General features: G+C 65.2%; 60 protein-coding genes (2 of these 60 cut by a window edge). 27 read left to right on the plus strand and 33 right to left on the minus strand.

Annotated features, from left to right (window positions below):
- Window positions 1-702, plus strand: partial view of an SDR family oxidoreductase gene (locus tag SKP52_RS17080; RefSeq protein ID WP_039576722.1) — the 3' portion only. The gene continues 60 nt to the left of window position 1, outside the view; only the last 702 of its 762 coding nucleotides appear in the window; its start codon lies off the left edge, out of view; the stop codon is at window positions 700-702.
- Between the two features lie 147 nt (window positions 703-849).
- On the opposite strand, the gene SKP52_RS17085 is transcribed toward SKP52_RS17080, so the two are convergent.
- Together SKP52_RS17085 and SKP52_RS17090 are read right to left on the minus strand one after the other, a co-directional pair.
- Window positions 850-2,283: an NAD-dependent succinate-semialdehyde dehydrogenase gene (locus SKP52_RS17085; RefSeq protein WP_039576723.1), complete on the minus strand. Its 1,434-nt coding sequence runs from the start codon at window positions 2,281-2,283 to the stop codon at window positions 850-852.
- A gap of 49 nt (window positions 2,284-2,332) precedes the next feature.
- Window positions 2,333-2,932 (minus strand): TIGR02466 family protein, encoded by a 600-nt coding sequence (locus tag SKP52_RS17090; protein WP_039576726.1) that lies wholly within the window; start codon window positions 2,930-2,932, stop codon window positions 2,333-2,335.
- Window positions 2,933-2,978: 46 nt separating this feature from the next.
- On the opposite strand from SKP52_RS17090, the gene SKP52_RS17095 reads away from it, so the two are divergent.
- The 5 genes from SKP52_RS17095 (at window position 2,979) to SKP52_RS17115 (ending at window position 6,952) form a co-directional block, all read left to right on the plus strand.
- The gene (locus SKP52_RS17095) at window positions 2,979-3,899 is read left to right on the plus strand and encodes an SMP-30/gluconolactonase/LRE family protein (RefSeq protein WP_039576729.1); all 921 of its coding nucleotides are present in this window, start codon (window positions 2,979-2,981) and stop codon (window positions 3,897-3,899) included.
- 9 nt (window positions 3,900-3,908) lie between these two features.
- Window positions 3,909-4,598 carry a VIT1/CCC1 transporter family protein gene (locus SKP52_RS17100; RefSeq protein ID WP_039576732.1) on the plus strand — a complete coding sequence of 230 codons (690 nt, stop codon included), beginning with the start codon at window positions 3,909-3,911 and terminating at the stop codon, window positions 4,596-4,598.
- A 119-nt stretch (window positions 4,599-4,717) separates the two neighbouring features.
- Window positions 4,718-5,821: a DUF2855 family protein gene (locus SKP52_RS17105; RefSeq protein ID WP_039576735.1), complete on the plus strand. Its 1,104-nt coding sequence runs from the start codon at window positions 4,718-4,720 to the stop codon at window positions 5,819-5,821.
- 50 nt (window positions 5,822-5,871) lie between these two features.
- The gene (locus SKP52_RS17110) at window positions 5,872-6,276 is read left to right on the plus strand and encodes a hypothetical protein (protein ID WP_039576738.1); all 405 of its coding nucleotides are present in this window, start codon (window positions 5,872-5,874) and stop codon (window positions 6,274-6,276) included.
- 16 nt (window positions 6,277-6,292) lie between these two features.
- Window positions 6,293-6,952, plus strand: a complete 660-nt coding sequence (locus SKP52_RS17115; RefSeq protein WP_039576741.1) for an HAD-IA family hydrolase — start codon at window positions 6,293-6,295, stop codon at window positions 6,950-6,952.
- A gap of 104 nt (window positions 6,953-7,056) precedes the next feature.
- Here SKP52_RS17115 and SKP52_RS17120 read toward each other — a convergent pair whose 3' ends face one another.
- Window positions 7,057-7,950 (minus strand): LysR family transcriptional regulator, encoded by an 894-nt coding sequence (locus tag SKP52_RS17120; protein WP_039576742.1) that lies wholly within the window; start codon window positions 7,948-7,950, stop codon window positions 7,057-7,059.
- An 88-nt stretch (window positions 7,951-8,038) separates the two neighbouring features.
- Here SKP52_RS17120 and SKP52_RS17125 point away from each other — a divergent pair, with 88 nt between their 5' ends.
- From SKP52_RS17125 to SKP52_RS17150, 6 genes are all read left to right on the plus strand, one after another.
- Complete coding sequence (locus SKP52_RS17125) at window positions 8,039-8,761, plus strand: CoA transferase subunit A (protein WP_039576744.1); 723 nt, start codon at window positions 8,039-8,041, stop codon at window positions 8,759-8,761.
- Window positions 8,761-9,636 carry an HAD family acid phosphatase gene (locus SKP52_RS17130; protein ID WP_039576747.1) on the plus strand — a complete coding sequence of 292 codons (876 nt, stop codon included), beginning with the start codon at window positions 8,761-8,763 and terminating at the stop codon, window positions 9,634-9,636. Before SKP52_RS17125 ends, SKP52_RS17130 begins: the two co-directional genes overlap by 1 nt.
- Complete coding sequence (locus SKP52_RS17135; protein ID WP_039576748.1) at window positions 9,633-10,274, plus strand: CoA transferase subunit B; 642 nt, start codon at window positions 9,633-9,635, stop codon at window positions 10,272-10,274. The genes SKP52_RS17130 and SKP52_RS17135 overlap by 4 nt, the downstream gene beginning before the upstream one ends.
- Window positions 10,258-11,565: a serine hydrolase domain-containing protein gene (locus tag SKP52_RS17140; RefSeq protein WP_052208475.1), complete on the plus strand. Its 1,308-nt coding sequence runs from the start codon at window positions 10,258-10,260 to the stop codon at window positions 11,563-11,565. The genes SKP52_RS17135 and SKP52_RS17140 overlap by 17 nt, the downstream gene beginning before the upstream one ends.
- Window positions 11,566-11,630: 65 nt before the next feature.
- Window positions 11,631-12,608 carry an NAD-dependent epimerase/dehydratase family protein gene (locus SKP52_RS17145; RefSeq protein ID WP_039576751.1) on the plus strand — a complete coding sequence of 326 codons (978 nt, stop codon included), beginning with the start codon at window positions 11,631-11,633 and terminating at the stop codon, window positions 12,606-12,608.
- Complete coding sequence (locus tag SKP52_RS17150; RefSeq protein WP_039576755.1) at window positions 12,596-13,276, plus strand: glutathione S-transferase family protein; 681 nt, start codon at window positions 12,596-12,598, stop codon at window positions 13,274-13,276. The genes SKP52_RS17145 and SKP52_RS17150 overlap by 13 nt, the downstream gene beginning before the upstream one ends.
- Before the next feature lie 101 nt (window positions 13,277-13,377).
- Here the strand turns inward: SKP52_RS17150 and SKP52_RS17155 are convergent, their stop codons facing one another.
- Window positions 13,378-13,896: a sterol desaturase family protein gene (locus SKP52_RS17155; protein WP_039576758.1), complete on the minus strand. Its 519-nt coding sequence runs from the start codon at window positions 13,894-13,896 to the stop codon at window positions 13,378-13,380.
- Between the two features lie 211 nt (window positions 13,897-14,107).
- Here SKP52_RS17155 and leuC point away from each other — a divergent pair, with 211 nt between their 5' ends.
- From leuC to SKP52_RS17180, 5 genes are all read left to right on the plus strand, one after another.
- Window positions 14,108-15,538: a 3-isopropylmalate dehydratase large subunit gene (gene leuC / locus SKP52_RS17160; protein ID WP_039576762.1), complete on the plus strand. Its 1,431-nt coding sequence runs from the start codon at window positions 14,108-14,110 to the stop codon at window positions 15,536-15,538.
- On the plus strand, window positions 15,535-16,125 hold the full coding sequence (gene leuD / locus SKP52_RS17165) for a 3-isopropylmalate dehydratase small subunit (RefSeq protein WP_039576765.1): 591 nt from the start codon (window positions 15,535-15,537) through the stop codon (window positions 16,123-16,125). The genes leuC and leuD overlap by 4 nt, the downstream gene beginning before the upstream one ends.
- A gap of 31 nt (window positions 16,126-16,156) precedes the next feature.
- Window positions 16,157-17,152, plus strand: coding sequence for an NADPH:quinone oxidoreductase family protein (locus tag SKP52_RS17170; RefSeq protein WP_039581471.1), 996 nt, complete (start codon window positions 16,157-16,159; stop codon window positions 17,150-17,152).
- A 32-nt stretch (window positions 17,153-17,184) separates the two neighbouring features.
- The gene (locus SKP52_RS17175; protein ID WP_167702719.1) at window positions 17,185-17,430 is read left to right on the plus strand and encodes a DUF167 domain-containing protein; all 246 of its coding nucleotides are present in this window, start codon (window positions 17,185-17,187) and stop codon (window positions 17,428-17,430) included.
- 72 nt (window positions 17,431-17,502) lie between these two features.
- Window positions 17,503-17,796, plus strand: a complete 294-nt coding sequence (locus SKP52_RS17180; protein ID WP_039576766.1) for a hypothetical protein — start codon at window positions 17,503-17,505, stop codon at window positions 17,794-17,796.
- A gap of 65 nt (window positions 17,797-17,861) precedes the next feature.
- On the opposite strand, the gene sdhA is transcribed toward SKP52_RS17180, so the two are convergent.
- The 5 genes from sdhA to ald all read right to left on the minus strand — a co-directional run bounded on the left by sdhA (window position 17,862) and on the right by ald (window position 22,255).
- Window positions 17,862-19,664: a succinate dehydrogenase flavoprotein subunit gene (sdhA, locus tag SKP52_RS17185; RefSeq protein ID WP_039576769.1), complete on the minus strand. Its 1,803-nt coding sequence runs from the start codon at window positions 19,662-19,664 to the stop codon at window positions 17,862-17,864.
- A gap of 1 nt (window position 19,665) precedes the next feature.
- Complete coding sequence (sdhD, locus tag SKP52_RS17190; protein WP_039576770.1) at window positions 19,666-20,073, minus strand: succinate dehydrogenase, hydrophobic membrane anchor protein; 408 nt, start codon at window positions 20,071-20,073, stop codon at window positions 19,666-19,668.
- Window positions 20,066-20,446 (minus strand): succinate dehydrogenase, cytochrome b556 subunit, encoded by a 381-nt coding sequence (gene sdhC, locus SKP52_RS17195; protein WP_407695034.1) that lies wholly within the window; start codon window positions 20,444-20,446, stop codon window positions 20,066-20,068. The genes sdhD and sdhC overlap by 8 nt, the downstream gene beginning before the upstream one ends.
- A gap of 411 nt (window positions 20,447-20,857) precedes the next feature.
- On the minus strand, window positions 20,858-21,118 hold the full coding sequence (locus tag SKP52_RS17200; RefSeq protein ID WP_039576776.1) for a hypothetical protein: 261 nt from the start codon (window positions 21,116-21,118) through the stop codon (window positions 20,858-20,860).
- Window positions 21,119-21,139: 21 nt separating this feature from the next.
- On the minus strand, window positions 21,140-22,255 hold the full coding sequence (gene ald, locus SKP52_RS17205) for an alanine dehydrogenase (protein WP_039576779.1): 1,116 nt from the start codon (window positions 22,253-22,255) through the stop codon (window positions 21,140-21,142).
- 156 nt (window positions 22,256-22,411) lie between these two features.
- On the opposite strand from ald, the gene SKP52_RS17210 reads away from it, so the two are divergent.
- The 5 genes from SKP52_RS17210 to SKP52_RS17230 all read left to right on the plus strand — a co-directional run bounded on the left by SKP52_RS17210 (window position 22,412) and on the right by SKP52_RS17230 (window position 27,025).
- The gene (locus tag SKP52_RS17210; protein ID WP_187337261.1) at window positions 22,412-22,879 is read left to right on the plus strand and encodes an Lrp/AsnC family transcriptional regulator; all 468 of its coding nucleotides are present in this window, start codon (window positions 22,412-22,414) and stop codon (window positions 22,877-22,879) included.
- Between the two features lie 103 nt (window positions 22,880-22,982).
- Window positions 22,983-24,335 (plus strand): methyl-accepting chemotaxis protein, encoded by a 1,353-nt coding sequence (locus SKP52_RS17215; protein WP_039581481.1) that lies wholly within the window; start codon window positions 22,983-22,985, stop codon window positions 24,333-24,335.
- Window positions 24,336-24,387: 52 nt separating this feature from the next.
- Window positions 24,388-25,080, plus strand: coding sequence for an SDR family NAD(P)-dependent oxidoreductase (locus tag SKP52_RS17220; RefSeq protein WP_039576781.1), 693 nt, complete (start codon window positions 24,388-24,390; stop codon window positions 25,078-25,080).
- A gap of 96 nt (window positions 25,081-25,176) precedes the next feature.
- Window positions 25,177-26,148, plus strand: coding sequence for a 50S ribosomal protein L11 methyltransferase (locus SKP52_RS17225; protein WP_039576784.1), 972 nt, complete (start codon window positions 25,177-25,179; stop codon window positions 26,146-26,148).
- Between the two features lie 64 nt (window positions 26,149-26,212).
- Window positions 26,213-27,025, plus strand: a complete 813-nt coding sequence (locus SKP52_RS17230) for a hypothetical protein (protein WP_039576788.1) — start codon at window positions 26,213-26,215, stop codon at window positions 27,023-27,025.
- 3 nt (window positions 27,026-27,028) lie between these two features.
- Here the strand turns inward: SKP52_RS17230 and phhA are convergent, their stop codons facing one another.
- The 15 genes from phhA to SKP52_RS17305 form a co-directional block, all read right to left on the minus strand.
- Window positions 27,029-27,901, minus strand: coding sequence for a phenylalanine 4-monooxygenase (phhA, locus tag SKP52_RS17235; protein WP_039576792.1), 873 nt, complete (start codon window positions 27,899-27,901; stop codon window positions 27,029-27,031).
- Window positions 27,902-27,940: 39 nt separating this feature from the next.
- Complete coding sequence (locus SKP52_RS17240; protein ID WP_039581485.1) at window positions 27,941-28,561, minus strand: molybdenum ABC transporter ATP-binding protein; 621 nt, start codon at window positions 28,559-28,561, stop codon at window positions 27,941-27,943.
- Window positions 28,551-29,246 carry a molybdate ABC transporter permease subunit gene (gene modB / locus SKP52_RS17245; protein WP_039576795.1) on the minus strand — a complete coding sequence of 232 codons (696 nt, stop codon included), beginning with the start codon at window positions 29,244-29,246 and terminating at the stop codon, window positions 28,551-28,553. Before modB ends, SKP52_RS17240 begins: the two co-directional genes overlap by 11 nt.
- Window positions 29,246-30,010 (minus strand): molybdate ABC transporter substrate-binding protein, encoded by a 765-nt coding sequence (gene modA / locus SKP52_RS17250; protein ID WP_039576797.1) that lies wholly within the window; start codon window positions 30,008-30,010, stop codon window positions 29,246-29,248. Before modA ends, modB begins: the two co-directional genes overlap by 1 nt.
- Window positions 30,011-30,017: 7 nt before the next feature.
- Entirely contained in the window at window positions 30,018-31,370 is a 1,353-nt protein-coding gene (locus SKP52_RS17255; RefSeq protein WP_039576799.1) for a PepSY-associated TM helix domain-containing protein, read from the minus strand.
- An 11-nt stretch (window positions 31,371-31,381) separates the two neighbouring features.
- Window positions 31,382-33,391 (minus strand): TonB-dependent receptor family protein, encoded by a 2,010-nt coding sequence (locus SKP52_RS17260; protein WP_039576802.1) that lies wholly within the window; start codon window positions 33,389-33,391, stop codon window positions 31,382-31,384.
- A gap of 69 nt (window positions 33,392-33,460) precedes the next feature.
- On the minus strand, window positions 33,461-33,853 hold the full coding sequence (locus SKP52_RS17265) for a hypothetical protein (RefSeq protein ID WP_039581489.1): 393 nt from the start codon (window positions 33,851-33,853) through the stop codon (window positions 33,461-33,463).
- A 149-nt stretch (window positions 33,854-34,002) separates the two neighbouring features.
- Entirely contained in the window at window positions 34,003-35,172 is a 1,170-nt protein-coding gene (locus tag SKP52_RS17270; protein WP_039576805.1) for a sterol desaturase family protein, read from the minus strand.
- 164 nt (window positions 35,173-35,336) lie between these two features.
- Complete coding sequence (gene ligA, locus SKP52_RS17275; RefSeq protein ID WP_039576807.1) at window positions 35,337-37,511, minus strand: NAD-dependent DNA ligase LigA; 2,175 nt, start codon at window positions 37,509-37,511, stop codon at window positions 35,337-35,339.
- Complete coding sequence (locus SKP52_RS17280; protein WP_321164057.1) at window positions 37,508-37,816, minus strand: putative quinol monooxygenase; 309 nt, start codon at window positions 37,814-37,816, stop codon at window positions 37,508-37,510. Before SKP52_RS17280 ends, ligA begins: the two co-directional genes overlap by 4 nt.
- Before the next feature lie 83 nt (window positions 37,817-37,899).
- On the minus strand, window positions 37,900-38,583 hold the full coding sequence (locus SKP52_RS17285) for a GNAT family N-acetyltransferase (RefSeq protein ID WP_039576812.1): 684 nt from the start codon (window positions 38,581-38,583) through the stop codon (window positions 37,900-37,902).
- 3 nt (window positions 38,584-38,586) lie between these two features.
- Window positions 38,587-39,246 carry a hypothetical protein gene (locus SKP52_RS17290; protein WP_039576816.1) on the minus strand — a complete coding sequence of 220 codons (660 nt, stop codon included), beginning with the start codon at window positions 39,244-39,246 and terminating at the stop codon, window positions 38,587-38,589.
- Window positions 39,243-40,910 carry a DNA repair protein RecN gene (recN, locus tag SKP52_RS17295; RefSeq protein WP_039576819.1) on the minus strand — a complete coding sequence of 556 codons (1,668 nt, stop codon included), beginning with the start codon at window positions 40,908-40,910 and terminating at the stop codon, window positions 39,243-39,245. The genes SKP52_RS17290 and recN overlap by 4 nt, the downstream gene beginning before the upstream one ends.
- 297 nt (window positions 40,911-41,207) lie before the next feature.
- Window positions 41,208-42,002: an outer membrane protein assembly factor BamD gene (locus SKP52_RS17300; protein ID WP_039576822.1), complete on the minus strand. Its 795-nt coding sequence runs from the start codon at window positions 42,000-42,002 to the stop codon at window positions 41,208-41,210.
- A 61-nt stretch (window positions 42,003-42,063) separates the two neighbouring features.
- Window positions 42,064-42,756 (minus strand): peptidylprolyl isomerase, encoded by a 693-nt coding sequence (locus SKP52_RS17305; RefSeq protein ID WP_148309177.1) that lies wholly within the window; start codon window positions 42,754-42,756, stop codon window positions 42,064-42,066.
- 132 nt (window positions 42,757-42,888) lie between these two features.
- Between SKP52_RS17305 and SKP52_RS17310 the strand changes: the two genes are divergently transcribed.
- The 4 genes from SKP52_RS17310 (at window position 42,889) to SKP52_RS17325 (ending at window position 45,191) form a co-directional block, all read left to right on the plus strand.
- On the plus strand, window positions 42,889-43,569 hold the full coding sequence (locus SKP52_RS17310; protein WP_039576827.1) for a hypothetical protein: 681 nt from the start codon (window positions 42,889-42,891) through the stop codon (window positions 43,567-43,569).
- Between the two features lie 67 nt (window positions 43,570-43,636).
- A complete protein-coding gene (locus SKP52_RS17315; RefSeq protein ID WP_039576830.1) occupies window positions 43,637-44,020 on the plus strand; it encodes an ArsR/SmtB family transcription factor in 384 nt (127 codons plus the stop codon).
- Window positions 44,017-44,550: an SRPBCC family protein gene (locus tag SKP52_RS17320; protein ID WP_039576833.1), complete on the plus strand. Its 534-nt coding sequence runs from the start codon at window positions 44,017-44,019 to the stop codon at window positions 44,548-44,550. Before SKP52_RS17315 ends, SKP52_RS17320 begins: the two co-directional genes overlap by 4 nt.
- A 332-nt stretch (window positions 44,551-44,882) precedes the next feature.
- Window positions 44,883-45,191, plus strand: coding sequence for a TFIIB-type zinc ribbon-containing protein (locus SKP52_RS17325; protein ID WP_039576835.1), 309 nt, complete (start codon window positions 44,883-44,885; stop codon window positions 45,189-45,191).
- A gap of 99 nt (window positions 45,192-45,290) precedes the next feature.
- On the opposite strand, the gene pnp is transcribed toward SKP52_RS17325, so the two are convergent.
- The 6 genes from pnp to SKP52_RS17355 form a co-directional block, all read right to left on the minus strand.
- The gene (gene pnp / locus SKP52_RS17330) at window positions 45,291-47,609 is read right to left on the minus strand and encodes a polyribonucleotide nucleotidyltransferase (protein WP_039576837.1); all 2,319 of its coding nucleotides are present in this window, start codon (window positions 47,607-47,609) and stop codon (window positions 45,291-45,293) included.
- A gap of 192 nt (window positions 47,610-47,801) precedes the next feature.
- Window positions 47,802-48,071 (minus strand): 30S ribosomal protein S15, encoded by a 270-nt coding sequence (rpsO, locus tag SKP52_RS17335; protein WP_039576838.1) that lies wholly within the window; start codon window positions 48,069-48,071, stop codon window positions 47,802-47,804.
- Window positions 48,072-48,096: 25 nt separating this feature from the next.
- Window positions 48,097-49,050 carry a tRNA pseudouridine(55) synthase TruB gene (truB, locus tag SKP52_RS17340; RefSeq protein WP_039576842.1) on the minus strand — a complete coding sequence of 318 codons (954 nt, stop codon included), beginning with the start codon at window positions 49,048-49,050 and terminating at the stop codon, window positions 48,097-48,099.
- A 31-nt stretch (window positions 49,051-49,081) separates the two neighbouring features.
- Window positions 49,082-49,489, minus strand: coding sequence for a DUF6491 family protein (locus SKP52_RS17345; RefSeq protein ID WP_228383687.1), 408 nt, complete (start codon window positions 49,487-49,489; stop codon window positions 49,082-49,084).
- Between the two features lie 166 nt (window positions 49,490-49,655).
- Window positions 49,656-50,192 (minus strand): GNAT family N-acetyltransferase, encoded by a 537-nt coding sequence (locus tag SKP52_RS17350; RefSeq protein ID WP_039576846.1) that lies wholly within the window; start codon window positions 50,190-50,192, stop codon window positions 49,656-49,658.
- Window positions 50,185-50,799 (minus strand): thymidine kinase, encoded by a 615-nt coding sequence (locus SKP52_RS17355; RefSeq protein ID WP_039576848.1) that lies wholly within the window; start codon window positions 50,797-50,799, stop codon window positions 50,185-50,187. The genes SKP52_RS17350 and SKP52_RS17355 overlap by 8 nt, the downstream gene beginning before the upstream one ends.
- A 237-nt stretch (window positions 50,800-51,036) precedes the next feature.
- On the opposite strand from SKP52_RS17355, the gene SKP52_RS17360 reads away from it, so the two are divergent.
- Window positions 51,037-52,455: a WS/DGAT/MGAT family O-acyltransferase gene (locus tag SKP52_RS17360; protein WP_039576851.1), complete on the plus strand. Its 1,419-nt coding sequence runs from the start codon at window positions 51,037-51,039 to the stop codon at window positions 52,453-52,455.
- Between the two features lie 110 nt (window positions 52,456-52,565).
- Here the strand turns inward: SKP52_RS17360 and rbfA are convergent, their stop codons facing one another.
- The 3 genes in view from rbfA to infB are tightly spaced (at most 36 nt apart) and all read right to left on the minus strand, a layout consistent with a single transcriptional unit that may run on beyond the window.
- Window positions 52,566-52,970 carry a 30S ribosome-binding factor RbfA gene (gene rbfA, locus SKP52_RS17365; protein ID WP_039576852.1) on the minus strand — a complete coding sequence of 135 codons (405 nt, stop codon included), beginning with the start codon at window positions 52,968-52,970 and terminating at the stop codon, window positions 52,566-52,568.
- 3 nt (window positions 52,971-52,973) lie between these two features.
- Complete coding sequence (locus SKP52_RS17370; protein ID WP_039576854.1) at window positions 52,974-53,525, minus strand: DUF1697 domain-containing protein; 552 nt, start codon at window positions 53,523-53,525, stop codon at window positions 52,974-52,976.
- Between the two features lie 36 nt (window positions 53,526-53,561).
- Window positions 53,562-54,677 carry the final stretch of a translation initiation factor IF-2 gene (gene infB / locus SKP52_RS17375; RefSeq protein WP_039576856.1) on the minus strand. The gene runs 1,446 nt beyond the window's last position, so only the last 1,116 of its 2,562 coding nucleotides appear in the window; its start codon lies beyond the right edge, outside the window; its stop codon occupies window positions 53,562-53,564.

Here is a 54,677-nt window from a genome sequence, read left to right on the forward strand (position 1 = left end):
GCGCGGCTGGCACGCGAAGGTTATGCGCTGGCAATCCACAAGCGCAGTCCGGGCGAGGCGGATCCGGTACTTGCCGAGGCGCTGGCCGAAACCGGCGCCGAGAGCCGCCGCTTCGCCGCCGACCTGTCGAACCCGGCCGAGGTCGATGCGCTGATCCCCAAAGTCGTCGAGAGTTTCGGCCGCGCGCCCGACTTGCTCGTCAACAACGCCGCGCTGTTCGCCGAGGGCGAATGGACCGATCTGTCCGCCGCCGCGCTCGCCGAAATGATGCAGGTCAATTTGTCTGCGCCGGTGATGCTGGCCAAGGCGCTGGTCGCGCATAGCGAAGGCGCGCGACCCGCCATCGTCAATATTGTCGACCAGCGCGTGGTGCATCCGGTGCCCGACCAGATCGCCTACAGCCTCTCGAAATCGGCGCTGTGGCAGGCGACGGCAACGTTGGCAGTCGCATTCGGGAACCGCGCGCGCGTCAATGCCGTCGCGCCGGGGCTGACGATGGCGACCGACGATTATTCGGCGGCGCAGGTCGATCGGCTGGCGAAGCGCATGCCGCTCGGTGCACTTCCGACGCCGGCGCAGATTGCCGACGCGGTCGTCTATCTCGCGCGCGCCGAGGCGGTGACGGGGCAGACGATCTTCGTCGACGGCGGCGCGCATCTGGCGCCGATGGCGCGCGATTTCGTGGCGCTGGAGCGGGATTGATCAAGATCCTCCCTGTCGCGCAGCGATGGGGAGGTGGCAGCGCGAAGCGCTGACGGAGGGGCTTTGGCGCGACCGTTTCCGCCCCTCCACCACTCGCTTCGCGAGCGGTCCCCCTCCCCATGGTTTCGCCACAGGGAGGATTTCGCATCAATAAATATGCACCGCCTTGGTCACCAGATACCCATCCAGCCCTTCCGGCCCACTCTCGCTGCCAAAACCCGATTCCTTGATCCCCCCGAACGGCATGTCGAGCGTCGAGATGACGAAGCTGTTCACCCCGACCATCCCGCTTTCAATGCTATCGACGATGCGATTGACGCGGCGGCCATTCTCGGTGAACGCAAACGCGGCGAGACCATAAGGCAGCCGGTTTGCCTGCTCCAATGCCTCGTCCTCGGTCCCGAACGGACGGATCAGTGCCATCGGGCCGAAGGGCTCGTTGTTCATTGCATCGGCCTCGATCGGCACATCGGCGATCGCGGTCGGCTGGAAGAAATAGCCGTTGCCGGTCGCCTCGCCGCCCGCGATCACGCGTGCGCCCTTCGCCTTGGCATCGGCGACCAAGGCTTCAAGCGCGGGAATGCGGCGGGCATTGGCCAGAGGGCCCATCTGCGTGTCTGCATCGAGGCCGCTGCCGATCTTCACTTTCGCCGTCCGTTCGGCAAAGCCCTTTACGAAGGCGTCGTAGATGCCCTGCTGGACATAGAAGCGCGTCGGCGAGATGCACACCTGTCCGGCGTTGCGGAACTTCTGCCACACGACCTTGTCGAGCGTCGCCTCTAGGTCGCAATCGTCGAAGATCAGCACCGGGGCGTGACCGCCCAGTTCCATCGTGATGCGCTTCACCCCGTCGGCGGCGAGCCGCATCAGATGCTTGCCCACCGTAGTCGAGCCGGTGAAGCTGACCTTGCGGATTACCGGGCTCGCCAGCAGATGGCGGCTGATCTGGTCGGGGTCGCCATAGACGAGCTGGACGACCTCGCCGGGGATCCCCGCATCGGCGATGCAGCGCATGATCGCGCTGGTGCAGCCGGGGGTTTCCTCGGGCGCTTTCGCGATCACGACGCAGCCCGCGGCGAGCGCGGGGGCGATCTTTTTGACCATCAGATTGACCGGGAAGTTCCACGGGCTGAAGCCCGCGACGGGGCCGACCGGATGTTTCGTGACCATCGCACGCTGGCCGAGTGGGCGCTGAAGAACGCGGCCTTCGATGCGTTTGCCCTGCTCGGCGAAATAGTCGAACAGCCCGGCGGCCGACAGTACCTCGCCGCGCGCCTCGGCGATGGGCTTGCCCTGTTCGAGCGTCAGCAGGGTCGCGATATGCTCGACGCGCTCGCGAATGATGCCCGCGGCCTTGTGCATCAGCGCGGCGCGCTCGTCGGGGGTCTTCGCGCGCCACACCGGCCAGCCGCGCTCCGCCGCCGCCAGCGCCTCGTCGAGATCGGCGATGGTAGCCACCGGCAGTCCGGCGATCGTGCCTGCCGTCGCGGGGTTAAACACCGGCCGCTCGTCGCGCCCCTCACCGCTCCGCCAGGCACCGTTGATGAAAAGCTGGAGGTCGGCGTCGTAGGTCGCGGTCATGGATGGTCCTTTGCCAAGGAAATGGGGGATGACGGCGATATAGGAAGCGTCAGCGATAGTTAAAGCTGATGCTGATCCGTTCGCCCTTGCCCGAATGCGGCATCACTTCGTGCCGCAGCCAGCTTTCCCACAGGAAGACGCGGCCTGCGGCGGGTTCGGCATAAATGAAGGGCAAGAAATGTTCGGGCGCGTCGTCGGTGCGGCCCGGCGCGGCCATCAACATTGCGAGCCGCGGATCTTCGAGCTTGAGCGCGCCCGATCCCGGCGGGACGGCGACGTAAAAGGTTCCCGACACGATGCTGTGGGGGTGGATATGGCCACTGTGCGTGCCACCGGGTTTCAGGACATTGACCCACATAGAGTCGAGCTTCAGCGGTTTCGCGAGGTCGAAATGGCATGCCTTGACGAAAGCCTTGACCTCCTTGTCGAGCAGGCGCTTCAAATCATGGAACGCCGGGTCGCGTTCGGGCAGGTCGCCGAGGCTGGCGTAGCTGGTATAGCCCTTATAGCCATGCTCGCGGCTCCAGCGCCGGCCCGCGCCATCCTCTTCGGCGAACAGGCGGCTGCTTTCCTCCAGCTCTTCGAGCAGGTCGGGCGTGCCGATATCGGCTTCATAGAAAGTGCTGGCGAAGAGCGTACGAACGGGCATGATGCGCGCAAAGCACAGCCAATGTGCAAGAGCAAGGGAGATGGGGATGGCCGAGTTTGAACTGATCGCCGACGGATTGCGCTTTCCAGAGGCGCCGGTCGTGATGGACGACGGCAGCGTCATCGTCGTCGAGATCGAGGCGAAGCGCATCACGCGCTGCTGGCCCGGCGGGAAAAAGGAGGTCATCGCAACCCCGGGTGGCGGGCCCAACGGCCTCGCGATCGGGCCCGATGGCAAGCTGTATTGCTGCAACAATGGCGGGTTCAACTATGTCGAATCGAACGGCTATCTGGCCCCGCACGGCATCGCCGACGATTATTCGGGCGGGCGGATCGAGCGGATCGACATCGAAACGGGCGCGGTCGAGGTCTTGTACAAAAGCGGCGATCATGGCGTCACCCTGCGCGGCCCGAACGACATCATGTTCGACGCGCACGGCGGCTTCTGGTTCACCGACCATGGCAAGGTCGATTATGCCGCGCGCTGCCACGACATCGTCGGCATTTTCTACGCCAAGGCCGACGGCAGCTTTATCGAGGAAGTGATCTTCCCGAGCTATAATCCCAACGGTGTCGGCCTCTCGCCCGACGGCAGCAAGCTTTACGTCGCCGAAACCTACACCTGCCGCCTGACGCAGTTCAACATCGTCGCGCCGGGCAAGGTCGACGACGCCGCAGGCCCCGGCGGGCCCGGCATCCCCCTCTATCGCCCCGCAGGCTATAAATTCTTCGACAGCCTGGCGATGGAGGCGAACGGCAATATCTGCGTCGCGACGATCGGCGAGTGCGGGATCAGCGTCGTCTCGCCAGCGGGCGAGCTGGTCGAATTCGTCGCGACCGACGATATCTTCACCACGAACATCGCTTTTGGTGGCCCCGACCGGCAGGATGCCTATCTGACCCTGTCGGGCACCGGCCGGCTCGTGAAGACACGCTGGGCGCGTCCGGGGCTGCAACTCCAATATTGAAAGGGCGCAATGCACGAGGAAACCCACGCCGTCACGCGGATCAGCTGGCTGCGCGCCGCGATTCTCGGCGCCAACGACGGGATCGTTTCAACTGCGAGCCTGATCGCGGGCGTCGCCGCGGCGGGCGCGTCGCAATCGTCGATCCTTGTCACCGGCACCGCAGGCCTGGTCGCGGGCGCGATGTCGATGGCGGCGGGCGAATATGTGTCGGTGAGTTCGCAGGGCGACGCGGAGAAGGCCGATGTCGAGCTGGAAAAGCGCCACCTCGCCGCCGATCCCGAGTTCGAACTCGAGGAGCTGACGCAGATCTATCAGGAGCGCGGGCTCGACCGCACGCTCGCCGAGCAGGTCGCGGTGCAGCTTACCGAGCATGACGCGCTCGACACGCATCTGCGCGACGAGCTGGGGATGACCGACGCGATGGCGGCGCGGCCGATTCAAGCGGCGGCGGCTTCGGCGGCGAGCTTTACCGCAGGCGCGGCGCTACCGCTTGCAACGGTGCTGGTCGATCGGGGCACGTCGCTGCCGTGGACGGTATCGGCGGCGTCGTTGGTCTTTCTCGCGATCCTCGGCGCGCTGGGAGCGCGGGCGGGCAATGCGCCGATGCTGCGTCCGGTCGTTCGGGTGACTTTCTGGGGCGCTATGGCAATGGCGGTGACGATGGCGATCGGGTCGCTGCTCGGCACGACGGTGGGTTGATCCGCGTCGCCACCGGGGCCGGATGCCTTGCCGCCCGACCGCGATTGTCAGGGGCGTTCCCATCTGTATGACTGTCGGCCATCTCGCGGCAGCGGGCAAATCAATCGGAGGGGTCCGGAATGAGTTCAACGAGCTGGGCGATCGACATCGATCGCGACGATATTACGCAGGTCAAATTGGTCGAAGATAGCAATGCGCCACTCACAACCGGGCAAGTGCGCGTGCATATCGACAGCTATGCGATGACCGCGAACAACATCACTTACGCAGTGTTCGGGAAGCCCGCCGGGCTGTTCGGCAACGATCAGGGCTATTGGGATTTCTTCGCCGAGCTGGATACGCCCGGCCGTCTGCCCGTCTGGGGTTTTGCGACGGTGACCGAAAGCGCGGCCGAGGGTGTTGCGGTCGGCGACCGTTTCTATGGCTATTATCCGATGGCGGAGAGTGCGGTGCTGACCGTCGGCAAGGCGGGTCCGGGCGGCTTTACGGATGTGACGCCGCGTCGCACCACCCTGCCCCCCATCTACAACAATTATCAGCGGATCGAGGCGCTGCCCGACTATCGCGCCGCGGATCATGATTATTGGCCGGTGTTCCGCCCGCTGTTCCTCACCGGCTGGCTGATCGCCGACCAGTTCGAGGATGAGGGCGATTATGGCGTCCAACAGATTTTGATCGCCAGCGCGTCGAGCAAGACCGCGATCGGCCTCGGCTTCGCGCTCAAACTGCGTACCGACCGGCCTGAAACGATCGGGCTGACCAGCGCCGCCAATGTCGAAGCAATCGCGGCGCAGGGCATTTACGACCGCGTGATCAGCTATGACCAGATCATGACGCTGAACGCGACCACCCCCGCCGCATTGGTCGATATGGCGGGCAATGGCGCGGTGACCCGCGTGGTGCACAGCCATTTCGGCAACCAGCTTCAGGCCTCGATCATCGTCGGCAAGTCGCACTGGGATGCACAGGCCGATGTCGAAGGGCTGCCAGGCCCCGAACGCCAGGGCTTTTTCGCACCCGGCCGCAGCCAGAAACGGATCGCCGACTGGGGCGGCGCGGCGTTCGGGCAGAAGATTGCCAAGGCGTGGCTGGCGTTCATGGACGTTGCGCCGCGGCTGGCATCGGTCGATAAACGCAGCGGCGGCGATGCGGCGCTCGCTGCCTATCGGGAGATGCTCTCGGGACAGACAGACCCCAAAATAGGGATCGTCGTCGTTCCATGAGGGTCGCACGGAGCAATCCCTTTCACCGCCGCAGGACGAAAGGACCAGCTATGCTTCGTACCGTTGTTGTCGCTACTTTGCTTGCTTTCTCGCTGCCGGCCGGAGCGATGCTTGCCGAAACGCCGAAGGCAGCACCGGCGCACAAGGCCGATCTCGCCGACCGCGTCGCGGGCACCTACAAGGGCGATGTGATCTCCGACGCGCGCGGATCGTCGCGGAACAATGTGACGATCACCGTGACGCGCACGGGCCCGAACAAGGTCGAGGTCAAATCGGACTATCCGCGTATCCCTGCCGTCACCATCCCGCTCGAAAAAGCGATGGACGCGATCCTCGCGGCGAGCGGGCCGTCGGTTTTCCTGCTCGACACGGTGCGCTCGCCCGACCGGCTTGACCTCACCATCGACGATGCCAGCTGGTCGGGCACGCGCGTCGCCGCTCCTGCCAAGAAATAAGGTTGCTCCCTCCCGCATGACTTACACGACCGTTATTTTCGACTTCGGCGGCGTCATCACGGCGTCTCCGTTCGAAGCCTTCAATCGCCTTGAGGAAGAACGGGGGCTGCCGCGCGATTTCGTGCGCCGCGTCAACAGCGCCGATCCCGACGGCAATGCCTGGGCGAAGTTCGAGCGCGCCGAAATCGATGCCGCGGCGTTCGATACATTGTTCGCCGAAGAGGCGCGCGCGCTGGGGCATGAGCTGGAAGGCGAAGCCGTGCTCGCGGTGATCGCGGGCGCGGTGCGTCCGGCGATGGTTGCGGCGCTCGACACGTTGAAGGCCAAGGGGCTGCGCATCGGCTGCATCACGAACAATGTTCCCGGCGGCAAGATGGGGATCAAAGGCGCGGGCATGACGCGCAGCGAGGAAGCCGCGAACGAGGTCGCAAAGATCATGTCGCGGTTCGAGCATGTCATCGAGTCGAGCAAGGCGGGGGTGCGCAAGCCCGATCCGCGGATTTACGAAATGATGTGCGAGGCGCTTGGCGTCGAGCCTGGGGAGTGCATCTATCTCGATGACCTTGGCATCAACTGCAAACCCGCGGCGGCGCTAGGTATGCACGCGATCAAGGTGACGAGCGGCGAACAGGCGATTGCCGACCTGTCGGCGGTGCTGGGGCTCGAGCTGCCCTGACGATCGGTTTTTCGAGTGCGCGGTGAATGTCTGTTTTGGGGTGGTAAGCGGACGTAGCCCTCTCCCCTTCAGGGGAGAGGGTTGGGAGAGGGGGCGGAAGCAGTTCAAGCCGCCGCTTCCGCGAGGTTCAGCTTCGCCGCACGTTCGAAGATTTGCGTCAGCACGGGTTCGGTGTCCGCAACGCGCATCGCGACCTGAAACTCGACCGGGGCCAGCGCGGGCATGCCGTCGATCCGGGCCAGCGCGCCGCTCGCCACCTCGCTGCGCACCATCGGCTGCGGGAAGATGCCGATCCCCCCGCCGGCCTTGGCAATGTCGATCATCGTGCGCGCATTGTTGCAGAGGTTGAGCGATTTTTGCGCGATGCGCGACGCCGCGATCGCCTCGCGCATCCGGCCGTGGATCGGCGAATGGCTGGCGAGCGACCAGACGGGAAGCGCCGCCTCGCCGCCGGCAAAGGCCGATGCGACGATGGGACTCGCGAGCCACACCAGCTCAACCGCGCCGATCGGGCTCGTTTTCAGCGCCGGGTGCGCGATCGGTCCCGCGGCAAAGGCGATGTCGGTGCGTCCGGTCAGAAGCTGTTGGATCAAATTCGCGGTGAGGTCGATTTCGATTTCGAGCCCGACATTGGGCATATCGGCCTTCAATCCGGCAACGAAAGCGGGAAGGCAGCTCGCCGCCGCGATCTCGCCCGCGCCGATGCGCACCACGCCGCTCGCCTCGCCATATCCGCCGCTGCCGAGCAGCGCGACCTGCATGTCGCGGAGCAGCGGGTCGCAGTCGCGCACCAGCTTGCGCCCCGCCGCGGTGAGCGACATAGCGCGGCCTTCGCGGCGGAACAGCGCGGTGCCGAGGCGCTGTTCGAGCTCGCGCATCCGCGCCGACACCGTCGGCTGGGTCGTGTTGAGCCGCTCGGCCGCAGCCGAGAATGTCCCGAGCCGGTCGATCCAGAGCAGGGTTTCGAGATGATAGAGCGAGACGCGATTGATAGACATCGTCTATGTATAATCCAAAAATCGAACAATTAGAATTGATGGATCAAATGCGCCAAGGTCGCGCGACATCATTCAGGAGAGCCGTCCCATGGGGAAGAAGCAATATCCCGACGCCGCCGCCGCCCTCGAAGGCCTGCTGTTTGACGGCATGCAGATTTGCGCAGGCGGTTTCGGCCTGTGCGGTATCCCCGAACGGCTGATCGACGCGATCCGCGATGCGGGCACCAAGGATCTGACGATCGCCAGCAACAACGCCGGGATCGACGGCGAAGGGCTCGGCAAGCTGCTCCGTACCAAACAGGTCAAGAAGATGATCTCGTCCTATGTCGGTGAGAATAAGGAATTCGAACGGCAATATCTGGCGGGCGAGCTCGAGGTCGAATTCTGCCCGCAGGGCACGCTCGCCGAACGCTGCCGTGCCGGCGGTGCGGGCATCCCGGGCTTTTACACCAAGACCGGCGTCGGCACGCTGGTCGCCGAGGGCAAGGAAGTGAAGAGTTTCGACGGACAGGAGTATATCCTCGAACGCGGCATCTTCGCCGACTTGGCGATCATCAAGGGCTGGAAAGCCGACGAGAGCGGAAACCTCATCTTCCGCAAGACCGCGCGCAACTTCAACCAGCCGATGGCGACCGCGGCGAAAATCTGCGTCGCCGAAGTCGAGGAAATCGTCCCCGTCGGCAGCCTCGATCCCGACGCGATCCACCTGCCCGGCATTTATGTAAAGCGGCTCGTCCTTGGCGCGCCGTACGACAAGAAGATCGAATTCCGCACGACGCGCCCGCGCCAAGAAAACGTCAGCCCGGCGTGATGCGCGGCTTCGCCATCACAGCGAGCTTGCTGCTCGCGGGCTGCGCGAGCGCGCCGGCCGAGGTCGCGACGGCACCGGCTGCGCCAACGGCTCCTGTGGAAGCCGCCAAGCCGCCCGTTGCGCTGCAATATCTTTACGGCTCGCCCGAGGCTGCGGTCGCGGTACGCGCGACCAATGCGCGGATCGCCGACTATGGCGTGGGACGGATCAATCAACGTCCGAAGGACAGCGTTGTCCTCGCGGCCGGTGCGACGATGGACACGCCGGCGTTCGAACCTTGCGGCACCAAGCCCTTTGCTGCGGTGTTCGACGCCGACGAGACGTTGATCTGGAACCTCGGCCCGATGCGCTACTTCGCCGAAAAGGGTACGGCGTTCGACGTGAAGGTCTGGGACCAGTGGGAAAAGACCGGCGCGGGCAAGGCGGCCGCGATGCCCGGCAGCGTCGAGATGGTGAACAAGCTCCGCGCCGCAGGGATCACCGTCATCGCCAACACCAACCGCAGCGCCGCCAATGCCAAGGGCAGCGAGGATACGCTGCGCGCCGCCGGGCTTGGCGAGTTCAAGCATGGCGAGACGTTGTTTCTGATGGGCGACGATGCCACCGGGTCGAGCAAGGATGGACGGCGCGCGACGATCGCGTCGAAATATTGTGTCATCATCCTCGGCGGCGACCAGCTTGGCGATTTCAGCCAGCAGTTCAACGTCAAGGATCTGCCCGCCGCGCAGCGCATGGCGCTCGCCACCAGCGCCGCCGCCACCGCACTCTGGGACAAGGGCTGGTTCCTGTTTCCCAACCCCGTCTATGGCCCGTGGGAAAAACTGGGCTGGGGCGACGCCTTCCCCTCCGACAAACAATGGGAGCCAAGCCAATGAGCTGGACGCGTGATGACATGGCGGCGCGTGCCGCGAAGGAACTGCAGGACGGCTATTACGTCAACCTCGGCATCGGCATCCCGACGCTCGTTGCGAACCATATTCCCGCGGGGATGACGGTGACGCTGCAGTCGGAAAATGGCATGCTCGGCATCGGCCCCTTTCCCTATGAGGGCGACGAGGATCCCGACCTGATCAACGCGGGCAAACAGACGATCAGCGAATTGCCGCAATCGGCCTATTTCAGCTCGGCGGACAGTTTTGCGATGATCCGCGGCGGGCATATCGACCTGACCGTATTGGGCGCGATGGAGATCGCCGAGAATGGCGACATCGCCAACTGGATGATCCCCGGCAAGATGATCAAGGGCATGGGCGGCGCGATGGATCTCGTCGCCGGGGTCAAGAAGATCATCGTCGTGATGGAACATAACGCCAAGGACGGCAGCCCGAAATTCATCCCCGAATGCACGCTGCCGCTGACCGGCAAGAATGTCGTCGACATGATCATCACCGACCTCGCGGTGTTCAAGCGCGACGACCATGACAGCCCGTTCCGGCTGATCGAACTCGCTCCGGGGGTGACGGCGGTGGATGTCGCGGCTAAGACGACGGCCAATTATGAGGTCGCAGTCTAAAAACAAGTCCAGAAAGCCGGTTCTCACCACCCTCATCGCGGTCGTCGCGCTGGGGTTGGCGGGCTGGTTTGGCATTCACGCGCTCGGCGGAAAGCATCCGCTTGCCAGCGTTCCGATTCCGATCAAGGCGCCGGAAAACCTGCCCGATACGCCCGCCGAATGGCGCGGGCGGATCGACTATCGCGCGCTCGACAAGCAACTTACCGCCCTGTCGCAGCGCCCCGAAATGGCGGGACTCGCGGTGGCGGTGGTCGAGGACGGCAAGCTCAGCTTTGTCCGCACCTATGGCGTCGCCGACAAGTCGACGGGCGCGCCGGTGACGCCGCAAACGCTGTTCCGCTGGGCGTCGGTTTCGAAAACCGCGACGGGGGCCCTGGCGGCGGCGCTCGCCAAGGATGGCAAGGTCGATCTGGACCGGTCGGTCGCCAGCTGGCGCACGTCACTGCGCCTGCCCGGCGGCGCCGAGGAGCGAGTCACGGTGGGCGACCTGCTCGCTCAGCGGACCGGCCTCACCAAAAACGCCTATGACGAGAAGCTGGAGGAAGGACAGAGTCCGCAATTGCTGCGCGCGAGCTTGGCCCTCGCGCCGCTGCAGTGCGAGCCCGGCACCTGCCACACCTATCAGAATATCGCCTTCGACACCGCGAGCGAAATATTGGGCAAGGCCGCGAACGAACTGTTCCCCGACGCGGTCGAGGACCGGTTTTTCCGCCCGCTCGGCATGGTCAGCGCGGGTTATGGTAAGGACCGGCTGACGGGCGCCAAGGACTGGGCGAAGCCGCATCGCGGCGCGCAGGTGCGCCCGATCAAGGACGCCTATTGGCGCGTTCCCGCCGCCGCGGGGGTCGAAAGCGATATCGTCGATTTCGCGACATGGATGCAGGCAATGATGGGCAGCCGTCCCGATGTGCTGCCGGGCGCGGTGCTGGAGGTTGCGCATCGTCCGCGTGTCGGCACGGGGCGGCTCTATGGCGGCACATTGCGCGCGGCCACGGGCGATGCGGGCTATGGCCTCGGCTGGCGCAGCTTCACCTATGGCGGGCGCCGGCTCGAAGGCCATTCGGGCGCGGTCGAAGGATATCGTGCAACGATGATTTTCGAACCATCCACGCGGACGGGCGTCGTCGCGCTGTGGAACGCCGATTGGGGATTTCCCTTTCGTATCCCGTTCACGGTGATCGACAGCTATCATGGGCGCGACGACGCGGGCTGGCTCGACCTCGGCGAACTACCGCCGGTGCGGGGCGGGGCCGCCAAGCGCCATCCGGTTCCGACGGCGCCAAAAGGCTAACCGCCTTCCCCCCCATCCGCCGCCTGTGTATGAGGCGCTCCGACAAGTCCGGAAGGAGATATAGGATGCGCGTACTACTGACCGGATCGTCGGGTTGGTTGGGGCGCTATCTCGCTCCGCTGCTCGCCCGGAACGGCCATGAGGTCACCGGGCTCGACGTCGTACCGGGCGCGCATACACAGGTGATCGGCACCGTTGCCGACCGCGCGCTGATCGACCGGACGATGGGCGAGCATGGCATCGAGGCGGTGATCCATGGCGGCGCGCTGCACAAGCCCGACATCGTGCGTTATCCGCGGCAGGCCTTCGTCGACGTCAATGTCAGCGGTACGCTGAACCTGATCGAAGCCGCGGTCGCCGCGGGCAACGACCGTTTTCTTTTTACCTCGACGACCTCGTTGATGATCCGCGCCGATGTGCGCGAGGGTGCGGGCGAGGCGGGCGCGTGGTGGATGGACGAAGATTTCGGTCCGATCGAGCCGCGCAACATTTACGGGATCACCAAGCTTGCCGCCGAACAGGCGTGCCGGCTGGTCCACCGCGAGCATGGCATCGCGGTGGCGATCCTGCGCACGGGGCGCTTCTTCCCCGAGGATGATGACACGCATGCCGTGCCGAGCGGCCCAAACCTGAAAGCGAACGAGCTACTGAACCGGCGTTTGACGGTCGAAGATGCCGCCGCCGCGCATCTCGCGGCACTCGAGGCCGCACCGAAAATCGGCTGCGACACCTTCATCCTCTCGGCCCCGCCCCCGTTCGTGCGCGAGGAAGCCGAAGAGCTGGCCCGCGATGCGCGCGCGGTGATTGCGCGCCACCATCCTGACGCCGCCGAGCTCTATACCGCCAGAGGCTGGGTGCTCCCCGAGACGATCGACCGCGTTTACGACCCGTCGCGCGCCGAACGCCGCTTCGGCTGGCGCGCCCAAAGCGACTTCGGCAGCGTGCTCGCCGCGCTCCGCGACGGCACCGACCTGCCCTTTGCGCACGATCCCGACTATACCTCGCCCATCATCGCACAGGAGCGCGACGCATGTATGTGCTGATCACCGCCAACCGCAATTATTCGAGCTGGTCGCTGCGCCCGTGGATGCTGATGCAAGGGCTCGGCATCGACTTCGAGGACCAGATCGAGCCCTTTACCAACCCGATCAATTATGACGAATTTCGCAGCTTTTCGCCGACCGGACAGGTGCCCGCACTGCTCGACGAAGGGCGGACGGTTTATGATTCGCTTGGCATCACGCTCTATCTTGCCGACCGGCACGAGGGCGTATGGCCGACTGATCCCGACGCGCGCGCATGGGCGCAATGCGCGGCAGCGGAAATGCACAGCGGCTTTTCGGCGCTGCGGGGCGACTGCACGATGAACGTCGGGGTTCGCGTCACGCCAAAACCGCCGTCGGGCGCGCTCCGGCTCGACGTCGCGCGCATCCGCGAATTGTTCGCCGAGGGCCTGTCGCGCTTCGACGGCCCCTTCCTCGCGGGTGACCGCTTCACCGCGGTCGATGCCTTCTTTGCGCCCGTCGCCTTCCGTATCCGCACCTATGGCCTCGACGTCGGCACCGGAAAGGCGTGGGTCGACCATATGCTTGCGCATCCCGCGATGCAGGATTGGGAAAGCCAGGCCCTCGCCGAAAGCTGGCGCGAGGAAAGCCATGAGGAAGAATTGATGGCGGCGGGGATGATTACCGCCGATTATCGGACGGCCTAAGCGCCCAATCCATCGTCATTGCGAGCGTAGCGAAGCAATCCAAAGCGCTTTACGCTACTCTGGATTGCCGCGTCGCCTTCGGCTCCCCGCAATGACGGGAATTAATCGACCAGCGCGCCACGCACGACCGCGACTCCGGATTCACGCTGCATCTTCAGCTCCGCCTTCAGCTTCGCGGGATCGCGCGCGAAGACGAAACCGAAACTGACCCCGCCCTCCTTGCCGATCGTCGCATGGTGGAGCTTGTGCGCTTGCACCAGCCGCTTGGCATAGCCGCGGCGCGGCACCCAATGGAAATAGCGCTGGTGGACGAGCCCGTCGTGTACCAGCGTGTAGATGATGCCGTAGAAGAGGATGCCGAGCCCGATCCATGTTCCGGGCTCCCACGCTTCCGCGCCCATGATCATCGGGCTGCCGATCACGAACATCGAAATACTCATCGCGGCGCCGACGAGGCCGAACAAGTCGTTCTTTTCCAATAGCTTGTTGTGCGGTTCATGATGGTCGCGGTGCCAAGCCCATCCGAAACCGTGCATGATATATTTGTGGCTCGCCCAGGCGACCAACTCCATCGCCACGACGGTGGCAAGAATGAGCGCGATGATGGCGAGCGTCGACATGGGGGCATTATAGGCTAGTTCCTCAAGCGAGGCCACCTCCCCTCATTCGTCATCCCGGACTTGATCCGGGATCCATCCCAACAGCCGATGCTGTGGACCCCGGATCAAGTCCGGGGTGACGGAGGGGGAGCACGAGAAACTCCACGACCGAAAATTGCGTTTTTGATCGCCACTCGCTTGCATTGTTATGCCACGGGCTTAAGTGAACCGCATGACCCGGCCCCGCACCCTTTATGAGAAAATCTGGGACGCGCATGTCGTCGAACAGCGCCCCGATGCCACCTGCCTGATCTTCATCGACCGTCACCTCGTCCATGAAGTCACCAGTCCGCAAGCCTTTGCGGGGCTTCGCGCGAACGGGCGCACGGTGCGCCGCCCCGACCTGACGCTCGCGGTCCCCGACCATAATCTGCCGACGACGGCGCGAAAGGACGCAGCGGGCAACCGGCTGCCAATCGCCGACATCGAAAGCGCCGCGCAGCTCGCCGCGCTCGAAACCAACGCCCCCGCGTTCGGCATCCGCTATATCGACGCGGTCGCGCCCGAACAGGGCATCGTCCATGTCGTCGGCCCCGAGCAGGGCTTTTCGCTGCCCGGCACGACGATCGTCTGCGGCGACAGCCACACCGCCTGCCACGGCGGCATCGGCGCGCTCGCCTTTGGCATCGGGACGAGCGAGGTCGAGCATGTGCTCGCGACGCAGACCCTGCTGCTCCAGCCGTCGAAGACGATGGAAGTGCGCGTCGAAGGCGAGGTCGGCCCCGGCGTGTCGGCGAAGGACATCATCCTCCACATCACCGGCGTCATCGGCGCTGCGGGGGGCACCGGCCATGTCATCGAATATACAGGCAGCGCGATTCGCGCGCTGAGCATCGAGGGCCGGCTGACCGTGAGCAACATGGCGATCGAAGGCGGCGCGCGCGCCGGGCTGATCGCGCCCGACGACACGACCTTCACCTACCTCAAGGGCCGCCCCTATGCGCCGAAGGGTGCCGATTGGGACGCGGCGGTCGCCTATTGGAAGAGCCTCGCGACCGATCCCGGCGCGACCTATGACAAGACCGTCGTGATCGACGCCGCCGACATCGCGCCGAGCGTCACCTGGGGCACCAGCCCCGAGGATGTCGTACCGATCACCGGCACCGTCCCGGCACCGGGCAGCTTTGCCGACCCGTCGAAGCAGAGCGCGGCGGCCAAATCGCTCGCTTACATGGGGCTCGAACCCGGGACGCGCATGCAGGACGTGCCGATCGAAAATATCTTCATCGGCAGCTGCACCAACAGCCGCATAGAGGATTTGCGCGCCGCCGCCGCGGTGCTCAAGGGCCGCCACAAGGCCGACAATGTCAAATGGGCGATCGTCGTTCCCGGCTCGGGGCTGGTGAAGGCGCAGGCCGAGGCCGAAGGGCTCGACCGCATCTTTACCGACGCCGGCCTCGAATGGCGCGAGCCCGGCTGTTCGGCGTGTCTGGCGATGAACCCCGACAAGGTGCCCGCGGGCGAACGCTGCGCGTCGACGAGCAATCGCAATTTCGTCGGCCGCCAGGGGCCGGGCGCGCGCACCCACCTCGTTTCGCCCGCGATGGCGGCGGCGGCGGCGGTAACGGGCAGGCTCACCGATGTGCGGGAGCTGATGGCATGACCCCGCTGGACAAGGTCGAAGGCCGCGCGATTCCGTTCGGGCTGAAGAATGTCGACACCGACGTCATCATTCCGGCACACTGGCTGAAGACAACGACGCGCGAGGGCATGGGGCGCGGGGCGTTCGAAAGCCTGCGCGCCGATCCCGACAATCTGTTCGACAGCGCCGATTTCAAGGGCGCACCGATCCTGATCGCGGGCGACAATTTCGGCTGCGGATCGAGCCGCGAACATGCCGCCTGGGCGCTCGGCGACCTTGGCATCCGCGTCGTGATCGCGCCCTCTTACTCGGACATTTTCTCGGGCAATGCGGTAAAGAACGGCATCCTGCCGGTTGTGTTGCCGCAAGGGGCGATCGATCGGTTGATGGAGGTCGCCGCGACCGATCCGGTCTTCGTCGATCTTGAGCATCAGACGGTGACGACGCCTTTCCAGGACCGCTTCGCCTTCGAGATCGATCCGTTCCGCAAGATGTGCCTGCTTGGCGGGCTCGACGAGATTTCGCTGACCGAAAAAAGCGACGCCGCGATCGGCGCCTATGAACGACAGCTCGACGCGGATCGTCCATGGATGCGCCCCGCAGCGTAAGACCAAAAAATATCATAAAGAGGAGAAGATGATGAAGGCTCTCTTGTCGACCGCAACCGGCGGCCCCGAAACGCTCACTTTGGGCGAACTGCCGCGCCCGACCGCGGGCAAGGGTCAGATCGTGATCGATGTGAAGGCCTGCGCCGTCAACTTCCCCGACGTGCTGATCATCGAGGATAAATATCAGTTCCGCCCCGAACGCCCCTTCGCCCCCGGCGGTGAAGTCGCGGGGCTGGTCGCCGAAGTCGGCGAAGGTGTCACCGAGTTCAAGGTCGGCGACCGCGTGATCGCGGGCTGCGGCAATGGCGGCATGTCCGAAGCGGTCGCGGTGTCGGTGCACAATGTCTATCATCTGCCCGACGCGCATGGCTTCGCCGAGGGCGCCTCGCTGCTCATGACCTATGGCACCAGCATCCACGCGCTCGTCGATCGCGGCCATATCGGTGAGGGCGATACGTTGCTCGTGCTCGGCGCCTCGGGCGGCGTCGGGATCGCCGCAGTCGAATTGGGCAAGGCATTCGGCGCACGCGTCGTCGCGGGCGTGTCGAGCGAAGCCAAAGCCGAGATCGCGCGCCAGGCCGGCGCCGATGAGGTCGTCGTCTATGGCTATCAGCCTTTCGACAAGGATGCGTCGAAGGCGCTCGCCGAAAAGTTCAAGGCGGCGGTCGGGCCCAATGGCGCAAATGTCATTTATGATGCCGTGGGCGGCGATTATGCCGAGCCCGCGCTGCGCGCGATCGCATGGGAGGGCCGCTATCTTGTCGTCGGCTTCCCGGCGGGCATTCCGCGCCTGCCGCTCAACCTGACGCTGCTCAAGAGCTGCGACGTCGCCGGGGTGTTCTGGGGCGCGTTCGTCGCCCGCGAACCGGTGCGCAATCGCGCCAATATCGCGCGGCTGTTTCAGCTATGGGAACAGGGCAAGATCAAGCCGCGCGTGACCGAGAGCTTCGCGCTTGCCGATGGCGGCAAGGCGATCGCCAAACTGGGCGACCGCAGCGCGGTCGGCAAACTGGTCGTCACGATCTGAAATATCGCCCCGACCCCGCGCTGACCGAAGCCTTGCGGGCGCTCGCCGCGTCGGGGCGAATCGCGGTGCGGGTGACGCCGGGTGCCAGCCGCGAGGCGGTGACGGTCGAAGGGGATATGGTGCATCTCCGCGTCACCGCTCCGCCCGCCGACGGTGCCGCGAATGAGGCAGTGCTGCGCCTGCTTGCCGCCGCATTGGGGCGTCCACCGCGCGATCTGACGCTGCTGCGCGGCGCGGCCGCGCGCATAAAATTGATCGGAATTGCGACGAGCCGATAGCGCCGGGTTAACCAATTGGCAGGAGCTGGACGCTATAGCCCGGAGCAGGACTAGCTGGACCAAGGTGGATCAATGGCGAAGCGCCGCTCGACAAGCGAAGAGGGAGACGCGAGTATCGCGAATATTTCGCGTACCCGCCGCGCGCAGCTTGTCGCCGAATTCGAAGGCGAGCTCGGCATCGATTATAAGGCGCGCGCCAAGGCCGAAGAGGCCGAGCGCCGCTGGATCGCCCGCAAGACCTTCATCGTCTGGACGATCGCGGTGATGTTTTTTGCCATCGCGTGCCAGAAACTGTGGATCATGGGCAACGACGTCGACGTGCCCTTTTCCGACATCAACCCGGTGCGCAGCATCTTCGGCGAATGAAAAGCCGATAGTCGAGGCAACGGGGCCGCGATCGCTCGCGACCCCGCAAATCCGCTAAAAGTCGATCAGTAAACGCGCGCCTTCGGCTTGATATATTCGACGTCGTCCGACAGCGTATATTCGTGGACCGGACGGTAATCGAGGCGGACGCCGCCGCCCTTGCCGCCCCAGCCGTCGAACCAGCTGATCGTGTGCTTCATCCAGTTCGCGTCGTCGCGGTTCGGGAAATCCTCGTGCGCGTGCGCGCCGCGGCTTTCCTTGCGGTTGAACGCCGAATGCATCGTCACGGTCGCCTGCGAAATCAGGTTGTCGAGCTCGAGCGTTTCGATGAGGTCGGTGTTCCAGATCAGGCTGCGGTCGGTGACATGGATGTCGTTCATCCGCTGATAGGTCTTGGTCAGCTTTTCCTTGCCCTCGGCCATCAGTTCGTCGGTGCGGAACACCGCGGCGTGCGCAGACATTGCGCGCTGCATTTCGAGGCGGATTTCGGCGGTCGGCGAGCCGCCATTGGCGTTGCGGAAATGGTCGAGGCGGCCGAGCGCAAGGTCGGCGCTGTCCTTGGGCAGCGGCTGTTGTGCCGCGCCGGGGGTGATGATTTCCTTGAGCCGGTGACCCGTCGCGCGTCCAAAGACGACGAGGTCGATCAGGCTGTTCGAGCCGAGGCGGTTCGCGCCGTGGACCGACACGCACGCCGCTTCACCGACCGCGAACAGGCCGGGGACGACGGTGTCGGGGCCATCCTTGCCCAAGGTCACGACTTCGCCATGATAGTTACAAGGGATGCCGCCCATATTATAATGGACCGTCGGTACGACGGGCAGCGGCTGGCGCGTCAGGTCGACGCCCGCGAAAACCTTGCCGCTTTCGGTGATCCCCGGAAGGCGTTCGTGGAGCACCGCGGGATCGATATGATCGAGGTGCAGGAAGATATGATCCTTGTGCGGGCCGACGCCGCGGCCTTCGCGGATTTCGAGCGCCATCGAACGCGAGACGACGTCGCGCGATGCCAGATCCTTCGCCGAGGGGGCGTAGCGTTCCATGAAACGCTCGCCCTCGGAATTGGTGAGATAACCGCCCTCGCCGCGCGCGCCCTCGGTGATGAGGACGCCGGCGCCGTAGATGCCGGTCGGGTGGAACTGGACGAATTCCATGTCCTGCAAAGGCAGGCCGGCGCGCAGCACCATGCCGCCGCCGTCACCGGTGCAGGTATGCGCCGAGGTCGCGGTGAAATAGCTGCGGCCATAACCGCCGGTCGCGAGAACGACGGCCTGCGAGCGGAAACGGTGGATGCTGCCATCCTCGAGGCACATCGCGATAACGCCGCGGCAGGCGCCGTCTTCCATGATCAGGTCGAGCGCGAAATATTCGACGAAGAAGTCAGCGTCGTACTTCAGGCTCTGCTGATAGAGCGCGTGGAGCATCGCATGGCCGGTGCGGTCGGCCGCTGCGGCGGTGCGCTGCACCGGCGGGCCTTCGCCCATATTCTGCATATGGCCGCCGAACGGGCGCTGGTAGATGGTGCCGTCCTGATTGCGACTGAACGGCACGCCGGCGTGCTCGAGTTCATAGACCGCGTTCGGCGCCTCGCGCACCATATATTCGATCGCGTCCTGGTCGCCGAGCCAGTCAGAGCCCTTGACGGTGTCGTACATATGCCACTGCCAATGGTCGGGCGAATTGTTGCCGAGCGAGGCGGCGATGCCGCCCTGCGCGGCAACGGTGTGGCTGCGTGTCGGGAACACTTTGGTGATGCAGGCGGTCTTGAGTCCGGCTTCGGCGCTGCCCATCGTGGCGCGCAGGCCCGACCCGCCGGCCCCGACGACGACTGTGTCATAGATATGGTCGATGATCTTATAGGCTTCGGTCATCTTACATGCCCCCCGGAGCGAGCCCGGTGGCGGGCGCCAGCGCGATGCGGATGATGGCGAAAATGCCGTAAGCGGCGCCGCCGATCGCGTAGAAGTTGAGAAGGACGAGCGACAGCAGCTTGGCCGCCTCGCCGTGGACATAATCCTCGATCATCACCTGCAGCCCGAGGCGCAAATGCCAGAAGACGTTCGCGGTCATTAGGATCAGCGCGAGCGCGACGGTCGGGTTCGACGCCCAGCGCAACACCGCAGCATGATCGCCGAGCGGCAGCCGGAACATCGAGACGACGAACCAGGTGACGAGCAGGATGTTGCCGAGCGCGGTCAGGCGCTGCTGGATCCAGTGGTGCGAGCCATGATGCGACGAGCCGAGCCCGCGCACACGGCCGAGACGCGTTCCATTACCCATTGAGCGCCCCCTTGAAGACATAGAGCCAGACTGCGGCGGTCGCGGTGATCGAGCCGACAAAAACAAGGATCGAGAAGATCTTGTTCGTCTTGAGCTCATAGCCCGCGCCGGTGTCGAGCACGAAGTGACGCAGGCCCGAGAAGAGATGCTGGAAGAACGCCCAGGTCAGGCCGATCAGCACGACCTTGCCGAGGATATTGGTGATCTGGTGGAGCGTGCCGATCTCCGGGCTGGGATCGTGCCACACGCAGGCGAGGAACGCCGCATAGGCATCGGGCCCCGCGGCGAGTGCGCCGAGCCACCAGAGAAACATCAGGCCGCCGACGATCGCGAGACCGTCGCCGCTGACGCGGTGGAAGATGGAGACCGCCATCGCGGGGCTCCATTTATATACCTGCAAATGCGGGGAGCGCGGACGCGCGCTCGGTTCGTTGCCAGCCATATCAGCCCTGTCCTGACTCTAAACGGTCGATGCGGTGCCGGTTAAGCCTTCCCGCCACGATATGCAATTGCTTAGGAGCATAGGCGAATGAATTGCGGACGTGTCGTTCGATCTCCGTCGGTCCGAGCGCCGTGGATCTCGCCTTGCATGGTAGCTAACGACCGGGGAGCTGCCATAAAGCCCTCTCCCTTTGGGAGAGGGTGAACGTCCGCTCACCACCCTAAAACGGTCATTTGGCCACAACGAAAAAAGGGCGGCACATGGCCACCCTTCCCGGCCCCGGCTCAAGTCCAGGATAGCGCATTTCGACGGCCACACGCTTTCAGCGCGTGAGAAAATGCCTCACTTGATCTTGCCGCGGTTCGCGTAGAGCAGCGCCGCAATCACCGCAGCTGAACCGATACCGAGACCGGCGGCAGCCGCGGTTTTCCATCCGCGCTTGACGTTTTCGCCCTTCGACGCTTCTTTGTCGGCTGCTTCGGCGGCGTCCGCAGCTTCCTTCTGCTGCTGCCGCTCACGCGCAGCGCGCAGCACTTCATTTTCTTCCTGTTCGTCGTCGCCTGAAGAGGTGGGCGGCGGCGGGGGGGGCGCTTGGTCGGTCATCGTCTCACTTATGTCCTTTTGTCAGGCGAGTGCCTGCTCCACAGGCACATAATCGGTTCCGATCGCCTCCGCTACGGCTTCGAACGTCACCTTACCATTCCAAACGTTCAAACCCTGCGCAAGATGCACGTCGCGTTTCAACGCTTCTTTCCACCCCAGATCGGCGATGCGCAGCGCGTGCGGCAGGGTGACGTTGTTGAGCGCATAGGTGCTGGTGCGCGCGACCGCGCCCGGCATGTTCGCGACCGCATAATGGACGATGCCGTCGACGACATAGGTCGGGTCGGCGTGGGTGGTCGCGTGGCTGGTCTCAAAACAGCCGCCCTGGTCGATCGCGACGTCGACGAGCACCGAGCCGGGGCGCATCGTGCCGAGCATTTCGCGCGTGACGAGCTTGGGCGCTTCGGCTCCGGGAATCAGCACCGCGCCGATGACGAGGTCGGCCTCGGCGACGCATTCGGCCAGATTGGCGCGGTTCGAGAAGCGCGTCTTGGCGCGCGCCTCGAAAAAGGTGCCGACGCGCTCCAGCACTTCGGGATCGCGGTCGAGGATGGTGACGTCGGCGCCGAGGCCTGCCGCCATCTGCGCCGCGTTGAAACCGACGACGCCGCCGCCGATGATGCAGATCTTGCCCGGCGCGACGCCGGGAACGCCGCCGAGCAGCACCCCGCGGCCGCCATGCGCCTTTTCGAGCGCGGTCGCGCCGGCTTGGATCGACATGCGCCCCGCGACCTGGCTCATCGGTTTGAGCAGCGGCAGGCCGCCGTGCGGCGAGGTCACGGTCTCATAGGCGATGCACACCGCACCCGATGCCATCAGGTCGCGCGTCTGGTCGGGATCGGGCGCCAGGTGGAGATAGGTGTAGAGGATCTGGCCCTCGCGCAGCATCGCGCGTTCGACCGGCTGGGGTTCCTTGACCTTCACGACCATCTCGCAGGTCGCGAAAATCTCTTCCGCCGTCTGGACGATCTCGGCGCCGGCCTCGACATAATAGCGGTCGTGCGCGCCAATGCCTTCGCCCGCGCCGGTCTGCACCAGCACGCGGTGGCCGTGGACGACGAGCTCGCGCGCGCTTTCGGGGGTCAGCCCGACGCGATATTCGTGATTCTTGATTTCCTTGGGGGTGCCGATGATCATGGTCGCTCTCCACATATGGATGTCGCCGACGATCGACAGGACCGCCGAAACTTGTCGGCGCTTGTATCAGGAAAGGCGTGCGAGGTGCTTGCATATGCTCCTCTGATTTTGCACAAGCGCGCGATATTTTCGCGCCATATGGGCTGATCACGCAATATGATTGATCGCATCGACGCAAAGCTGCTTCACCTGCTGCAACGCGAAGGCCCCAAGCCGGCGGCCGAGCTTGGCGAGATCGTCGGGCTGTCGGCCTCGGCGTGCCACCGGCGCATCCGTGCGCTCGAGGCGGCGGGGATCATCACCGGCTATGCCGCGCGGCTCGCCCCCGATCGCATCGGCCTCGGGCTCGACGTCTTCGTCGATATCAGCCTGACGTCGCAGAGCGAAGAGGCGCTGACCGCGTTCGAAAGCGCGGTGAAGAGTTTTGACGAGATCCTCGAATGCCAGCTTTTGTCGGGAGCGTCGGATTATCGCCTCCGCGTCGCGGCGCGCAACGTCGCCGATTTCGACCGCCTGCACCGCCATTGCCTGTCGCGCCTGCCTGGCGTCGCGGCGATGCACAGCGCCTTTGCGCTGCGCACGATCAAGGCGTTCGAGGGCTATCCGGTGCCTGCCGCGGGTTAACGACGAATTTACCAGTTGAGACGCATATCTCGTTCACCAGTTTAGCAGACGCATGTGGGCGGCAGATCCGCACGTCTTTGGGATCGATCGGGGAAGCAGGATCATGGTGAAGGAAAATCCCATTCATAAGCAGCAAATCGACCCGATTCTGATGGCCGACCGCTTTCCCTATTATGATCTCGACGGACATCTGGCCGCCGACGCCGCCGAAATCTATGGCATCATCGCCGGGCGCGAGGAGCATATCGCGCGCGCCTATTGGCAGGCGTTCAACGCGCTGCCGAGCATCGAGCGCAAGGTCGAGGGCGAGATGTTCGAATCCTATGTGCAGGGCAGCGCGCGCCACACCGCGGCCAAATATCGCGACGCCGCGGGACAGGAGGTCGCGACGATCGCCTGTCAGAACACGCATATGGCACGGCGCGTGAAGCTGCCGCTCGCATCGGTCATGTCGTGCATCGCCGAAAGCCTGCGCCTGACGATCGAGTTCGTGATCGACGCCACCGCCGGCGACACCGCCCGCCAGACGCGGCTGACGGCCGCGATCAACCGCCTGTCGCTGCTCGAATTCGACATCATGCAGCGCTATGCGACCAAGCTCGACCGCGCGGTGATTTCGAGCGAGCGGCTGACGCTCGCGGGCGATTTCGACCGCTCGATCGCCTCGCTGGTGCAGGACACCGACGGGGTGCGGGACCAGCTCGCCAAGCAGGCGGCCTCGGCCGACCAGGCGGCAAAGGGCATGATCGCGAAGACGAGCGAAGTCGCCGCCGCGTCCGAACAATCGGCGATGGCGATGCGCGAAGCCGCCTCGACCGCCGCCGGGCTGATCCGCGCGATCGAGGATGCGCGCAGCGAAGTCGAAGCCTCCGCCAGCGTCGCGACGCGCGCGTCGGAGCAGGCGGGCGAAGCCGTCGCGATGTCCGAAGCGCTGTCGCATCACGCCGAATCGATCGAATCCATTTTGGGATTGATCCGCGAGATTGCGGGCCAGACGAATCTCCTCGCGCTCAACGCCACGATCGAAGCCGCCCGCGCGGGCGAATCGGGGCGCGGCTTTGCCGTGGTTGCGCAGGAAGTGAAAAGCCTCGCCAACGAAACCGCGCGCGCGACCGACGATATCGCGGGCAAGATCACCGCGATCCAACAGGCGACCAAGGGATCGGTCAGCGCGAACCAGTCGATCCAGGCGACGATCGTCGAAGTGCAGAATTCGGCGCAGCGCATCCGCGATGCGATGGACGCACAGGCGCAGACGGTCACCTCGATCACCGCCGCGGTCGACGAAACCGCGCTCGCCGCCGATTCGATGTCGTCGACGATCGCTAGCATCCGCAACGATTCGGGCATGGTCGCGAGCGAGATCAGCGTGCTGAGCCAGGAATTCGCCAAGATGGGCGGCCGGTTGCAGCAACTCGAACAGGCCGCTAGCGAATTCAGCCGCCGGGTGGCGTAAAACAGCCGCCTCCCCCGCTTGGCAAGCCCTGCCCCGCTGCCTAAGGCGGGGCATGAGCACGCATATCCTGATCACCGGCGCGAGCCGCGGCATCGGCGCCGCGATCGCCGAGGCCCTCACCCTCGACGCGACCAAGGTCGTCGCGCTGTCGAGCGCCGACGGCGACCTTGCGGACCCGGCGACGCCCGACCGGCTGTGGCAGGCGAGCCTCGACCGGCTGGCTGGCCGGATCGACGTGCTGGTGAACAATGCCGGGGTGTTCGAAGCCAATCCGATCGGCGATCCCGACGCCGAGTGGCTCGCGAACTGGAACCGCACGATGCAGGTCAATCTGACCGCGAGCGCACAACTCTGCCGCCATGCGGTGCTGCACTGGCAGGAACGCGGCGTTCCCGGCCGCATCGTCAATATCGCCAGCCGCGCCGCCTATCGCGGCGACAGCCCCGCGCACTGGCATTATGCGGCGTCGAAATCGGGCATGGTCGCGATGACCAAGACGATCGCGCGTGCCTATGCCAAGGACGGCATCCTTGCCTTTGCGATCTGTCCCGGCTTCACGATGACGGGGATGGCCGAGGAGTATCTGGCGAGCCGCGGCGGCGACAAATTGCTCGCCGACATTCCGCTCGGCCGCGTCGCGATGCCCGATGAGGTCGGCGAGATGGCGCGCTGGTGTGCGCTCGACGCCCCGCCGTCGATGACCGGCGCGGTGCTCGATGTGAATGGCGCGAGTTATGTGCGCTAATTTCACGCCTTCGTCATTCCCGCGAAAGCGGGAATCCCGCTTCTGGCGCGGAGAAAGCGGGATTCCCGCCTTCGCGGGAATGACGGGTTTGGGTAAATGAGCTGGATCGTCTCGCTCCCCTGCACCCGCCCCGAGGCCGAGGCGCTGTCAGGCGAGATTCCCGAACTCGATGCGCTGGTCGAAGCGCCCGTCGTCGTAACACGCGAGATCGACGAGGATGCAGGGCTGTGGCAGCTCGACGCCTATATGGACGACAAGCCCGGCGCGGCGCTGCTGAAGCTGCTCCAGTCATTCGTGCCGAGCGCAAAGGGCCAGACCCCCGTCGTCGCGGAATTGCCCGAAGAAGATTGGGTCACGCTGTCGCAGCAGGGGCTCGAGCCCGTGCAGGCCGGGCGCTTTTTCGTCCACACGAGCAGCTATGCCGACCGCGTTCCGGCAGGGACTACACCCTTTCTGATCGACGCGAGTCAGGCGTTCGGCACCGGCGGGCACGACACGACCGCAGGCTGCCTGGCGATGCTCGACCAGCTGGCGCGGCAGGGCGCGAGTCCGCGCAATATTGCCGATATCGGCACCGGCACCGGGCTGCTCGCCTTTGCCGCAATGGCACTTTGGCCGCGCGCGAAGACGATCGCGTCGGACATCGACCCCGCAAGCATTTTCGTGACGCGCGACAATGCGGCGATAAACGGCGTTCCGCTTGGTCGCGGCGGCGGCGGCCTCGGGCTCGCCGTCGCCCCGGGGACCGATCACCCGTCGATCAAGCATCGCGCACCCTATGACCTCGTCATCGCGAACATCCTCGCCGGCCCGCTGATCACCCTCGCTCCCGATATCGCCGCCGCGACCGCGCCGGGTGGCCATGCAATCCTTGCGGGGTTGATCGCGCGCCAGATGGAGCCGGTGCTCGCCGCCTATCGCGCGCAGGGTTTCCGCCTCGCGGTGCGCGGCGGCAGCGCCGAATGGCCGTGCCTGTTGCTGATCAAGCGCCGCCGTTACGGCTGGCGCCGCAAGGAACGCGCGTTCCACCGCGCCAGCCCCTCGGATGCGAGCTTCGGAAGCTGGTAAGCTAAACACTGGAAATATCCCGACGATTTGCTAATCTGATGCAAATCATCGGGAGAAATCGGGCATGAGCCTGTTTGCCGTCCTAGCCCTGCTCGTCGCTGCGCCCGTCGCCGGCGACGATCCCGACGCGATCATCGTCACCGGAACCCCCGTCACGCGCGAAGAAGCGAAGAAGCGCGCCGCAGAATATGTGCGGCGCGCCGGGATCGCGCAGCTGAAGCCCCTGGCGCGGTGGGTCGATCCCGTGTGCCCGCGCACGGTCGGCGTCAGCGATATGGTCGCGGGCATCGTCAACGCGCGCGTTCGCACGGTTGCCACGGCTGCCGGCGCACCTGTTGCCCCTGCGGATTGTCAGGCCAATATCGTCATCGCCTTCAGCGCGGACGGACGAAGCCTCGCACGCGCGGTACGCCGCAAAGCGCCCGACCAATTCGCCGAGCTGGCGCCGGTGGCGCGCGACCGCGTGCTCGACGGGACGAGCGCGATCCGCTGGTGGTACACGACGCGCGACGAAAGCCGCGACGGCATGCCGATCAGCGACTTTTACGTGAAGCTCTACAACAGCAGCATCGTCAGCACGCAGGTCGTGCGTGCGCTGCAAACGGCGACCGTGGTGATCGATGTCGAACAGGCCGACGGCATGCCGCTTGATTCGGTCGCCGCCTATGCCGCGATGGTCGCGCTCGCCGAGTTCCGAAGCAATCCGCCGCCGCCGAAGGAGTCGATCCTGGCGCTGTTCGACGGCGAGACCGAGCGCCGCGAACTGTCGAGCCACGATGCGGCGCTGCTGCGCGGAATCTATACGGTGCCGCCCGATCGCGAAGCCTATCAGCAGCGGCGCCAGCTGGTGACGACGGTGCGCAAAAGCGGCGAGTAAGCGTCAGCCGCTCTTGGCGAGCGCATATTCCTGTGTGCCGCGCGTGATCACCTCATCCTCCGGCAGGAAATCGGCGATCGGGATCGGCGGCAGCGCGGCGTTCTTCGCATAAAGCGGCGCGAAGTCGGTGTTCACCGTCGTGTCGAGCAGCTGGTCGAGGCTGTTGATCACGAAATAATTCTGCTGGAAATCGTCGATCCGGTAATCGGTGCGCATCACGCGCGCGAGGTCGAAACCGATGCGGTTCGGGCTGTCCGAATCGAGCGCGAAAACGCTTTCGGCAAAGGAGGAGACGATGCCGGCGCCATAAATGCGCAGGCCGCCCGCTTCGCGGATCAGCCCGAATTCGACCGTGTACCAGTAGAGCCGCGCAAGCTGTTTCAGCGCGTCGAATTTTAGGCTTCTGAGCCCGCCCTCTCCATACGCAACCATATAGTCGGCGAACACCGGGTCGGCGAGCATCGGAACATGGCCGAACACGTCGTGGAACACGTCGGGTTCCTGCAGATAATCGAGCTGCTGCGGCGTGCGGATGAAATTGCCCGCCGGAAAGCGCCGGTTCGCGAGGTGGTCGAAGAAGACTTCGTCGGGGACGAGCCCCGGCACGGCGATCACCTGCCACCCCGTCGCGGCCATCAGCCGCGCGTTGAGCTCGCGATAATCGGGGATGCCCGGCTTTTCGAGGCGCAGCACGTCGATTCCGCGCAGGAAGGCGTCGGCGGCGCGGCCGGGCAGCATCTCCGACTGGCGCGCGAACAGCCGGTCCCACATCGCATGTTCGTCGGCGGTGAAGGCGTCCCAATTTTGCGAAATCGTCCAGTCGGCCGCGGCGCCGGGCGGCGGCGTATCGTGGACGTGGGTAAACTGGCTTTCCATACGACCGCTTCTATCATCAAAATGGTTTCAAGTGAAACTTTATTCGCCGATCGCTACCACCGACGTTGCGAGCCGGTCGACCTCCGCGCGGTCGTGGCTGACATAGAGGATCGGAAGTTTGAGCTCGTCGCGAATCCGTTCGATCACCGTCATGATATCACTGCGCCGCGCCGCGTCGAGCGATGAGAGCGGTTCGTCCATCAGCAGGATTTCGGGTCCTGCAAGCAATGCGCGGCCGATCGCGACACGCTGTGCCTCGCCCCCCGAAAGGCTGTGCGGCCAGCGGCCGAGCAGATCGCCGATGCCCAGGAAGGCGACGGCCTCGTCGACGCTCATCCAGCGGTCGGCGGGGTCGGCAAGATCGTGGCCATAGGTGAGATTCGCGCGCACGCGGCGGTGCGGAAACAACCGGCCGTCCTGAAAGACATAGCCGACGCGGCGTGCCTCGGGCGGCATGTCGACGGCGCCGTCGAACAAGGTCCGATCGCCGATGCGGATATGACCGCGGTCGGGCCTCAGCAGCCCGGCGACCATATTGAGGATACTCGACTTGCCCGCCCCCGACGGGCCGAAAAGCGCGGTCAGCCCCGGCCCCGCGGTGAAGCGCGCGGCGATCGTCCGGTCGCCGAGCCGCTTGGCGACGTCGATATCAATCGCCATGCCGCTGCCTCCCGCCATGGGTGCAGCGCACGAGATATTCGGACAGGATCAACGCGCCGAGCGAAAGCGCGACCGACAATAACGCAAGGCGCGTTACCATCGCCTCGCCGCCGGGCACTTGCAGCGCCGAATAGATGGCAAGCGGCAGCGTTCGCGTCTCGCCCGGGATGTTCGAGACGAAGGTGATCGTCGCGCCGAACTCGCCGATCGAACGTGCAAAGCCGAGGACGAGCGCGGCGAGCACGCCGGGGAGTGCGAGCGGCAGGCTGATCGTCCAGAAGCTGTGCCAAGGGGTCGCGCCGAGCGTGCGCGCCGCACCCTCGAGCCGCCGGTCGATGCCCTCGATCGACAGCCGCATCGCGCGCACCATCAGCGGCAACGCCATGATCGCGGCGGCGAGCGCGGCGCCGGTCCAGCGGAACATCAGGCTCACGCCGAACCAACTTTCAAGCCAGCGCCCAACGGGGCCGAACGGGCCGAAGGCGATGAGCAGCAGCCAGCCGGTGACGACGGGGGGCAGCACGAGCGGCAAATGGACGAGCGCATCGAGGACGACACGGCCGGGGAAGCGGTAGCGCGCGAGCAGCCACGCGAGCGCGAAGGCGATGGGAAGCGTGGCAAGCACCGCGACGCCGCCGACCTTCAGCGACAGCCCGACGATCCCCCACTCTTCGGGTGACAGCATCAGGGCGCCGAGAAGCCGTGGCGCGCGAGGATCGCGCGGCCCTGTTTCGATAGCAAGAAGGCACGGAAGGCCGTCGCATCCCGGTGCCGCGAGGCCTTGAGCTGCGCGACCGGATAACGGATCGGCGGATGGCTCGATGCCGGGAAGGTAGCGACGACGCGCACCGCCTTCGACGCGCGCGCGTCGGTGGCATAGACGATGCCGAGCGGCGCGGCGCCGCGTTCGACGAGCGCCATCGCGGCGCGGACATTTTCGGCGGGGGCGACCTTGGCGGCGACGCCGGCCCATACGCCGAGATGGGTGAGCGCCGCCTTCGCATATTTACCCGCAGGCACCGCGTCAGGATCAGCGAGCGCGAGGCGGCCGGTGCCGAGCGCCTTCGCGAGCGCGAAGCCGCGCGTCGGGGTCAGGCGGACTTTGCTGGATGCGCGAGCGATCAGCACGAGCCGGTTGCCGAGCAAGGTCGTGCGTGTTCCCGCGCGAAGGAGGCCGGCCTTCGTCACCGCGTCCATCCACACCTCGTCGGCCGAAAGAAAGAGGTCGGCGGGCGCGCCCGCGATCACCTGCCGTGCCAGCGCCGACGAGGCGGCGAAGGAGAGCACGGGTTTGGCGTGACCCTTTGCCGCCCAGACATTGGCGACCTCGGTCAGCGATTCCTGCAGGCTCGCCGCCGCGAGCACCGCCGGGCCGCGTTCCTGCGCCATCGCAGCGGGGCTCAGGAGCAGCGCGACAAGTAGAGCGCACAGGTGGAGGGCACGGGCCATGCGCAACCTATAGGCGCGGCGAGCCCTTCGCCGCAACGCCGAGCCAGCGTGCGGTGCGCGGCAGGTGCGGGATGATGAGGCGTTCGACGATCCAGAACAGGATCAGCGAGGCGGCGAGCAAGGGGAACAGTGCCGCGAGGATCAGGACCAATGCCGCGACGCCCTTGAGCTTGGCGGGATCGCGCGCCACGGGCGGCGCCCCGAGCGCATCATCGGGTTTGCGGCGACGCCACATCAGAAAGCCCGAGATCGCGAGGGTGAACAGCGCGAGCGCGGTCGCGACGCCGATCAACTGGTTGGCGAGACCGAACAGCTGCCCCTCGTGCCATGCGATGCCATAGCCCACCGCGCGGTCGATGGCGTGTTTCTCGGCAAAGCCGCTGCGCGCGACTTCGAGGCTGGTTTCGGGGTCGTAGCTGACCTTGCGCACCAGCGGACGGTTCTGCGTCAGCGTGGTGAGCGTCCAGACATTGCCGTTGGGCGGGCCGAAGGCGTTGGGCGCGCCCGGCGGCTGGATGATCGCGGGGGCGGGCATATGTTCGGTGCGGGCGCGGAGCACGATATATTCGAGGCGCGCGCGCGGCGGTGGGCCTGCGGGTTCGGCTGCCGCCATCGCATGATGATCGTGCGCAGCGTGGGGATTGGCGCCGCCCTTCCAGTCCTGCACCCCCGACACCCAGCCCATTTCGGCCCGGACGGTGCGAAAACCGCTCGCCCAGACCTCGGTCCACGGCAGCGCGGTGAAGAGCAGGACGAGCGCGAGGCCCGAGACCCAGAAGCCGGTGACGGCGTGAAGATCGCGCAGCGCCGCGCGGCCGCCGAGCGACAGCCGCGGCCAGACGACCCCCGCGGCACCGCGCCCGCGCGGCCACCACAGATAAAGCCCGGTCAGGATCATCACGATCGCCCAGCTGGCGGCGAGCTCGACCAGGAGCTTTCCAGTGCGACCGATCAAGAGGCTCCCATGAATGCTCGACAACCAGGCGGCGATGCGCTGGTCGGGGTCGATCGCGCCGATTGCCCTTCCTTGGGGCGACACGGCGACATCGCGCATCCCTCCACCCGGCAGGCCGATATGAACGACCGCCGCATCGCCCGGCGCCTCGGGGATGCGGTAATAATGGAAGCTCGCGCCCGGATTGGCGGCGAGCGCGGCGGCGACCTGCGCGTCGGCGTCGACCGCGCCTTCCGTCGGCAGGCCGCGCCACGCGCGCTCCTCCCACCGGTCGATCTGCGGCTTGAACAGATAGGCCGCGCCCGTCGCCGACAAGACAAGAACGAAGGGGATGACGAACAGCCCGGCATAAAAATGCCAGCGCCAGATCGTGCGGTAGAGCGGAACCCGGTTGATGTCGGTCATCCCCTGCCCTTTCAGAACCGCGCGCGGATACCGGCGGACACCGCGCGGCGCTCGACCGGATAATAGACCGCCGACGCGGGCGTGACGACAATCGCCGCGCTGATGTCGCCGATCGCTTTCTTGCCGGTGATATTGCGGACGTCGACGAAGGCGTCGATGCCCTTTGCAACCGTCGCGCCGCCGGTGACGCCCATCAGCGCATAGCCGGGGGTGCGGACCTGATTGCGGTAGTCCGCAAAGGGGCCGTCGGGGATCCATTCCACGTTCGGCGCGATATGCAGCGCATCGGTGCCGAGGCGAAGCTCTGCGCGATAGACGTGCTTCGGCACGACCGGCAGGCGGTTGTCGCCGAACTGGGCGTCATTACGGAAACGGAAGTCGCTGTAGGTGTAGACCTGCCGCAACCGCAGCCAATCGGTTGGCGCGAGATCCAGCCCGGCCTCGACGCCCCGATGGAGCGTGCGGTCGGCGTTGAAGGTTGCCGCCGGGATATTGCTGTTCGTCGTAAACTGGAGCAATTCGCCCTTCAGCGTCGATCGGTAGAGCGCGAGGTCCCAGCTCGCGAAACCCAGCTTGCCGCGTGTGCCGATTTCAGCGGTCCAGGCGCGTTGCGGGCGGATGTCAGACACCAATGTGCTCGTCGGCGGGGTGCCGATCGTCTGGAAGACTTCGCCAAAGCCCGGGAATTCGGCCGAGCGGCTGTAGTTGGCGAAGATCTGGATGTTGGCGGCGGGTTCGAACAGAAGGCCGACCTTTGGCGAGAAGGCATCGAAGTCGATCCGGCCGTCGGTCGCCGGGGTGGCCGAGAAAGTGACGTGGCGCTGGCGCCAGCCGTCGGCGTAGACGCCGCCCGCGATCAACGTCAGCGCCTCGACCGGCCGCACGCGGACTTCGCCGTAGAGCGTCGCCGTTTGCGCCTTCTGATCGGCATCGAAGGTCAGCGCGCCGCGCCGCCCGCCATTGTTGACGAACTGCCGCGCGTCGGTGCTGCCTCGGCGGATTTCGCCGCCAAAGGTCAACTCGACCGGCCCCGCCGCATAATCGGCGCGGAAGAAAGTGCCGATGTCGACCGACTTCTGGTCGATCAGCTGGAAGATCGGATGATGGAGCGACTTGGCGTTGACGAACCCACCGACGTCGAGCGTCAGTTCGCCCCAGTCGAAGTGCGTGCGGTTCTGGAGGCGCAGCGAGTCGATGTCGCGCCCCTGATCGCCCGCGACGGCGCCCGCGCTGGCCCTGCGCGGGGTCGACAGTGCCTCGGCCCGCGTCAGCGCACCGGGGAGTTGCTGGTCGATGTTGTTGATGCTCGCATAGAAGCGCGTGCTCACCACATCGCTCAGCTTCAACCCGACATTGCCTTGAAAGCGCAGGCTGCGGCGCTTCGCATGGTCGCGGTCGCCGTCCGAGCGGTCGGCGCTGATTGCGCCCCACGCGTCGACTCGGTCGCTTGCGACACCTGCCGACACCAGCCCGCGCACGCTGTCGAAGCTGCCGACATCGCCGCGCAGGTAGAAACCCTCCGCCGTGCGCCCGGTCGGGGTCACGCCGTTGATCGCGCCGCCGAGTGTGCCCGAGCCGAAGCGCAGCGCGTTGGCGCCGCGATAGACTTCGAGATGGTCGAAAAAGATCGGTTCGAGTTCCTGGAAATCGCCATTGTCGTCGGCAAGGTTGATCGGCACGCCGTCCTGCAGCAGCGTCAGACCGCGCATGTGGAAGCCGCGCGACAGGCCCGAACCGCGGATCGCGATGCGCACCTCCTGCCCGTAACGCGGCTGGAGATAGACACCGGGCGAGAAGGCGAGCGTGTCGCGTAGGCTCACGACCGATTTGTCGGCATAGTCCCTGTACGAAATAACGTCGGTGCCGCCGGGGGTTTGGGCCGCGCGCGCTTCGGCGGCGTCGGTGGCGGTGGGTGCGGTGACGATGATGGTCGAATCGGCCTCTTCGGCACGAGCCGGAGCGGCGACGAGACAGGTTGCGAGCGCCAGCAACGGCGCCGCCCCTTGGATACGGGTTTTCATGTTTTTTCCTTCGCTGAATACAGTCACGGGCCGCGCCGCGCCAAGGCGCGGGCAGCCGATCGGTACGGATCAGGCGAAGGCGGGTGGTCCCGTGCTCGGCGGCAGCGGTGAGGCGATGCCCGGCGCATAGCCGAGCGAGCGAACCGCGACCGGGACCGACTCGACAGCCATCGGCGCAGCGGCGAGGACCGGCAGATCGGGGACGATCGGGGCATTGGCGAGAGCGCCCCACGGACAATGCTGCTGTACTTCGCCCGCATCGTGGCTGCCGGCCTTTTCGAGCGGGATGGTCATCGTCCCGCCGGGGTTGGCGGGGTCCGAACAGATGCGCACGGTGATTGATCCGCCGCTGTCGCTCTCGATCATCCAGCCCGGCGCAACGAGCACCCGCGCGGTAAGCGCGAGGAGCAGCGGCAAAAGCAGCAGGATGCCGGGACGGCGAAAGGCGGCGAGTAGGCTCACGCTGCGCGCCTTATGGCGCGGCCGCACGGGTGGCAAGCGGACAAAGCGTCCAATCTCATCGTCATTGCGAGCGGAGCGAAGCAATCCAGAGGGGGTGCGCGCCACCTCTGGATGCCGGGTCGCCTTCGGCTCCTTGCAATGACGAAAGATTATTCCGCCGGCGTCTCGTCGGTCTTCTTGCCGGTGCGCGTCCAAGGGTAGAGGAACTGGCCCCAATAGCTGCGCGGCACATCCTCGGGGATGCCGTAATTTTCGGGCCAGCGGTCCTTCGGCAAATGGAAGGTGCCGAACATCTTGTCGATCCACGGGAAATGGATCGCGAAATTGACGTCGAACGCCTCGCGTTCGAGCCCGTGGTGCCAGTGATGGAAACGCGGGGTCGCGATCCAGTGGCCGAGCCGGTTGAAATTGCCCCCGACATTGGCGTGGAGCAGCGACGACCAGACATAGACGAAACCGATATAGGCCTGCATCACCGAGGGCGCGAAGCCGAGCGTGAAGAGCGGCAGCGAGGTGATCGAGCGGAGCAGGATGATCTCGACGAAATGCATCCGCGAACCCGCGAGCCAGTCCATCGACTTCGCGCTGTGGTGCACCGCGTGGAAGCCCCACAGGAAGGGGTAGCGGTGGAAGGTGCGGTGAAACCAATATTGCGCCATGTCCGACGCGACGATGACGATCAGGAATTGCACGATCCACGGCAGCGACGCGACCCCGGCGCGGAATGCCTCCCAGTTCGACGTATTCTCGTTGATGATCGTCGACGGCGCGAGCGCAAGAAAGCCCAGCACCTGCACGAACATCGTGCTGACGAGATAATAAAAGAGGTCTTCGCGCCATTCGGTGCGGAACAATCGCTGCGTCCGGCGATGCGGAAAGGCGCGCTCCAAGGGCGCGAACATGAAGCCCGTGACGAGCAGGTTCACGACGAAAAAGTCGAGCCCGAAGAAAATTCCCCAGTCGCGCGTTTCCTGCGGCTGGACGTTCGAGCCGCCGACGAGGATCGCGGCGAGCCCGATCATCAGCGCGGTAAGCCCGAGCGCCTTGCGCGGACGCAGCAACAGACTGAGCAATGAAAGGCCATAGCTCACGAGCAGGATCGCGTGGACGAGGCCGCGGAAGCCGCCCCAATTTTTGATGATTTCGAGTTCGGGGGTCGCGAACCAGTCGGGGAAGCGCAGCGCGACCACCATGAATAAACCGGCGACCGCGAACAGCAGGCCGAAAAAGCCCGAGAGCCACCCGCTGCCGAACCGCCGCACCTCGGTATGCGATTCGAGATCGCGCATCAGGTTCTGGAGATAGTCACGCTTTGCCATGTTGCCCCCTCACAGCATTTTCGCCGCGCCATCTGTGACGGCGCGCACCGTTTACGATCGCCCTAACCTCATCTTCGTCCAGCCGGACTTGATCCGGCATTCATTTCTGCCCCGGCGTCATGGACCCCGGATCAAGTCCGGGGTGACGAAGATATATGCCTTGCTCACCCCGCGGCGGCGACAATCTCCGCCCATTCGGCCTCGTCGATCACTCTGATGCCAAGCGAACTCGCCTGTTTGAGTTTCGACCCCGCGCCCGGCCCTGCGACCACGAGGCCGGTCTTGGCGCTGACGCTGCCCGCGGCCTTGGCACCGAGCGCTTCGGCCTGCGCCTTGGCTTCGTCGCGGCTCATCGTCTCGAGCTTGCCGGTGAATACTACCGTCATCCCCGACACTTCGCTGGCGCGCGTCTCAACCACATAAAGCGGAGGCGATACTTCGGAGAGGAGATCGTCCCACAGCGCGCGGTTGTGCGGTTCGTGGAAGAAATCGGTGAGCGCCTCGGCGACCGCCGGGCCGATGCCGTCGGCGCGCACTTCGAGGATCGCTTTGATCGCCTCCATCTTGCGCGTCATATATTTGCCGTCGGACTCGCCTTCGCCTTGCGGATTGGCGTCGAGCCACGCCTGCATTTCGGCCGCCTTGCTGGGCAGCCGCGCGATATCGCCCAGCCCCTTGAGCAAATCGCGCGCGGTCACCGCGCCGATGTGGCGGATGCCCAGTCCGAAGAGCAGGCGCGCGGCATCGGGCGTGCGCTTCGCTTCGATCGCGGCGAAGAGATTGTCGACCGACTTTTCCTTCCAGCCCTCGCGGCCGAGCAGATCGGCGCGGTGGCTTTTCAGCCGGAAGATGTCGGCAGGCCCCTTGTCGAGCCAGCCGAGGTCGAGGAATTCCTGAATGCTCTTTTCGCCCAGCCCCTCAATGTCGAGCGCGCCGCGGCTGACGAAATGGCGGAGGCGCTCGAATTTCTGCGCGTTGCAGATGAGGCCGCCGGTACAGCGCACGTCGACCTCTCCCTCCTCGGCCACCGCCTCGCTGCTGCAGACGGGGCAATGGTCGGGGAAGATATAGGGGGCGCGGTCCTCGTCGCGGGTCAGGTTCTCGACGACCTGCGGGATCACATCGCCGGCCCGTTGAATGACGACGCGGTCGCCGGGGCGCACGCCAAGGCGGCCGATTTCGTCGCGGTTGTGGAGCGTGACGTTCGACACGACGACGCCGCCGACGGTGACGGGGACGAGGCGGCCGACGGGGGTGAGCTTGCCGGTGCGGCCGACCTGGATATCGATGGCTTCGAGGGTGGTCTGCGCGCGTTCGGCGGGGAATTTATGCGCGATGGCCCAGCGCGGCGCCTTGGCGACGAAGCCGAGACGCTGTTGCCATGCAAGGCTGTCGACCTTGTAGACGACGCCGTCGATGTCATAATCCATATCGGCGCGGCGGCGCTCGATCTCGGCATAATGGGCGAGGATATCGGCGACCGATTCATAGCGTTTGAGCAGCGGTGATACCGGAGCGCCCCAGCGTTCGATCGCCTTCATCACGTCAAATTGGGTGTCGGCGGGAAGCGCGCTGACCTCGCCCCAGCCATGCGCGAGGAAGCGCAGCGGGCGCGACGCGGTGACGCTCGCGTCCTTCTGGCGCAGCGAACCCGCGGCGGCGTTGCGCGGGTTGGCGAACTGGCGAACGGTAGCGGGGTCGAACGCCTGCTCGCGCTGCGCGGCGAGCGCCCTTCCCTCTTCCATCAGTCGCGCGTTGAGCGCGGTGAAATCGGCCTTCGCCATATAGACCTCGCCGCGGATCTCGAAGACGTCCGGCGCCGCGCCGTTCAGTTCTTGGGGGATGTCGGCGATGGTGGCGACGTTCGAAGTCACATCCTCGCCGACGCTGCCGTCGCCGCGTGTCGCGGCCTGCACCAGCTTGCCCTTTTCGTAGCGCAGCGAACAGGAGAGGCCGTCGATCTTGTCTTCGGCAGTCATCGCGACCACGGCATCGGCTCCGAGGTTCAGAAAGCGGCGCACGCGCGCCGCGAATTCCTCGACATCTTCGGCGGCGAAAGCGTTGTCGAGGCTCATCATGCGTTGGGCATGGGTGACCTTGGCGAGCGGCGACGCCTCGACCGCCGCGCCGACCGATTTGTTCGGACTGTCGGCGCGGACCAGCGTCGGGAAGGCGGCTTCGAGTTCGCTGTTGCGGCGAACGAGCGCGTCATAATCGGCGTCCGAAATCTCGGGCGCATCCTCGGCGTGATAGCGTTTGCTGTGATAGGCGATCTGCTTCGCCAGCCGCATCAGTTCATTGGCAGCGTCGGCCTCGGACAGCGATTCGATTTCGGTCATGCACCGGCCTTTGCCACCGGCCTGAATTCGGCGCGAGTACCAAATCCTGCGATCAGCGGGCGACCTTTCTTGATCGCGTCCTGCACCGAGGGAAGATTGAGCGAGGCAGCGTGCGCCTCCTTGCTGTCCCAAAGTTCGACGATCCAGATCGCGTCGGGGTTCGCGCTGTCCTCGCCGATCAGATAGGCGATGTTGCCGGGCATTTCGCCCGTGCCTTCGGACAGGATCGCAACCAATTCGGCACGCTGGCCGGGCTGCGCCATCATCTGGCCGAGCAAGCCATATTGCGGGTCGGCTTCTTCCATCTTCGCCTCCAAAGCACGGAGTTTCCTAGCGGGGATCAGGGCCGCGGCCATCGCCAGCAGCGCCGAAAGATGCGCTCGCCGGTTCATTTCGCGATCGCCAACACATGCACCTCGCGGCGGATACGAAAGCCCAGCGATTCATAGAGCGCGATCGCGCCGGCGTTGTCGGCGTAGCTGTGGAGGAAGGGCGTCTCCCCTCGCGCGACCATTTCGCGCATGACATGGCCGATCAGCGCGCGGGCAAGCCCGCGGCCGCGGCAGTCCTCCCATGTCGAAACGCCGCTAACCTCGGCCATGCCGGGAACCAGGATGCGCTGTCCTGCCATGGCGAGCAGCCGGCCGTTTTCACGAATACCGAAGAAGGGGCCGTAACGATGCGTCTTCGGGCCCCATGGTCCAGGCTTCGCATGCTCGGCGAGTGCCGACATTTCGGGAGCGTCATCGTCGCCTAGTGCGATGATTGCAGGCTCCCCATCGCGCGGCAATGGCGGCGCGCCATCGGCGACCATCTGCGCCAACACCGCGCGTTTCACGTCGCGCGTGCCGGGGGGTAGCGGCCACGGCTCGCCCTCGACGATCCATATCTCGCCGTCATCGGGAACGAGCGCCGCGAGCGCAGCCTGTGCCGCTGCGCCGGCGTCGGGGGCGGCGCCGAAGACACCATAGCCGCGATCGATCCGCACCGCCTGGGCGTTACCCTCGGCAAGATGTGCCTGCCGTCCGGTCAGCATGCTCCAGACCGGCCGGTCGAGCGGGTGCGTCGCCATGGCTCAGGCCCGTTCCATCGCAAGCGTTTCGGTGGCAGGGATTTTCACGCCTTCCATCGCATGCTCGGCATAGGGGCCAGCGGGATCGACCCAATGGAGGAAGAGATGCGCCGACCAGCGATTGGGGTTCGGCGTTATCCGCCCGTGCAGCCGGTGGACACCCTGATAAAGCACCGCATCGCCGGGCAGCATCGGCACCGATCCATAGGCTTCGTCGGCGAAATCGGGATCGGCGCGCTCACGCGGCACTTCGATATGCTGCGACCCGACTTCCAGCGGCCAGGCAAGCTCGTCGCTCGCCGCGAGCAGCAGCGACAGGCTGTGCTCGCAAGCGTAGCGATCCGAATGGACGTGGCAGACATCGCCGGCACTGTACATGCGGAAATAGCAATAAGAGGGCTTGAGCTCGGTCCCGACAAGCGCGCTGACTGCGGGCGTCATGCCCCAGAGGAAGGTCGAGAGCGGCAGATAATGTCGGCCATAAACCTCCACCGCTTCGTTCGCGAGCAGCGCATGCTTGCGCTTCAACTGGTCGAACGACACCCCGCCACGCACCAAATCGCCCTTCATCATGCCAAGCAGCGCATGCGTGACGTCGGTCGGGACAAAGCCGGGCAGCGCGAGATAGCCACGTTCGCGATAAAGTTCCGCGTTTTCGGTCATGTCGTTTCCAGCAGCCGTTCGGCCTGCGCGCGCGCCTCGGCGGTGACTTCGGCGCCCGACAGCATGCGCGCGATTTCTTCGCGGCGACCGGCTTCGTCGAGCGCATGGACGCTGGTGCGCGTAACCGTGCCTTCGCTCGACTTGGCGATGATGAAATGCGCGGCGCCCTTGGCCGCGACCTGCGGGCTGTGGGTGACGGCAAGCAATTGCTTGCCCGCGCCCGCGAGCCTGGCGAGGCGCTCGCCGATCGCGCTGGCGACCGCGCCGCCGACGCCGCGATCAATTTCGTCGAAGATGATCGTGTCGGCCCCGCCCTCTTCGGCGAGCGCGACCTTCAGCGCGAGGATGAAGCGCGACAGTTCGCCGCCCGATGCAATCTTGGCGAGCGGGGCGAAGGGCGCGCCGGGGTTGGTCGAGATCAGATATTCGACGCGGTCCATGCCCTCCGGCCCCCAACGGTCGGCGGGGAGGCGCTCGACGAGCGTCTGGAAGCGCGCGGCGTCGAGTTTCAGCGGCACCAGTTCGCCCGCGACCGCGGCGTCGAGGCGGGTCGCCGCCTTGGCGCGCTGGTCGGACAGCGCGGCCGCGGCGTGGGTGTAAGCGGCGGCGGTTTCGGCGACCGCGGTTTCGAGCTTGGCGAGCCCTGCGCTACCGCCCTCGATCGCGTCGAGCCTGGCGGCGAGCGTCCCGGTCAATTCGGCGAGTTCGTCGGGCTGACACCCATGTTTGCGCGCCATCGCGCGCAGTTCGAACAGGCGCGTCTCGGTCGCCTCGAGCCGTTCGGGATCATATTCCATCGCGCGCGCGGCTTCGTGCAGCTTGCTCTCGGCCTCGTCGGCCTCGATGATCGCGCGGTCGAGCCCGGCAAGCGCCTCGGCAAGCAACGGATGATCGCCCGCAAGCCGGTCGAGCCGCCGCGCCGCGCCGCGCAATTGTGCAGGGCCGCTATCGCTGCCCTCGAACGCTTCCATGATCGCGCCGAGGTCGCCCGCGACCTTCTCGCCCTTTTGCATCGTCGCGCGCGCTTCGGAGAGTTCGGCATCCTCGCCGGGCTGGGGCGCGAGCGTCTGCAATTCGGCGACGCAATGCTCGAGCCATTCGCGATCGCGTGTCGCTTCGGAAATGGCGGCGCGCGCGGCGGCGAGCCTGTCCTCGGCTGCGCGCCATGCGGCATGCGCCGCTCCCACGCCGCGGGTATCGGCGCGGGCATAGGCGTCGAGCAACGCGCGGTGCCCCGCGGGCGCGAGCAGGCCGCGGTCGTCGTGCTGCCCGTGAATTTCGACGAGATAGGTGCCGACCTCTCGCAGCAACGCCGCCGAACAAGGCTGGTCGTTGAGAAAGGCACGGCTGCCGCCGTCGGCCTTTAGCGTGCGGCGGATCAGCAGCGGTTCGCCACTTTCGAGGGCAATGTCATTCTCGGCGAGCAGCGCGGCGAGCTTCGTCCCCGGTGCCGGCGCGACAAAACTCGCGGTCACTTGGGCCTTGTCGGTCCCCTGACGCACCAGCCCATTGTCGGCACGCGCGCCGAGCGCGAGGCCCAGCGCGTCGAGCAGGATCGACTTGCCCGCCCCCGTCTCGCCCGTCAGCACGCCCAGCCCGGCCTCGAAGTCGAGGTCGAGCCGTTCGATCAGAACGATGTTGGCGATGGAAAGCGCCGTCAGCATAAGGGGTCCGAATCCACTATTGATGCGGTCGAGGCGTCAAAATGGCAAAGGGATCGGAGTGAGATGGCTGCCGCGGGTAGCGGCGCTACCCGCAAAGTCAGCTCGCTTCGAGACCGAAGCCATTTTGACGTCCCTTCGGGATTTGGGCGATTTGGCCCATTGCGGCGTCGGCGGCGCTGGAAATATCGTCATATTCCTGCACTTCGCCTCCTAGCACTGGGCCAAATCGCCCAAACCTCGACCGCATCAATAGTGGATTCGGACCCCAACGCCCTTACCGCAGAACAAAGGCAGAATCTATGCGCTCGGCGCGTTCTTCTGCATCAGCTTGTAGGCGCGCTCATACCATTTATTGCCCGGATAGTTGGCGCCCAGCACCGCGGCCGACTTCTTCGCCTCGGACGGGATGCCAAGCGCGAGATAGCATTCGGTCAGGCGATAGAGCGCCTCGGGCGCGTGGCTCGTCGTCTGGAATTTGTCGACGACTTCGCGGAAGCGGATCGATGCGGCGAGCCAGTTCGAGCTGCGCTGGTAGAAACGGCCGATTTCCATTTCCTTGCCGGCAAGATGGTCCTGCACGAGGTCGACCTTCAAGCGCGCGTCGGACGCATAGCGGCTGTCCGGGTAGCGGCGGATCACTTCGCCGAGCGCGGCGCTGGCCTGCTGGGTGATCTTCTGGTCGCGGGTGACGTCGCTGATCTGCTCATAAAAGCTGAGCCCGATCAGATAATAGGCGTAGGGCGCGTCCTTGTTGCCCGGGTGGATCGCGAGGAAACGCTGCGCCGCCTCGATCGCCGGGGTATATTCGCGGTCCATATAATAGCTGAACGAGCTCATCAGCTGCGCGCGGCGCGCCCAGGGCGAATAGGGGTGCTGGCGCTCAACCTCGTCGAACAGCGCGGCGGCGAGGCCGTACTGGCCGCGGTCGAGCCGGTCCTGCGCCGCGCGGTAGAGCGTGTTGACGTCGCGCGCGACGTAACGCGTATCCTTCTTCACATTGCCGCCCCCGGCACAGGCTGCCAGCATGGGGGTGATCGCGAGTGCGGCGGCGAGCAGGCGCATGGTCGCGCGCGAGGGGGCATATTGAGTCATGCGCGCGGTATAGCCACAGCGCGGATGAACGCAAAATAAATGATGGGGTCCCGGCGCAGCTTTACGGCGCTTTGACGACACACCCTTGCGGAGCCCCAACGGGCGCCGGAACGCGGCGCGCGGTCTTGATCATCACTTGCGGTTCGAGCATCTGCCCGACCATCACGCCTTCGCCGGCGGTCGGCGAGATCGGGGCGTTGAAGATCGCCTCGGCGACGTCGGCGCCCGCGACAATCTCGCCGAACACCGCAAAGCCCGCGCCGTCGCCGCCCGGCGCATCGGCATCGAAGCCTTTGATGTAGGAGAGCAGCAGGAAAAAGTCGCTCGTCGCATCGCCCGGGTTGAGCCGCGCCATCGACAGCGCGCCCTTGCAGTTGGTGAGGCCCGTCTTCGTCGTCGGTTCGTGCGCGATCGGCGCGAAATTCTTGCGCGCATCGCCGCGGTTGCCCGCCTGCACCAATTGGTTCGCCGGACCCCAGCTTTTGGTCGAGCGATAGAATTTGAAGCCGTCCATCCGCTTGGCATCGACATAGCGCAGAAAATTGGTGCTTGTGACCGGCGCGCGCTTGTTTTCGATCCGCACGATGATCGTCCCGAGGTCGGTGGCAAGCGCGACATAGGGCCGCGCGTCGGCCTCGACCACGGGCGTGACCGGCGCCGGGATCGGCGGCACCGGCGGCGGCAATTGGGTCGCCTGCGGCGGGGCAGCGGAGGGCTGGGCGGCGAGCGCGAGCGCGGCAAGGATGGTCAGCATGGCGCCAATCATAAACGCAATGACCCGCCCGATGCGAGCGCTTTCGGAACCATTGTCAACAATCGCGCCAATTGGAAATACCCGAAACTCCAGCTAGATGTGGCGCGGGACAAGACAGCAAAGAGGAAGCCGATGATCGAGACGCCGAACCGCGACGCCCCGCCCGACCCGGCGGCGTCCGCATTGGACGCGGCGGCGGTCGGGTCCCGATTTTTGCGCTATCTTCCGCTCATCACCATCGCGCATTTCGTCATCGGCTTGCCCGCGCTGATCGCCTCGCTCGCGCTTGCCTATTTCGCCTTCGTCCAAGCCGATGCGACGCAGAAGATGCAAACGGGCGGCGCGATGCCGTTCGTCACCTTTGGCACCAGCAATGCCGATGACGACGGAAAGGCGAATATTTCGCTGTCGCTGACGAATGACGGCGTCGGCCCAGCAATCCTCGGTCCGATCGAAATACGCTATAAGGGCAAAGCCATGTCCAGCCCGATCGACCTGCTGAACGCCTGCTGTACCGACGGCAACCCGGCGAACCTCTCCTTTGCCACCTCGCCTTCGACCGGCACCGCCGTGCGGCCCGGCGAAAGCCTCCGTTTCCTGCGTCTGCCCCGCACGCCCGCCACCGAAGCGGTTTGGCAGGCGTTCAATCGCGAGCGGTGGAAGATGACGGTGCGTTCCTGCTATTGTTCCATCTTCAACGATTGCTGGATCACCGAAGGCATGCAGGGGCTGCCCAAGGCGGTGAAGCAATGTCCGGCCGACTGGTCGCTGTATGACGAAGATGCGGCGGAGCGGTTCGCCGGGGCGCCCTAGCAAAGCGTTTTCCCTTTATTCAACCAATCGGTTGACAATTAAATCGGGCCGATCAATATTCAACCACATGGTTGAAAATGATTCGCACACACTCGATACGATCTTCCACGCGCTGGGCGATGCGACGCGGCGGGCGATGCTCGGCGAACTGGCCGTCGGCGAACGGACGGTCGGCGAGCTGGCCGAACCCTTCACGATGTCGCTCGCGGCGGCCTCGAAGCATATCAAGGTGCTGGAAAATGCCGGGATGGTCCGCCGCGACGTGCGCGGGCGAACCCATGTCTGCAGCCTCGATCCGGCGCCGCTGATGAGCGCCGACCAGTGGCTCCGCATGTACCGCCGCTTCTGGACCGACCGGCTCGACACCCTCGAACGGCTGCTGCGCGCGGAAGATGCTGTCCCCCCTCCCCCCAAGAAACCCCTCCCCGGGAAAGAAGGAGAAAAACGATGACGACGATGCTTACCGGGGGCAATTATGGTGTCCTCACCGAACCCGCGACGCTGACGATCGAGCGTCTGCTCCCCGGCCCGGTCGAGCGTATCTGGTCCTATCTGACCGACAGCGAGCTGCGCCGCCAGTGGATGGCGGCGGGCGCGATGGAGGAAAAGGTCGGCGCGGCGGTCGAATTCACCTGGCGCAACGACGAGCTGACCGACCCGCCGGGCACGCGTCCCGAAGGCTTTGGCGCCGAGCACAGCATGGTCTGCGAAGTCATCGCGATCGACGCGCCCAACTTGCTGTCGATCAGCTGGGGCAGCACCGGCGGCGTGACCTTCACGCTCCAGGAAAAGGGCGACGAGGTGCTGCTGACCGTTGTGCATCGCCGGATCGAGGATCCGTCGGTGCGGCTCAATGTCAGCGCGGGCTGGCACGCGCATATCGACGTTCTCGAAGCGCGGCTCCGCGGCCGCACGCCGGCGCCTCACTGGGATAATTGGGTACGGCTACGCACCGATTATGCCGAGCGCCTGTTCGGTTGATCCTGCCGGTATCGGATCAGGAAGGGGCTGCGAAAGCGGCCCCTTCTTTTTTGGAGATTGCGCGAGCCGCGGCGCAATCATGGCATTGAATTTGAACGCGCAGGGCTTATCTTCGCATTGCGGGCCGGGCCCCTCTGACGATCGAAAGATCGTGATGTCGGACCGCATCGAGGATACTCGATGTTGGCTCGACCTATGCGCTTCCCAAGCCACATCGGTACCTCGGTTGGATCACAATTGGGAGTCTATGTGATGTCACATCCAAGTTTCGCCGCGGCCCTCGGGCAGCGACCCGACCATCGGTTCCGGCCGGCCGGCGGGAGGGTCACGCGATGACCGGACCTGCCGTGGGCATGCCCTGCCCGGTCTGCAAAGTGCCGCTGTCGATGAGCGACCGGCAGGGCGTCGAGATCGACTATTGCCCGCAATGCCGCGGCGTGTGGCTCGATCGCGGCGAGCTCGACAAGATTATCGAACGGAGCGTGGCGGCCGATACGGCGCCGCCGCCGGCCTCTGCGCCACCGCCGCAACAGCCCTATCCGCAAAGCGCTCCGCCTGCGTACCGGGATCAAGGGTATGGCGGATACCACAAGGGATATCCCAAGCGCCGCAAATCCTTTCTGGAAGAGCTTTTCGACTAACCGTCCGGGCGGGGCCGGTTTTGCCGGTCCCGCCTGATCTTCCGCACAATAAAAAGGGGCCGCTTTCGCGGCCCCTTTTCTTATCCGATATCGGAAGGCTTAGTCCTTCAGGAAGTCGGGCACATGGCCCTGGTCTTCCGGACCTTCGCTGCGTTCGCGGCGCGGGCCACGATCGCCACCGCCGCCGCCGTCACGACGCGGGCCGCGGTCACGACCGCCACCGCCGCCACGCGGGCCGCGGTCACCGCGGTCGCCGCCATCACGGCGCGGACCACGATCGCCGCGCGGTTCGCGGGGTTCACGCGGCGGGCGCGTGTCTTCCAGCTCTTCGCCGGTTTCCTGATTGACGACGCGCATCGACAGGCGAACCTTGCCGCGCGGATCGATCTCGAGGACCTTGACCTTGACTTCCTGGCCTTCGCTCAGGACGTCGGCGACCTTCTCGACGCGCTCGTTCGCGATTTCGCTGACGTGGACGAGACCGTCCTTGCCGCCCATGAAATTCACGAACGCACCGAAATCGACGAGGTTGACGACCTTGCCGTCATAGATTTTGCCGACTTCGGCTTCCTCGACGATGCCCGAAATCCACTTGCGCGCGGCTTCGATCTGCTCGGGATCGCTCGACGAGATCTTGATCAGGCCTTCGTCGTCGATGTCGACCTTGGCGCCGGTCGTCGCGACGATCTCGCGGATCACCTTGCCGCCGGTGCCGATGATGTCGCGGATCTTCGCCTTGTCGATCTGCATCGTCTCGATACGCGGTGCGTGCGCCGACAGCTCGGTGCGGGCTTCGCCCAGCGCCTTCGCCATTTCGCCGAGGATGTGCGCGCGGCCTTCCTTGGCCTGATTCAAAGCGGCTTCGAAGATCTCGCGCGTGATGCCCGCGATCTTGATGTCCATCTGCATCGTGGTGATGCCTTCGGACGTGCCCGCCACCTTGAAGTCCATGTCGCCGAGGTGATCTTCGTCACCAAGGATGTCCGACAGGATCGCGAAATCCTTGCCTTCGAGGATCAGCCCCATCGCGATGCCCGAAACCGGACGCTTCAGCGGAACGCCGGCGTCCATCATCGCGAGCGAACCGCCGCAAACCGACGCCATCGACGACGAGCCGTTCGACTCGGTGATGTCGCTGGTGATGCGGATCGTGTAGGGGAACTCGTCCTTCGTCGGCAGCACCGCGTGCAGCGCACGCCATGCCAACTTGCCGTGGCCGATGTCGCGGCGGCTGGGCGCCCCGAAACGACCGACTTCGCCGACCGAATAGGGCGGGAAGTTATAGTGCAGCATGAAGTTCGAGTAGCTGAGGCCGTTGAGGCCGTCGATCATCTGCTCGCTGTCCTTGGTGCCAAGGGTACAGGTCGCGATCGTCTGCGTCTCGCCGCGCGTGAACAGCGCCGAGCCATGCGCGCGGGGCAGGAAGTGCGTTTCGGCAAGGATGGGACGAATCTGCGTCGTCGTGCGGCCGTCGATGCGCTTGCCGTCCTTGAGGATGGCGCCGCGCACGATTTCGGCTTCGAGCTTCTTCATCAGCTTGCCGGCGGCCATCTGGTCCTGCGGCGCGGCGTCAGAGAAAGCTTCCTTGGCCTTGGCGCGGGCTTCGTTCAGCGCGTTCGAGCGGGCCGATTTGTCGGTCAGCTTGTACGCGGCGGCGATGTCCTTGCCGATCAGCTTCTTCAGCTTGTCCTTGGCGGCGGTCAGGTCGGCCTGTTCGGCCATGTCCCAGGGATCCTTGGCAGCCTGCTCGGCCAGCTTGACGATCGCCTTGACGACGTCCTTGCACGCATCGTGCGCGAACAGGACGGCGCCGAGCATGATCTCTTCCGACAGCTCATTGGCTTCGGATTCGACCATCATCACCGCGTCGTAGGTCGCGGCGACGACGAGGTCGAGGTCGCCTTCGGCAACCTGCGCGTCGGTCGGGTTCAGGATATATTCGCCATCGACATAACCGACGCGCGCAGCGCCGATCGGACCCATGAAGGGCACGCCCGAGATGGTGAGCGCGGCCGACGCAGCGACCATCGCGAGGATGTCGGGCTCGTTGTGGCCGTCATAGCTCAGAACCTGGGCAATGACGTTGATTTCGTTATAGAAACCTTCGGGGAACAGCGGACGGATCGGACGATCGGTCAAACGCGAAACCAAAGTTTCCTTTTCGGTCGCGCCGCGCTCGCGCTTGAAGAAGCCGCCGGGGATGCGGCCTGCGCCCGAATATTTTTCCTGATAGTGGACGGTGAGCGGGAAGAAATCCTGCCCTTCCTTGACCGTCTTGGCGGCGGTGACCGCGGCCAGGACCATCGTTTCGCCGAGCGTCGCGACAACCGCGCCGTCGGCCTGACGGGCAACCTTGCCCGTTTCGAGGGTCAGCGTTTCACCGCCCCACTCGATCGATACTTTTTTCACGTCAAACATGGAGTTTCCTTCGCCCGCCGGGCCCGATGCCGGGCGGGGCCTCTGATTCCGGGTAATCCGACCCGGGGCGGTGCGGGGCGTCTGTCTGCCCCAATGGCGGTCCCGCCGAATGCGGGAGCGGCCCTGTGGTCCGGCATTTTGCGCGGGACCAATATGACAGCGGCCCCGGAAATCCGGGGCCGCCAGAAATTCTTATTTGCGAAGACCCAGCTTCGCGATCAGCGCCGAATAGCGGCTCTCGTCCTTCTTCTTCAGATAGTCGAGCAAGCTGCGACGCTTGTTGACCATCATCAGGAGGCCGCGGCGGCTGTGGTTGTCCTTGTGATGCGCCTTGAAGTGGGCGGTCAGCGTGTTGATGCGGTCGGTCAGGATCGCGACCTGCACTTCCGGCGAACCGGTGTCGCCCTTTGCTCGGGCATTGTCGTTGATGACTTCGGTTTTGCGCTCGGCGGTAATCGACATAGGCTTTTTCCTCGAACATCCTTGTTTACAGATTGAAGCCCCGGACGACCTTCAGCGTTCCCGCCAAAACCTCGATCAGGGCGACGGGACGCATTTCGCTGTCCCTTCCCCAATAGAGCCCGTCAACCGTAGCTACCCCGGTCCAGACGCGACCCTGACGGATCGCCCCTGCCGCTTCCGGGGAAAGGTTCAGAGCCGGGATGTCGACCAGCCCTGCCTCGAGCGGCAGAATGAATTCTGATTGGGCGGCGCCTTGGCCGAATGCGTTCAATTTGTCCAGCGAAATCGCCTGTGACAGGTCGAACGGTCCGGCCTTGGTGCGGCGGAGCATCGTGACGTGGCCGACGGTGCCGACGGCATGCGCGATGTCGCGCGCAAGGCTGCGGATATAGGTGCCTTTGGAGACGTGGGCGGTGAGGGTGATTTCCTGAAGCCCCTCCCCTCCTTCGTCACCCCGGACTTGATCCGGGGTCCATTCTTCCGGCGCCGCAGTGGATGCCGGATCAAGTCCGGCATGACGAAGGGAATAGACTGTTACAGCCCGCGCCTTCATCTCGACCGCCTCGCCCTTGCGCGCGCGATCATAGGCGCGCTGGCCGTCGATCTTGATCGCCGAAAAAGCCGGCGGCACCTGTTCGATCGGGCCGGTGAAGCGCGGCAGCACCGCCTCGACCTCGGCAAGTGTCGGACGCATGTCGCTCGTCGCGACCACTTCGCCCTCGGCATCGAGCCCGTCGGTTTGGGTTCCGAACCTGATCGTAAAGTCGTAAATCTTGCTCGCATCGAGCATCCGGCCGCAGAGCTTGGTCGCCTCGCCGAGTGCGATCGGCAGCACCCCGGTCGCCAGCGGATCGAGCGTCCCGCCATGGCCGACCTTGACCTTGCCCAGCCCCGCCTCGCGGCACACGCGTTTGACCGCGCCAACCGCTTGCGTCGAGCCGAGCCCCAGGGGTTTGTCGAGGATGATCCAGCCGTTCATTCCGCGCCGCTATGGCGCGGAAGCGCAGCTGTCAATTTTGCGCGGCCTTTTTGGCTTCGCGCGCCGCTTTCCGTTCTTCTTTCGACGGCGGCGGGGCCGAGGTCACGAAAGAAGTCAGTTGGCAGCGTTCGCCGCGGACGATGATCGACGCGAACTTGTCGAGCCGCCCGGCGCCGCGCGTTTCGAAACCGATCGCCTGCGCGAAATCGAGGTCGCGGCAGAGGCCGGCGAACGTCCCATAATACCAGTCGTTGCTGCGGCCCTGAATCCAGATGCCGCGGTCGCGGTCGGCCTGCCAGTTGCGGATCGAACTGTCGCTGGGAAAGACAATACTCGCTTCGACGCCGAGCGCGCGGGTTTCGGTCGCGGGCTCGTTGGCCGCCGCAGCCGCAGAAAGGGGAAGCAGCACGGCGGCCAGGGAGAGTGCGAGATTCGTCATGGCCACTCGTTTAGCGAAGATAGGCTGAACCGGGGCTGACCCTGATCCTCCCTGTGGCGAAGCCATGGGGAGGTGGCAGCGCGAAGCGTTGACGGAGGGGCACGCCGCCCCTCCACCACAGCCTACGGCGGCGGTCCCCCTCCCCATCGCTTCGCGACAGGGAGGATTATGCTTGCCATTCATCGGCGAGCAGCGACCATAGGCCGGTGTCGCGGGTGTAGCCCGTCCAGGTGACGCGCTCCGACCTCAGAACGCCATCCTTGTGACAGCCGAGTTTCGCGACCGCGGCTTGGCTGCGCCTGTTGCGTTCGTCGATGCGGAATTCGATCCGGCGGATCCCGACCGCGAAGGCGTGATCGAGCATCAGCTTTTTGACCCGGCCGTTGAAACCGGTGCCGCGCGCAGCGGGGTGGATGAAGCTGTTGCCGATCTCGACAGTTTGCGCCGACCAGTCGGGGCGCAGCCAGGCGGTCATGCCGACGAGCGTGTCGCCGTCCATGATCGCATAGGGCATGCGCCCGGCGCCGCCGATCAGCGCGTCGAAGCTCTTGTCGAAATGTTCGGGGCCGAAGCTCGACGAATAGATCGGCCAGATATCGGCGTCGGCGGCGCAGACGGTGCGCAGTGCCTCGCGATGCGCGTCGGTCAGCTTGACGAGCCGAAGGTCGCCGTCGGCGAGGTCGACATAGAGGCGATCAAGCATCCGTGCCGACCTCCCTTGGCGCCTCGGCCGCTTCGCGCCGCTTGGCCATGAAGTGCCGGCGGCACATCGCGACATAGCGGTCGTTGCCGCCGATCTCGGTCTGCGCGCCCTCGACCACCGCACGGCCGGTTTCGTCGACACGCAAATTCATCGTCGCCTTGCGCCCGCATTCGCACACCGCCTTCAATTCGACCAGCGCGTCGGCAATGCCGAGCAGCGCCGCCGATCCGGGGAAAAGCTCGGCCGAAAAATCGGTGCGCAGGCCGTAGCAGAGCACGGGAATGCCGGTTTCGTCGGCAAGACGTGCGAGGTCCAGCACCTGCGCGCGCGTCAGGAACTGCGCCTCGTCGACGAGCACGCACGCGAGCGGCCGTTCGGCATTCTCGGCGTTGACCGCGGCCCACAGGTCGCTGTCGGGATCGAATTTATGCGCCTCGGCCATCAGCCCGATGCGGCTCGTCACTTGCCCCGCGCCATAACGATCGTCGAGCGCGGCGGTCCACAACATCGTTTCCATGCCGCGCTCGCGATAGTTGAAATCCGCCTGGAGCAGCGTCGTCGATTTGCCCGCATTCATGCTGGCGTAATAGAAATAGAGCTTGGCCATAGGTCTCGCGATAACGTGCATCGGCGCCTTCGCCAATCCTCCCTGTGCCGCAGGCATGGGGAGGTGGCAGCGCGAAGCGCTGACGGAGGGGCCATGAACGCCGCGACCCCTCCGCCTCTTCGCGGCCCCCCTTCCATCGCTTCGCGACCGGGAGGATGTTTCCGTCCGCTTGACTCGCCCGCCCCCCCTGCCATGCTGCGCACCAAAGACTGCAGCATAACAGTGGGGAGAGCTGCCATGCGGCTGATGCCGGTGACCGACGCGATGTTTCTGGTCGCGGAGACACGCGAGACGCCGATGCATGTCGGGGGCGTCAATCTCTACACGCTGCCCGACAAGGTCGACGAGACTGAGTGGCTCAACGAGCAGCTGGCAATGCTGCGCCAGTCCGAAGGCCTGCGCCGACCGTTCAGCGAAGTTCTCAAGCTCACCCCGCTTGGGCAATATGGCCCGATCCGGCTGGTCCCCGATAAAGACATCGACATGCATTACCATGTGCGCAGCGCCGCGTTGCCAAAGCCGGGGCGCTATCGCGAGATGTTCGAATTGGTTTCGCGTCTCCACGGGACGTTGCTCGACCGGACGCGACCGATGTGGGAAATCACGCTGATCTCGGGGCTCCCCGATCGCCAGATTGCGACCTATTTCAAAATCCACCACGCGCTGATGGACGGCGCCAGCTCAATGCACTTCACCAATGCCATGCTCAGCCCCGATCCGAAGGAGAGGCGCAGCTATTCACCCATGTCGGTCGAAGCCTATGAGGCCTATAAGCGCAAATTCCCGGCGCCGAAAAAGCCGCCGACGCCGAGCCTCACCGATTTGAAAGCGATCGGCGGTTTCCTGAAGGAGCAATGGGGCAACAGCGTCGGCGTCACCAAGGCGCTCAACCAATATGCCGCCGCGATGTTCGGGCTCGGCGGTGGCGACCTCGCGACGCCCTGGGGCGGCTTGCCGCGCACCAGCTTTAACCGCAACATCACCGGCGCGCGGCGCTTCGTCGCGCAAAGCTGGTCTCTCGAACGCGTGCGCGCGATGGGCAAGGCGTATGACGGCACGATCAACGATGCCGTGCTCGCCATGTGTTCGGGGGCGATGCGCAAATATCTGCAGTCGCTGAACGAGCTGCCCGACAAACCGCTCAAAGCCATGGCGCCGGTGTCGATCCGCGCGAAGGACGACATCGATTCGGGCAATTCGGTCGCGGCGGTGACCGCCAATCTAGCGACGCATATCGACGATCCGGCAGAGCGGATGCGGACGATCCAGGCGTCGATGAACGCCGCGAAAGCGCAGCTTCGCGAGATGACCGCGCAGCAGATCCAGATCTATACCGCGATCACCCAGATGCCGCAGATGCTGACCGCGCTGACGCGCACGGCGGACAAATTCCCGGCGTATAGCGTCACCATCTCGAACGTCCCCGGCCCGCGCGAACAGCTCTACTGGAATGGTGCCCGCCTCGACGGCATGTATCCCGCCAGCATCCCCGTCGACGGCATGGCCATGAACATCACGCAGGTCAGCAACAACAAGAATATCGATTTCGGCATCACCGCGTGCCGCCGCAGCGTGCCGCATGTGCAGCGGCTGATCGACTATCTGGAGGATGCGCTGGTCGACCTGGAGGAAGCGGCGGGGATCAAGGGGAAGTAACCAACCGAACCCATAACTCCGTTCGCATCGAGCGAAGTCGAGATGCCCCTCGGGCTTGCGCTACGCCGAGGGGTGTCTCGACTTCGCTCGACACGAACGGGAAATAGAAGTCAGCCCTCGTCGCTCTCACCGCCCTCCAAATCGCGCGCCACCTTCGGATCGCGCAGCAATTTGTCGATATGGCTTGCCTCGTCGAAGCTTTCGTCGCTCAGGAATTTCAGCTTCGCGGCGTATTTCATCGTCATTTTCTCGGCGACGCTCTTTTGCAGCCAGGCAGTGTTGGTGCGCAACGCCTTCAGCACCGCTTCCTCTTCCTTGCCGAGCAGCGACTTTACGAAGACGGTCGCATGGCGAAGGTCGGATGACATACGGACTTCGGTGACGCTTACCGGATGTTTGGTCAGCAAATCGTCGTGCACGTCGCCGCGCGCCAAGATTTGCGACAGGATATGGCGCACCTGTTCGCCGACACGCAGCGCCCGGACGGTGGGGCCCTTGGTTTCTGCCGTTTTCATGGCTTACGCTTTCTCCAACTCGTCGAGCTTGTCGATAATCCGGGCGATCGAGCGCATATTGCGCGCCGTGCCCTTATGTTCCAGCCGCCGTTCGATCATCCGCGCGGTCAATTTGCTGTCGCCGACACCGTCGCCATAATCGATAAAAAGCGCCCGGTCGCCAAGCGCGAGACGCTCGTTCGGCTTGATCCATTTGTCGCTGGCCAGCGCCTCGAACTGCGCCGCGGTCGGCTGCCCGTCGAGGAACATCGTGTGGACGAACTTGTCCTCGTTCGTGCCCGCAAACGGATTGTCGGCGATCGCCGCGGCGAGCTCGTCGCGGCTCCGCACCAGGGCGGCGCAATGCATGTCGAAGCGGTCGTCGACCATCAAGGTCAGCTTCTCCTCGAGCCCGCGCGTCGGCCGCGCGGGGTGCGAGAAAATGACATTGCCGCTGGCCACTACGGTTTCGACGTCGCTGAACCCTTCAGCCTCGAACGCCGCGCGCAGGTCGGCCATTTTCAGCCGGTTCCCACCGACGTTGATGCTGCCGAACAATGCCACATAGCGAGCCATGCCGACACCTCCTGATCCGCGCGGAGCGGACGCTTTTTACAGCGTCCGTTCGCGCATTTCGACTTCGAAGACTTCAAGATTGTCGCCCGCCTTGATGTCGTTGGTATCCGACAAGACGACACCGCATTCCAACCCGGCGCGCACTTCGGCGACATCGTCCTTGAAGCGGCGGAGCGACGATATCGTCGTTGCCGAGACGATGACGTCGGCGCGCGTGAGACGAGCATGAAGCCCCTTGCGGATGACGCCTTCGAGCACGAGCAGACCCGCCGCCTTGTCGCGCTTGCCGGCCGGGAACACATCCTTGACCTCGGCGCGGCCAACGACGGTTTCGATCCGCTCCGGTCCCAGTTCGCCTGCCATTTCCTTCCGGATTTCGTCGGTCAGGTGATAGATCACGTCATGGTACATGAAGCGGACATTTTCGCGCTTCGCGATGTCGCGCGCCTTGGCGTTCGGGCGGACGTTGAAGCCGATGATCGGCGCCTTTGTCGCCGCCGCCAGCGTCACGTCGCTCTCGGTGATCGCGCCGGCGCCCGACTGGAGCACGCGAACGCGAATCTCGTCGGTCGACAGCTTGTTCAGCGCATTGACGATCGCCTCGACCGACCCCTGCACATCGCCCTTGATGATCACCGGGAACTGGATGACGTTCGCCTTGTCGGCGAGCGCCTCGAACATGCCCTCGAGGCTGACCGGCGCCTGGACGGTGCGCTTGCGCGTCGCCTGTTCCTGACGATAGGTCGCGACTTCGCGGGCACGCGCTTCATTCTCGACGACCGTAAGCGTGTCGCCCGCCATCGGAACGCCGCCCAGACCGAGCACTTCGACGGGCATAGACGGGCCGGCCGATTTGATCTGCTTGCCCTGATCGTCGATCAGCGCGCGGACGCGGCCGCTTTCGGCGCCGCAGACGAAGATGTCGCCGACCTTGAGCGTACCGCGGCGGACGAGGATCGTCGCGACGGGGCCACGGCCCTTGTCGAGCTTGGCCTCGATCACCGTGCCTTCGGCGGCGCGGTCGGGGTTGGCTTTCAGCTCCATGATCTCGGCCTGCACCGCAATCGCGTCGAGCAATTTGTCGAGACCGGTCTTCTTGAGCGCCGACACTTCGACATTCTGTACGTCGCCGCCCATTTCCTCGACCACCAG

The sequence above is a fragment of the Sphingopyxis fribergensis genome, assembly GCF_000803645.1.
Taxonomy (GTDB): domain Bacteria; phylum Pseudomonadota; class Alphaproteobacteria; order Sphingomonadales; family Sphingomonadaceae; genus Sphingopyxis; species Sphingopyxis fribergensis.

Coding starts and splice junctions, on each gene's coding strand:
- SKP52_RS17230 (WP_039576788.1), top strand. CDS start 26,213: ATGAGCCTGTTTGCCGTCCTAGCCCTGCTCGTCGCTGCGCCCGTCGCC.
- modB (WP_039576795.1), bottom strand. CDS start 29,246: ATGCTGTCACCCGAAGAGTGGGGGATCGTCGGGCTGTCGCTGAAGGTC.
- SKP52_RS17135 (WP_039576748.1), top strand. CDS start 9,633: ATGAGCTGGACGCGTGATGACATGGCGGCGCGTGCCGCGAAGGAACTG.
- ald (WP_039576779.1), bottom strand. CDS start 22,255: ATGATCATCGGCACCCCCAAGGAAATCAAGAATCACGAATATCGCGTC.
- recN (WP_039576819.1), bottom strand. CDS start 40,910: ATGCTGACGGCGCTTTCCATCGCCAACATCGTTCTGATCGAACGGCTC.
- SKP52_RS17110 (WP_039576738.1), top strand. CDS start 5,872: ATGCTTCGTACCGTTGTTGTCGCTACTTTGCTTGCTTTCTCGCTGCCG.
- SKP52_RS17125 (WP_039576744.1), top strand. CDS start 8,039: ATGGGGAAGAAGCAATATCCCGACGCCGCCGCCGCCCTCGAAGGCCTG.
- SKP52_RS17105 (WP_039576735.1), top strand. CDS start 4,718: ATGAGTTCAACGAGCTGGGCGATCGACATCGATCGCGACGATATTACG.
- SKP52_RS17310 (WP_039576827.1), top strand. CDS start 42,889: ATGATCGAGACGCCGAACCGCGACGCCCCGCCCGACCCGGCGGCGTCC.
- SKP52_RS17210 (WP_187337261.1), top strand. CDS start 22,412: ATGATTGATCGCATCGACGCAAAGCTGCTTCACCTGCTGCAACGCGAA.
- SKP52_RS17130 (WP_039576747.1), top strand. CDS start 8,761: ATGCGCGGCTTCGCCATCACAGCGAGCTTGCTGCTCGCGGGCTGCGCG.
- SKP52_RS17345 (WP_228383687.1), bottom strand. CDS start 49,489: ATGACGAATCTCGCACTCTCCCTGGCCGCCGTGCTGCTTCCCCTTTCT.
- SKP52_RS17260 (WP_039576802.1), bottom strand. CDS start 33,391: ATGAAAACCCGTATCCAAGGGGCGGCGCCGTTGCTGGCGCTCGCAACC.
- pnp (WP_039576837.1), bottom strand. CDS start 47,609: ATGTTTGACGTGAAAAAAGTATCGATCGAGTGGGGCGGTGAAACGCTG.
- SKP52_RS17085 (WP_039576723.1), bottom strand. CDS start 2,283: ATGACCGCGACCTACGACGCCGACCTCCAGCTTTTCATCAACGGTGCC.
- SKP52_RS17225 (WP_039576784.1), top strand. CDS start 25,177: ATGAGCTGGATCGTCTCGCTCCCCTGCACCCGCCCCGAGGCCGAGGCG.
- SKP52_RS17290 (WP_039576816.1), bottom strand. CDS start 39,246: ATGACCGAAAACGCGGAACTTTATCGCGAACGTGGCTATCTCGCGCTG.
- leuC (WP_039576762.1), top strand. CDS start 14,108: ATGACCCGGCCCCGCACCCTTTATGAGAAAATCTGGGACGCGCATGTC.
- SKP52_RS17350 (WP_039576846.1), bottom strand. CDS start 50,192: ATGCTTGATCGCCTCTATGTCGACCTCGCCGACGGCGACCTTCGGCTC.
- sdhA (WP_039576769.1), bottom strand. CDS start 19,664: ATGACCGAAGCCTATAAGATCATCGACCATATCTATGACACAGTCGTC.
- phhA (WP_039576792.1), bottom strand. CDS start 27,901: ATGGAAAGCCAGTTTACCCACGTCCACGATACGCCGCCGCCCGGCGCC.
- rbfA (WP_039576852.1), bottom strand. CDS start 52,970: ATGAAAACGGCAGAAACCAAGGGCCCCACCGTCCGGGCGCTGCGTGTC.
- SKP52_RS17270 (WP_039576805.1), bottom strand. CDS start 35,172: ATGGCAAAGCGTGACTATCTCCAGAACCTGATGCGCGATCTCGAATCG.
- SKP52_RS17150 (WP_039576755.1), top strand. CDS start 12,596: ATGTATGTGCTGATCACCGCCAACCGCAATTATTCGAGCTGGTCGCTG.
- SKP52_RS17120 (WP_039576742.1), bottom strand. CDS start 7,950: ATGTCTATCAATCGCGTCTCGCTCTATCATCTCGAAACCCTGCTCTGG.
- modA (WP_039576797.1), bottom strand. CDS start 30,010: ATGGCCCGTGCCCTCCACCTGTGCGCTCTACTTGTCGCGCTGCTCCTG.
- SKP52_RS17300 (WP_039576822.1), bottom strand. CDS start 42,002: ATGACTCAATATGCCCCCTCGCGCGCGACCATGCGCCTGCTCGCCGCC.
- SKP52_RS17325 (WP_039576835.1), top strand. CDS start 44,883: ATGACCGGACCTGCCGTGGGCATGCCCTGCCCGGTCTGCAAAGTGCCG.
- SKP52_RS17100 (WP_039576732.1), top strand. CDS start 3,909: ATGCACGAGGAAACCCACGCCGTCACGCGGATCAGCTGGCTGCGCGCC.
- SKP52_RS17215 (WP_039581481.1), top strand. CDS start 22,983: ATGGTGAAGGAAAATCCCATTCATAAGCAGCAAATCGACCCGATTCTG.
- SKP52_RS17200 (WP_039576776.1), bottom strand. CDS start 21,118: ATGACCGACCAAGCGCCCCCCCCGCCGCCGCCCACCTCTTCAGGCGAC.
- SKP52_RS17115 (WP_039576741.1), top strand. CDS start 6,293: ATGACTTACACGACCGTTATTTTCGACTTCGGCGGCGTCATCACGGCG.
- truB (WP_039576842.1), bottom strand. CDS start 49,050: ATGAACGGCTGGATCATCCTCGACAAACCCCTGGGGCTCGGCTCGACG.
- SKP52_RS17315 (WP_039576830.1), top strand. CDS start 43,637: ATGGTTGAAAATGATTCGCACACACTCGATACGATCTTCCACGCGCTG.
- SKP52_RS17280 (WP_321164057.1), bottom strand. CDS start 37,816: ATGGAAGAAGCCGACCCGCAATATGGCTTGCTCGGCCAGATGATGGCG.
- SKP52_RS17360 (WP_039576851.1), top strand. CDS start 51,037: ATGCGGCTGATGCCGGTGACCGACGCGATGTTTCTGGTCGCGGAGACA.
- SKP52_RS17220 (WP_039576781.1), top strand. CDS start 24,388: ATGAGCACGCATATCCTGATCACCGGCGCGAGCCGCGGCATCGGCGCC.
- ligA (WP_039576807.1), bottom strand. CDS start 37,511: ATGACCGAAATCGAATCGCTGTCCGAGGCCGACGCTGCCAATGAACTG.
- SKP52_RS17305 (WP_148309177.1), bottom strand. CDS start 42,756: ATGCTGACCATCCTTGCCGCGCTCGCGCTCGCCGCCCAGCCCTCCGCT.
- SKP52_RS17170 (WP_039581471.1), top strand. CDS start 16,157: ATGAAGGCTCTCTTGTCGACCGCAACCGGCGGCCCCGAAACGCTCACT.
- rpsO (WP_039576838.1), bottom strand. CDS start 48,071: ATGTCGATTACCGCCGAGCGCAAAACCGAAGTCATCAACGACAATGCC.
- sdhC (WP_407695034.1), bottom strand. CDS start 20,446: ATGGCGGTCTCCATCTTCCACCGCGTCAGCGGCGACGGTCTCGCGATC.
- SKP52_RS17155 (WP_039576758.1), bottom strand. CDS start 13,896: ATGTCGACGCTCGCCATCATCGCGCTCATTCTTGCCACCGTCGTGGCG.
- sdhD (WP_039576770.1), bottom strand. CDS start 20,073: ATGGGTAATGGAACGCGTCTCGGCCGTGTGCGCGGGCTCGGCTCGTCG.
- leuD (WP_039576765.1), top strand. CDS start 15,535: ATGACCCCGCTGGACAAGGTCGAAGGCCGCGCGATTCCGTTCGGGCTG.
- SKP52_RS17180 (WP_039576766.1), top strand. CDS start 17,503: ATGGCGAAGCGCCGCTCGACAAGCGAAGAGGGAGACGCGAGTATCGCG.
- SKP52_RS17095 (WP_039576729.1), top strand. CDS start 2,979: ATGGCCGAGTTTGAACTGATCGCCGACGGATTGCGCTTTCCAGAGGCG.
- SKP52_RS17090 (WP_039576726.1), bottom strand. CDS start 2,932: ATGCCCGTTCGTACGCTCTTCGCCAGCACTTTCTATGAAGCCGATATC.
- SKP52_RS17145 (WP_039576751.1), top strand. CDS start 11,631: ATGCGCGTACTACTGACCGGATCGTCGGGTTGGTTGGGGCGCTATCTC.
- SKP52_RS17355 (WP_039576848.1), bottom strand. CDS start 50,799: ATGGCCAAGCTCTATTTCTATTACGCCAGCATGAATGCGGGCAAATCG.
- SKP52_RS17240 (WP_039581485.1), bottom strand. CDS start 28,561: ATGGCGATTGATATCGACGTCGCCAAGCGGCTCGGCGACCGGACGATC.
- SKP52_RS17370 (WP_039576854.1), bottom strand. CDS start 53,525: ATGGCTCGCTATGTGGCATTGTTCGGCAGCATCAACGTCGGTGGGAAC.
- SKP52_RS17285 (WP_039576812.1), bottom strand. CDS start 38,583: ATGGCGACGCACCCGCTCGACCGGCCGGTCTGGAGCATGCTGACCGGA.
- SKP52_RS17255 (WP_039576799.1), bottom strand. CDS start 31,370: ATGACCGACATCAACCGGGTTCCGCTCTACCGCACGATCTGGCGCTGG.
- SKP52_RS17320 (WP_039576833.1), top strand. CDS start 44,017: ATGACGACGATGCTTACCGGGGGCAATTATGGTGTCCTCACCGAACCC.
- SKP52_RS17140 (WP_052208475.1), top strand. CDS start 10,258: ATGAGGTCGCAGTCTAAAAACAAGTCCAGAAAGCCGGTTCTCACCACC.